The organism is Pseudomonas sp. 4CAES_32.4 (assembly GCF_058136335.1).
Genome location: NZ_CM176882.1, coordinates 4660893 through 4702500 on the forward strand (window position 1 = coordinate 4660893; position 41608 = coordinate 4702500).

General features: G+C 58.4%; 31 protein-coding genes and 2 rRNA genes (1 of these 33 running past the window's edge). 12 read left to right on the plus strand and 21 right to left on the minus strand.

Annotated elements, in window-relative coordinates; genetic code table 11:
* Window positions 1–78: 78 nt before the first annotated feature.
* Together AC3Y64_RS20920 and ttcA are read right to left on the minus strand one after the other, a co-directional pair.
* Window positions 79–753, minus strand: coding sequence for a DNA-3-methyladenine glycosylase I (locus AC3Y64_RS20920; RefSeq protein WP_489985117.1), 675 nt, complete (start codon window positions 751–753; stop codon window positions 79–81).
* A gap of 151 nt (window positions 754–904) precedes the next feature.
* On the minus strand, window positions 905–1729 hold the full coding sequence (gene ttcA, locus AC3Y64_RS20925; protein WP_016987438.1) for a tRNA 2-thiocytidine(32) synthetase TtcA: 825 nt from the start codon (window positions 1727–1729) through the stop codon (window positions 905–907).
* Window positions 1730–2017: 288 nt separating this feature from the next.
* Here ttcA and AC3Y64_RS20930 point away from each other — a divergent pair, with 288 nt between their 5' ends.
* A complete protein-coding gene (locus AC3Y64_RS20930; protein WP_007917515.1) occupies window positions 2018–2620 on the plus strand; it encodes a Yip1 family protein in 603 nt (200 codons plus the stop codon).
* 126 nt (window positions 2621–2746) lie between these two features.
* Window positions 2747–3241 (plus strand): SprT family zinc-dependent metalloprotease, encoded by a 495-nt coding sequence (locus AC3Y64_RS20935; protein ID WP_489985118.1) that lies wholly within the window; start codon window positions 2747–2749, stop codon window positions 3239–3241.
* A 115-nt stretch (window positions 3242–3356) separates the two neighbouring features.
* Here AC3Y64_RS20935 and AC3Y64_RS20940 read toward each other — a convergent pair whose 3' ends face one another.
* Window positions 3357–4538: a CaiB/BaiF CoA transferase family protein gene (locus AC3Y64_RS20940; RefSeq protein ID WP_489985119.1), complete on the minus strand. Its 1182-nt coding sequence runs from the start codon at window positions 4536–4538 to the stop codon at window positions 3357–3359.
* A gap of 146 nt (window positions 4539–4684) precedes the next feature.
* Entirely contained in the window at window positions 4685–6019 is a 1335-nt protein-coding gene (locus AC3Y64_RS20945; RefSeq protein WP_158954451.1) for a dicarboxylate/amino acid:cation symporter, read from the minus strand.
* A 350-nt stretch (window positions 6020–6369) separates the two neighbouring features.
* Between AC3Y64_RS20945 and AC3Y64_RS20950 the strand changes: the two genes are divergently transcribed.
* Window positions 6370–7368: an AraC family transcriptional regulator gene (locus tag AC3Y64_RS20950; RefSeq protein ID WP_489985120.1), complete on the plus strand. Its 999-nt coding sequence runs from the start codon at window positions 6370–6372 to the stop codon at window positions 7366–7368.
* A 146-nt stretch (window positions 7369–7514) separates the two neighbouring features.
* On the opposite strand, the gene AC3Y64_RS20955 is transcribed toward AC3Y64_RS20950, so the two are convergent.
* From AC3Y64_RS20955 to AC3Y64_RS20965, 3 genes are all read right to left on the minus strand, one after another.
* Entirely contained in the window at window positions 7515–8861 is a 1347-nt protein-coding gene (locus AC3Y64_RS20955) for an ATP-binding protein (protein WP_158954455.1), read from the minus strand.
* Complete coding sequence (locus AC3Y64_RS20960) at window positions 8858–9535, minus strand: response regulator transcription factor (RefSeq protein WP_008079190.1); 678 nt, start codon at window positions 9533–9535, stop codon at window positions 8858–8860. Before AC3Y64_RS20960 ends, AC3Y64_RS20955 begins: the two co-directional genes overlap by 4 nt.
* A 151-nt stretch (window positions 9536–9686) precedes the next feature.
* Entirely contained in the window at window positions 9687–10292 is a 606-nt protein-coding gene (locus AC3Y64_RS20965; RefSeq protein WP_489985121.1) for a hypothetical protein, read from the minus strand.
* A gap of 143 nt (window positions 10293–10435) precedes the next feature.
* On the opposite strand from AC3Y64_RS20965, the gene AC3Y64_RS20970 reads away from it, so the two are divergent.
* Both AC3Y64_RS20970 and AC3Y64_RS20975 read left to right on the plus strand, forming a co-directional pair.
* On the plus strand, window positions 10436–11227 hold the full coding sequence (locus AC3Y64_RS20970) for a dienelactone hydrolase family protein (RefSeq protein ID WP_489985122.1): 792 nt from the start codon (window positions 10436–10438) through the stop codon (window positions 11225–11227).
* Window positions 11228–11413: 186 nt separating this feature from the next.
* Window positions 11414–12139, plus strand: coding sequence for a 4'-phosphopantetheinyl transferase family protein (locus AC3Y64_RS20975; protein ID WP_489985123.1), 726 nt, complete (start codon window positions 11414–11416; stop codon window positions 12137–12139).
* A gap of 141 nt (window positions 12140–12280) precedes the next feature.
* On the opposite strand, the gene AC3Y64_RS20980 is transcribed toward AC3Y64_RS20975, so the two are convergent.
* Window positions 12281–13891, minus strand: coding sequence for an ATP-binding protein (locus AC3Y64_RS20980; RefSeq protein ID WP_489985124.1), 1611 nt, complete (start codon window positions 13889–13891; stop codon window positions 12281–12283).
* Window positions 13888–14610 carry a response regulator gene (locus AC3Y64_RS20985; protein ID WP_489985125.1) on the minus strand — a complete coding sequence of 241 codons (723 nt, stop codon included), beginning with the start codon at window positions 14608–14610 and terminating at the stop codon, window positions 13888–13890. The genes AC3Y64_RS20980 and AC3Y64_RS20985 overlap by 4 nt, the downstream gene beginning before the upstream one ends.
* Window positions 14611–15372: 762 nt before the next feature.
* Between AC3Y64_RS20985 and AC3Y64_RS20990 the strand changes: the two genes are divergently transcribed.
* On the plus strand, window positions 15373–18267 hold the full coding sequence (locus AC3Y64_RS20990; RefSeq protein WP_489985126.1) for a ribonucleoside-diphosphate reductase subunit alpha: 2895 nt from the start codon (window positions 15373–15375) through the stop codon (window positions 18265–18267).
* Between the two features lie 1147 nt (window positions 18268–19414).
* Here the strand turns inward: AC3Y64_RS20990 and flgE are convergent.
* From flgE to AC3Y64_RS21020, 6 genes are all read right to left on the minus strand, one after another.
* Window positions 19415–20743 (minus strand): flagellar hook protein FlgE, encoded by a 1329-nt coding sequence (gene flgE / locus AC3Y64_RS20995; protein ID WP_489985127.1) that lies wholly within the window; start codon window positions 20741–20743, stop codon window positions 19415–19417.
* A 30-nt stretch (window positions 20744–20773) separates the two neighbouring features.
* On the minus strand, window positions 20774–21502 hold the full coding sequence (flgD, locus tag AC3Y64_RS21000) for a flagellar hook assembly protein FlgD (RefSeq protein ID WP_158954469.1): 729 nt from the start codon (window positions 21500–21502) through the stop codon (window positions 20774–20776).
* Window positions 21503–21517: 15 nt separating this feature from the next.
* Window positions 21518–21961: a flagellar basal body rod protein FlgC gene (gene flgC, locus AC3Y64_RS21005; RefSeq protein ID WP_007963049.1), complete on the minus strand. Its 444-nt coding sequence runs from the start codon at window positions 21959–21961 to the stop codon at window positions 21518–21520.
* 3 nt (window positions 21962–21964) lie between these two features.
* Window positions 21965–22372, minus strand: a complete 408-nt coding sequence (gene flgB / locus AC3Y64_RS21010; protein WP_007917581.1) for a flagellar basal body rod protein FlgB — start codon at window positions 22370–22372, stop codon at window positions 21965–21967.
* A gap of 366 nt (window positions 22373–22738) precedes the next feature.
* Window positions 22739–23566 (minus strand): protein-glutamate O-methyltransferase CheR, encoded by an 828-nt coding sequence (cheR, locus tag AC3Y64_RS21015; RefSeq protein ID WP_007917583.1) that lies wholly within the window; start codon window positions 23564–23566, stop codon window positions 22739–22741.
* Between the two features lie 46 nt (window positions 23567–23612).
* The gene (locus AC3Y64_RS21020; protein ID WP_158954473.1) at window positions 23613–24545 is read right to left on the minus strand and encodes a chemotaxis protein CheV; all 933 of its coding nucleotides are present in this window, start codon (window positions 24543–24545) and stop codon (window positions 23613–23615) included.
* Window positions 24546–24627: 82 nt separating this feature from the next.
* Between AC3Y64_RS21020 and flgA the strand changes: the two genes are divergently transcribed.
* The 4 genes from flgA to AC3Y64_RS21040 all read left to right on the plus strand — a co-directional run bounded on the left by flgA (window position 24628) and on the right by AC3Y64_RS21040 (window position 27230).
* A complete protein-coding gene (flgA, locus tag AC3Y64_RS21025) occupies window positions 24628–25389 on the plus strand; it encodes a flagellar basal body P-ring formation chaperone FlgA (RefSeq protein ID WP_489985128.1) in 762 nt (253 codons plus the stop codon).
* 163 nt (window positions 25390–25552) lie between these two features.
* The gene (gene flgM, locus AC3Y64_RS21030; RefSeq protein ID WP_007960324.1) at window positions 25553–25879 is read left to right on the plus strand and encodes a flagellar biosynthesis anti-sigma factor FlgM; all 327 of its coding nucleotides are present in this window, start codon (window positions 25553–25555) and stop codon (window positions 25877–25879) included.
* A gap of 48 nt (window positions 25880–25927) precedes the next feature.
* The gene (locus AC3Y64_RS21035) at window positions 25928–26395 is read left to right on the plus strand and encodes a flagella synthesis protein FlgN (RefSeq protein ID WP_158954475.1); all 468 of its coding nucleotides are present in this window, start codon (window positions 25928–25930) and stop codon (window positions 26393–26395) included.
* 88 nt (window positions 26396–26483) lie between these two features.
* Window positions 26484–27230, plus strand: a complete 747-nt coding sequence (locus AC3Y64_RS21040; RefSeq protein ID WP_158954477.1) for a flagellar brake protein — start codon at window positions 26484–26486, stop codon at window positions 27228–27230.
* A 73-nt stretch (window positions 27231–27303) separates the two neighbouring features.
* On the opposite strand, the gene AC3Y64_RS21045 is transcribed toward AC3Y64_RS21040, so the two are convergent.
* The 4 genes from AC3Y64_RS21045 to AC3Y64_RS21060 form a co-directional block, all read right to left on the minus strand.
* Window positions 27304–28698, minus strand: coding sequence for an MFS transporter (locus tag AC3Y64_RS21045; protein WP_489985129.1), 1395 nt, complete (start codon window positions 28696–28698; stop codon window positions 27304–27306).
* A 69-nt stretch (window positions 28699–28767) separates the two neighbouring features.
* Window positions 28768–30009 (minus strand): glutamine synthetase family protein, encoded by a 1242-nt coding sequence (locus AC3Y64_RS21050; RefSeq protein ID WP_489988013.1) that lies wholly within the window; start codon window positions 30007–30009, stop codon window positions 28768–28770.
* A gap of 312 nt (window positions 30010–30321) precedes the next feature.
* Window positions 30322–31014, minus strand: a complete 693-nt coding sequence (locus AC3Y64_RS21055) for a sensor histidine kinase (RefSeq protein ID WP_489985130.1) — start codon at window positions 31012–31014, stop codon at window positions 30322–30324.
* On the minus strand, window positions 31011–32615 hold the full coding sequence (locus AC3Y64_RS21060) for a response regulator (RefSeq protein ID WP_489985131.1): 1605 nt from the start codon (window positions 32613–32615) through the stop codon (window positions 31011–31013). Before AC3Y64_RS21060 ends, AC3Y64_RS21055 begins: the two co-directional genes overlap by 4 nt.
* A gap of 189 nt (window positions 32616–32804) precedes the next feature.
* Between AC3Y64_RS21060 and AC3Y64_RS21065 the strand changes: the two genes are divergently transcribed.
* Both AC3Y64_RS21065 and AC3Y64_RS21070 read left to right on the plus strand, forming a co-directional pair.
* Entirely contained in the window at window positions 32805–33854 is a 1050-nt protein-coding gene (locus AC3Y64_RS21065; RefSeq protein WP_489985132.1) for a lysozyme inhibitor LprI family protein, read from the plus strand.
* Window positions 33855–34040: 186 nt separating this feature from the next.
* Window positions 34041–38177, plus strand: a complete 4137-nt coding sequence (locus AC3Y64_RS21070; protein ID WP_489985133.1) for a CheR family methyltransferase — start codon at window positions 34041–34043, stop codon at window positions 38175–38177.
* Window positions 38178–38457: 280 nt separating this feature from the next.
* Here the strand turns inward: AC3Y64_RS21070 and rrf are convergent.
* Together rrf and AC3Y64_RS21080 are read right to left on the minus strand one after the other, a co-directional pair.
* A 5S ribosomal RNA gene (rrf, locus tag AC3Y64_RS21075) occupies window positions 38458–38573 on the minus strand.
* Window positions 38574–38729: 156 nt separating this feature from the next.
* Window positions 38730–41608 (minus strand): 23S ribosomal RNA (locus AC3Y64_RS21080) (it continues 15 nt past the right edge of the window).

Sequence of the window (41608 nt, forward strand, 5' to 3'; positions counted from 1 at the left end):
TGGCTCCCACATTGGTTCTGTGTCGTTCACAAAATCCTTGTGGGAGCTAGCCCTGCTAGCGATTGGGGCAACTCAGTCTCAATGATTGACGGTGTACGCGAGCATCATCGAAATCTGGCTCATCGGCCTTCCGCCACTCTGTTCATGCCACTGGTTGAACACGTCCTGCACAATCTTCAGATCACGCTGGCTGGTCGGCACCTTGTCGACGATCTTCTGCGCATTCAGCGCCGCGACCACGTCGTAGCTCGGCACAAACGTGTCCTTGCCGACCATGCGCAAAAAGCGTGGCGCCGAGAGCCCGCCGAGTTGGTGGCCGTGCTTCTTCAAGTACGTCCACAGACCGACAATATCGGTCACCAGCCAGTCGGCGATCAGTGCGCCGAAACTGCCCTGCTCCTGTTCCACATCGAGAATGAACTGCGCATTGCGCGGCACGCTTTTCAGCTTGCCCAGGTGCCGGATGATCCGCGCATCCTGCATCAGGCGCTCAAGGTGCTCGGCGCTCATCAGCACAACTTTTTCCGGGTCGAACTTGAAGAACACTTCTTCGAAGGCCGGCCACTTGGCGTCGACCAGACTGTGCTTGAGGCCGGCGCGGAACACGCGCAGGGCCATGGTCGAGAGGTAACGGTCGTCGCTGATCTTGCGCAATTGCGCGGGAGTCTTGGGAACGGGCAGATGGGCTTCCAGTTCAGCCGCCGAACCGAAGCGGTTCAGACAGTATTCGTGCAGCCACTTGTAATCGCGCATGCCCTCTCCTGAGGTTTGAAATGAAAAATCACCTGTGACCACAAAATCTTGTGGGAGCCAGCCCTGCTGGCGATTGCGGTGTGTCAGTCGACAAGAACGTCGGCTGACAGTTCGCTTTCGCTAGCAGGGCTGGCTCCCACAGGGAATGGGTTTACAGGTTGACGACGTTAACGAAGCGCGAAGCCGCGGTCTCGTCAATCTTGAGGCTGGTGAAGTCGAACAGGTTGCGGTCGGCCAGTTGCGACGGAATGACATTCTGCAGGCTGCGGAAAATCGATTCGGTACGGCCCGGGGTCTTGCGTTCCCAATCAACGAGCATTTCCTTGACCACCTGACGCTGCAGGTTTTCCTGCGAACCGCAGAGGTTGCACGGGATGATCGGAAAGGCCTTGAAGTCCGAATAGGCCTGGATGTCTTTCTCGTTGCAGTACGCCAACGGGCGGATCACCACGTTGCGGCCGTCATCGGCGCGCAGTTTCGGCGGCATGGCTTTCAGCGAACCATTGAAAAACATGTTGAGGAAGAACGTCTCGACGATGTCGTCGCGGTGATGACCGAGGGCCATTTTGGTTGCGCCGATTTCGTCAGCAAAGGTGTACAGCGTGCCGCGACGCAGGCGCGAGCACAGCGAACAGGTGGTCTTGCCTTCCGGAATCAGTTCCTTGACCACCGAGTAGGTATCTTTTTCGACGATGTGGTACTCGACGCCCAGCTCTTTCAGATAGGCCGGCAGCACATGCTCGGGGAAGCCCGGCTGCTTCTGGTCCATGTTCACGGCAACGATCTCGAACTTGATCGGGGCGACCTTCTGCAGGTGCAGCAGCACGTCGAGCATGGTGTAGCTGTCCTTGCCGCCGGACAGGCAGACCATGACCTTGTCGCCGTCTTCAATCATGTTGAAATCGGCGACCGCTTCGCCGGCCAGGCGGCGCAGGCGCTTTTGCAGTTTGTTCTGGTTGACCGTGAGAGTGCCCATGACGCGAGATCCGTGAGGTGTGACGAAAGGCCGGCATTTTACGCAAAAACCCCGGGGTTGTGGGCACAGGTTGTCGTCGCCAGCCGATGGCACGTTGACAGACCCCGAGGCGATTACCCGCCGTGTTTACAGCGCGATTTGCTCTAAGCCCCTAATACCTGTGCGGTTAAGTCCTTTCTATACTGCGACATAAGGTCGCACACATCTGAAGACCTGTATTTGCTCGGCCACCTTGGCCCGTAGGCGCTCCGTTGGGGGGCGATGGCAATAACAAGAGGAGTGACTGGCATGATCCATCACGTAGTGGGACTTTTCACCCACCCCGATCAGGAATGGAAGGAAATCCGTGGCGACCAAGAGGAAAGCATCAGCCACATGTACCTCACCCACACGCTGATTCTGGCGGCGATCCCCGCCGTCTCGGCGTTTATCGGCACCACGCAGGTTGGCTGGGTGATCGGCAACCGCGCGCCAGTGATGCTGACTGTTGAAAGCGCGATCTGGATGACCGTCATGTCGTACCTGGCGATGCTCGGCGGGGTCGCGGTGATGGGTGCGTTCGTGCACTGGATGGCCCGCACTTATGACGCCAACCCGAGTCTGGCCCGTTGCGTTGCTTTCGCCACCTACACCGCGACGCCTTTGTTTGTCGGCGGACTCGCGGCGCTGTATCCGCATATGTGGCTGGGGATGATCGTGGGGACAGCGGCCATCTGCTACACGGTTTATCTGTTGTACGTGGGGCTGCCGACGTTCATGAATATCCCGTCGGATGAAGGTTTTCTGTTCTCGAGTTCGGTGCTGGCGGTGGGTCTGGTGGTGCTGGTCGCCATCATGGCGTTCACCGTGATCGTCTGGGGGCTGGGTGTGGGACCCGTCTATACCAACTGACTTGTTTGGCTCAATACAGGCCGCCGCAAGGCGGCCTTGTCGTTTGCCGGATGACCATTCGGCAAACGACGATTCGCAAGTCTGCGGCGTTGCGGCATACTCGACGCCTCTGGAGATCCATCAAGCATGCCCGAGCAACTCAATACCCGCGTCGAAGATTGTTACCAACTCGCTGAATCCTTTTTCAAACGTTCTTTCCCACGCCCGGTCGTGAGCCTCAAGCTGCGCGGGCAAAAAGCCGGTGTCGCGCATTTGCACGAGAACCTGCTGCGCTTCAACCCGCAACTGTACCGGGAGAACGCCGAACACTTCCTCAAACAGACCGTGGCCCATGAAGTCGCGCACCTGATCGCCCATCAGTTGTTTGGCGACCGAATCCAGCCCCATGGCGAGGAATGGCAATTGATCATGCGCGGCGTTTACGAACTGCCGCCGGATCGCTGTCACACCTATGCAATCAAACGTCGCAGCGTGACCCGCTATATCTACAAATGCCCGTGCGTGGACAGTGATTTTCCGTTCTCGGCGCAGCGCCATTCTCTGGTAAGGCAGGGGCGGCGGTATTTGTGTCGGCGCTGCCGCAGTACCTTGGTGTTCAGTGGTGAGATGCGCATCGAATAGGCAGTTCTGTGTTGACCTGACTGGCCCCATCGCTGGCAAGCCAGCTCCCAAAGGTTCAGTGAGCAGCTCGAAAACTGTGGGAGCTGGCTTGCCAGCGATGAGGCCAGAACAGGCACTAGAGAATGACTTTGGCAGCACGCAACTCAGCAATCCGCTCAGTACTAAGCCCCAACTCCGCCAACACCTCATCCGTATGCTGCCCCAACCCCGCGCCCACATGCCGCGGTGCCGGCAGCGCTTGAGAAAACTTCAACGGACACGCCATCTGCGCTTGGGTCGAACCATCCGCACGCGGCACCTGCGTCACCAGTTCACGCGCCTGCAACTGCGGATGACGCACCGCTTCTGCCAAATTCAACACCGGCTCGACACACGCATCGATCCCGGCAAACAACTCGCACAGTTCAGCAAAGTCATGCTTTTCAAACTCGACCGTCAGCGCGTATTTCAACTGTCGCTGCTGTTCAGGCTTGGGCGATAAACCCAGCGCCGCCAACTCCGGCCGCCCCAGCGCAGCACACAACTGCTGCATAAACGCCGGCTCCAAACTGCCCACTGACATCCAGCGCCCATCCCGCGAGCGGTAGTAGTCGTAAAAACTGCCGCCATTGAGCATCTGATCTTCCCACCCCGGCTCTGCGCCACAGGCCAGATACCCAGCGCCAGCCATGGCATTCAAGCTGAACGCGCAGTCGGTCATGCTCACGTCCAGATGCGTGCCCTGCCCGGTCTGCTGTCGGGCAATCACCGCTGCCAGCAGGCCGATCACGCCGTGCAGCGAGCCACCGGCAACATCCGCCACCTGCATGCCCAGCGGCAACGGCCCGCTCTCCGCACGGCCGGTGTAACTGGCCAGCCCCGCCAGCGCCAGATAATTGATGTCATGCCCGGCGCGCTCCTTGTACGGCCCGGTCTGGCCATAACCGGTGATCGACACGTAGATCAACCTCGGGTTGATGGCTTTCAACGCCTCGTAACCCAACCCCAAGCGCTCCATCACACCGGGGCGAAATTGCTCCAGGACGATGTCGTAATCGCCCAGCAACTGCTTGACCACCTCCAGCGCCTCGGGCTGTTTCAAGTCCAGCGCCATGCTGCGTTTGTTGCGATTGAGGTAGGCGTGGCTGGCTGATACGCCGCCATCATGGGGCGGCAATACCCGCAGCAGATCCAGGCGCGTCGGTGATTCGATGCGCAGCACTTCGGCGCCCATGTCCGCCAGCAACAGCGAGGCGAACGGCCCCGGCAACAAGGTCGAGAAATCGAGGATCTTCAGTGAGGCCAGCGGTGCAGACATGGGCGAACTCCTTGGGCGATGCACTCAGCCTAGGCAGGCATTGCCGATGCGGCAATCACCGGATATGTCAGCGGGTGTGACCGTTACGCTCAAATCGCAGGCATGAAAAAACCCGCCTAAGCGGGTTTCTTCAATGCAAGCAGCGCTTACTTCACGTTGCTCGGGGTTGCGCCTTCAGCGACACCCAGGTCGTCTTCAGGACGGGTATCAATGATGCCGCGACCGCCAGAAGCCAGTTCGGCGTCCAGTACGTCGGTGTCCAGCTCTTTCACCCACTTGGCAACCACGATGGTCGCAACAGCGTTACCAACGAGGTTGGTCAGTGCGCGGGCTTCGGACATGAAGCGGTCGATACCGAGGATCAGCGCCAGACCGGCCACCGGCAGGTGACCTACCGCCGACAGGGTCGCTGCCAGCACGATGAAGCCCGAACCGGTCACACCGGCTGCGCCTTTGGAAGACAGCAGCAACACCACCAGCAGAGTGATCTGGTGAGTAATGTCCATGTGCGTGTCAGTTGCCTGAGCAATGAACACCGCAGCCATGGTCAGGTAGATCGCAGTACCGTCGAGGTTGAACGAGTAACCGGTCGGGATCACCAGACCCACTACCGATTTCTTCGCGCCCAGACGCTCCATTTTGATCAGCATGCGTGGCAGTACCGATTCCGACGACGAGGTGCCGAGTACGATCAGCAGCTCTTCACGGATGTAACGGATCATCTTCAGCACGCTGAAGCCGTGCATGCGGGCGATACCGCCGAGCACGATGAGGATGAACGCCAGGCAAGTGATGTAGAAGCAGATCATCAGTTGACCCAACTGCACCAGCGAGCCGACACCGTAGGCACCGATGGTGAAGGCCATGGCACCGAAGGCACCGATTGGCGCGAGCTTCATGATCATGTTGATGATGTTGAACATCACGTGAGCGAATCGATCGATGAAGTCGAGGATCGGCTTGCCGTAGGCACCCAGGCGATGCAGGGCGAAACCGAAGATCACCGAGAACATCAGCACTTGCAGGATGTCACCGGTGGCGAACGCGCCGACGATGGTGGTCGGGATCACGTTGAGCAGGAAGCCGACAACACTTTGGTCAGCGCCAGCGGCAACATAGGAAGCAACTTTCGAAGCATCAAGGGTGGCGACGTCGATGTGCATGCCGTTGCCCGGCTGGACAACGTTGACCACGACCAGGCCGACCAGCAGCGCGATGGTCGAAACGATTTCGAAGTAAAGAAGTGCGTAACCGCCGGTCTTGCCGACCGACTTCATGTTCTGCATGCCGGCGATGCCGCTGACCACGGTGCAGAAGATGATTGGGGCGATGATCATTTTGATCAGCTTGATGAACCCGTCACCCAGTGGCTTTACCGCCACGCCGAACTGCGGGTAGTAATGACCGAGCGCGATACCGATGATGATCGCGATGATCACCTGGAAATACAGGGATTTGTACAGTGGCTGACGAGTCGTCATTGCAGATTTCCTCAAGAGCCTCGCGTGGCAACATCCATCTGTTGACCGCGAAACCTGAATTGCGAACCCTCCTGCACTGGAGGGATTTGTTGTTGGAGCGGCGCTTTCCGGTCGGGAGAAACGCACGCTTCTGTCGCTCTTATCGCAAACGCCGTGCCACTTTGGTGCATTTGGCTGCAAGCCTTTTGATATCAAGGCCTGCAGGTTTTTTACTGTCACCGACTGGTTACTTGAGTGTGGCGGATTTCCGCCAACTCGCCACTTCTCGTCCTACAATTTGGCGGAAATCCGCCTTGTTGCCCGTATCCCCCCCGGCTACCATCCGGCGCTTGAGGAAGGATCTGCCGCTTATGCGCGAACGCACCATTGCCAGTCATTTCGCCCGCGCGGCCCTCGGTGGCGCGCGCCGTCTGGGTTTCGACTATTCGGGCCTGTTGCTGCAATTGGGCATCAGCCCGGAATTGCTTGACGAGCCGCGCGCGCGCATCGCCCCCGAACAATTCACCCAACTGATCCAGAGCCTGTGGCTGGCGCTCGACGACGAATACCTGGGTTTCGGCCAAGCACCGAGCAAACCCGGCAGCTTCGCGATGATGTGCCATGCGTCGATCCACTGCCGCAATCTGGAGAAGGCTCTGCAACGCGGTTTATTGTTTTATAGCCTATTCCCCGGCGCCCCGCGTCTGACCCTGACACGCGAAGACGAATGGGTGCGTTTGAGCCTCGATGATTCGCGGTTATGGGACCCGGATCACTTTTTGACGGAAAGCCTGCTGGTGATCTGGCATCGCCTCGGCAGTTGGTTGATCGGCCAAAGGATTCGCCTAGAACAAGCCACATTCAGCTACCCACGCCCGGAACACGGCGCTGAGTATGACTTGCTGTTCCCCTGCCCCCTGACCTTCGGCGCCGAGCAAAGCAGCCTGCTGTTCCACAGCCGCTACCTGCCGATGCCGCTGTTGCAGGACGAACGCACGCTCAAGCACTTCCTCGAACGCTCCCCCGCCGACCTGCTCTCACGGCCGGACGATGGCGACAGCCTCAGCAGTCGCCTGCGCCGTTTGCTCAGCCGCGACAGTGCGAACTGGCCGGATCTGGAGGCGGTGGCGGCGCACCTGCACATCAGTCCGCAGACCCTTCGCCGGCATTTGCGTGAGGAAGGCACCAGTTTTCAGGAATTGAAGGATCAGCTGCGGCGGGATATCGCCATCTATCATCTGGGCCGGGCGGATCTGTCGCTGCAGCAGATTGCCGAGCAGTTGGGGTTTTCCGAGCCGTCGGCGTTTCACCGGGCGTTCAAGAAGTGGACGGGGCTGACACCGGGGGCTTATCGGGCGCAGGAGCAGTGAGGCATTTTTGAAGCTTGCGGTGCTCTCTTTGACGCCATCGCTGGCAAGCCAGCTCCCACAGGTTTTGAGGGTGTACATGAACTTTATGTACGACTCGGACACTGTGGGAGCTGGCTTGCCAGCGATAGGGCCAGAAAGGCCGACACCTAAACCGCAGGAAAATGAATCCTGAACGCCGCCCCGCCCATCGGCGAATCCCCCAGCGCCAGTTTGGCGTTGTAGCTTTCGATGATGTCCTTGACTACTGCCAGCCCAATACCTTGCCCCGGATGCTGGGCATCCAGGCGTTCACCGCGCTCGAGAATCCGCGCACGCTGATCCTGCGGTACGCCCGGGCCGTCGTCTTCAACACACAGCTCCACCCCGGCCAAGGTTTCGCGCACGCTGATGCGCACTTCACCCAGGCACAGGCGATAGGCGTTTTCCAGCAGGTTGCCCATCATCTCCAGCAGCGCACCCTGTTCGATCGGCACATAACAATGCTCAGGCAGATCAAACGCCACGCGCACGTGTTTATCGCGATAAACCTTGTCCAGCGTGTCGCAGAGACTTTTCAACACCGGTTGCAGGCGCACCTGATGGCGCACCAGACCACTTTTGCGCAGGCTGGCCCGTTGCAGTTGATAGCTGATCTGCTGGCTCATGCGCTCGATCTGGCTTTGCAACACCCAAGCCTGGTCGCGATCTTCCGGGCGCTGGGCCATGTCTTCGCTGACCCCTTGCAACACCGCCAACGGGGTTTTCAGGCTGTGCGCCAGATCGTCGAGGGAGTCGCGGTAACGGCTGCGCTGCTGACGCTCGCTGTGCAGCAAACGGTTGAGCGAGCCGGTCAGGCGCAGCAGTTCACGCGGGTGTTGTTCGGTCAGGCTCTCGCGGGTGCCGCCTTCGATTTCATCGAGTTCCTGACTGAGTTGCCGCAGGGCTTTGAGGCCCCACGTCAGGCCGATCCACAACAACGCCAGCAGCACCAGCAAGGCTGCGCCGAAACCGAGGTAGAGATTCTCGCGCAGGCCTTCGAGGGTGGTTTCGTACTCGCGCACCGGTTGCAGGGCGACGATGCTGAAGGCTGCACTTTTGCCGCCGAGCAGTTTGACTTCAACGTCGTAAACGAAGAATTCCTGACCGTTGGCCTCGCGGATTCGCGCGAACTCGTTGCCGAGACCGTCGTAGCGCGGCTTGTAATTGATCTGCTCTTCTTGCGTGGCTTTCGAGCGCCAGACCAGATGCCCTTCGCGGTCGTAGATGTAACCGAGCAAACGGAAATCGGTGAGGTTGAAGCGCTCATCGGGCAACTGGTTGGGCATCACCAGTCGGCCGTTTTCAATGCGCGCCGCCGAGATCAGCGTGGTCACGTCAGAGGCGAGGCGCTGCTCGATAGAATCCTGCAATGCAAGGCTGAACGCGCCCTGCATCGCCGGCAGCAAGGCGAGCATGAACAACACCGCCAACGTGGTGGCGGCGAGCATCAAGCGAACGCGAAGAGAACGAATCAAGTGCAGCGCTCATTGAACAGGTAGCCGAGGCCCCGCACGGTGTCGATCGGCTTGAACCCGGCCGGGCCTTCGAGCTTGCGACGCAAACGGCCGACCAGCACTTCGATGACATTCGGATCGCGCTCGTCGTCGTCCGGGTAGAGTTGCTCCATCAAACGATCCTTGGGCACCACCTGCTGATGGTGGCGCATGAGGTATTCGAGGATGCGGTATTCGTAAGCGGTCAGCGCCAGCGGCTGTTCGTCGAGGGTCGCCTGTTTGCGATTGAGGTCGAGCAGCAACGGGCCGGCAACGATGGTCGACTGGGTGAAACCGCTGGAGCGGCGCAGCAAGGCATTCAGGCGCGCGTCGAGTTCTTCGAACTGGAACGGCTTGACCACGTAGTCGTCGGCGCCGGCAGCGAGGCCTTCGACTTTGTCTTGCCAGTTGCCGCGCGCGGTGAGGATCAGGATCGGGAAAGTCTTGCCGCCCGAGCGCAACTGGCGAATCAGGTCGAGACCGCCCATGCCCGGCAGACCGAGGTCGATGACCGCCAGATCAAAGTTGAACTGCCCGGTCTGGTACAGCGCCTCCTCGGCATTGGCCACGGACTCGACCACGTGACCGCTCTCCGTGAGACGGGTTTGCAGGTGATGACGCAACAGCGCCTCATCTTCGACGACCAACAGTTTCATAGCTCTCTCCCGGGCAATTCAAAATCTCCAGACAACCCACTGTGGGAGCTAGCCTGCTGGCAATTGCGAATTGACAGTCGACCATGCTGTCGACTGTCAGGACGCCATCGCTAGCAGGGCTAGCTCCCACAGGGTACTCAGGCTAACCGCATCAGAAATTGTAGTTAGCCGACAGGTACGTCTGCGCGCTGCTGTTCAGATCCAGCGAACCTTGCTTGCTGCCACCGCTCTCTTTCATTTCGGTGCTGGCGTTGCTCATCAGGTAACGGTAACCGAGTTCGACCGAAGTGTTCTGGGTGACTTGTTGCAACACACCCAACTGACCGCCGACGGCATAACCGATGTCACTGTCGCGGCTGTAGCCTGGCGAATCCTGGGTCAGTTTGGTCAGACCGGCTGTCGCACCACCGAACAACTTGGTACTGCCGCCCACCGGATAGAACAGATCGTAGCTGCCCAGCAGATTTTCCTGACGCAGTTTAATGCCATTGTGCGAGCCCGACACGTTGTCGTAGGTGGCGTAGTAGCGACCCTGGCTGTTTTGCTGACCGAGGCGGACGCCGTAAGTGTTGTTGCCGTCGATCGCGCCAGTGGCATTCGGGTGGCCGAGGTTGTCATTCAGTGCGCGGGACTTGTCGATCTTGTCGCTGGTCTGGCCGAAAGACAGGCCGGCGAAGTTGGTTGTGTCGTCGGCGTTGGCCGCGATGCTGGAGCCTAACAAGGTAAATGCCAGCAGCAGTTTGTTAAAACGAGTCATGGTGTTTCCTCTTTCACAGTGCTGTTTGGGTATGGCGCAAGGTTACTGACCGGCCCCTGTACCGCCCCTGAACCGTCTCTGAACCTGACCTGAACCAAATCGACTAGGCTGTTTTGACCACTTTCGATAAGGAGACCCCGACCATGCGCCTGTTCCTCGCCCTCACTTTGCTGGCGGTCAGCAGCCTCACCCAGGCTGCGATCAAGACTGAAGAGATTCCCTACCAGAGCGCCGACGGCACGAAGCTGATCGGTTACTACGCCTACGACGACGCGATAAAAGGCGCGCGCCCCGGCGTGGTCGTGGTGCACGAATGGTGGGGCCTGAACGATTACGCCAAGCGCCGCGCCCGCGATCTCGCCGCGCTCGGCTACAGCGCGCTGGCAATCGATATGTACGGCGAAGGCAAGAACACCGAGCACCCGAAAGATGCGATGGCGTTCATGCAGGCCGCGACGGCGGACGCGGCGGCCTCAAGCAAACGTTTTGAGGCGGGGTTGAATTTGCTCAAGAAGCAGCCGCAGACCGACGTCAATAAAATCGCCGCCATCGGTTACTGCTTCGGCGGTGGCGTAGTGCTGAACGCGGCGCGGCAAAGCGAGCCGCTGGCGGGCGTGGTGAGTTTCCACGGTGCGCTGGCGACCAAGACCCCGGCAACGCCTGGCAGTGTGAAGGCGAAGATTCTGGTCGAGCACGGTGCGCTGGACAGCATGGTCACCCCGGACAACGTCACCGCGTTCAAGTCGGAAATGGACAAGGCCGGGGCAGACTATAAGTTTGTCAGTCTGGATGGCGCCAAGCATGGCTTCACCAACCCCGATGCCGATCGCCTGAGCCATGGCGACCACGGTGGCCCGGACATTGGGTACAACAAAGCGGCGGATGAAAAATCCTGGGCGGACATGAAAGCGTTTTTCCAGAAAGTTTTCAGCTAACCCATCCGCACCTGATCGTTCCCACGCTGATCGTTCCCACGCTCTGCGTGGGAATGCAGCCCGGGACGCTCCGCGTCCCAAGAGCCGAACGCAGAGCGTCCGATGAGGCATTCCCACGCAGAGCGTAGGAACGATCAGGCTGGTGTGGGCTATTCAGCTTCGGCGCCAGACGGCAAAATGCCCGCCATGAATCTCACCCCCGCCCTCCCCGCCTGCTGCACCGCGCTCGACAGCCACTGGCCGTTGCCAACGGTATTGCCCGACACCGTGCTGCTCAGCACCCACTTCGACCCGGCGCGATTGCTGGGCGACGACTTCCTGCGCAGCGCCATCGAGGCGCCGCCAAGCATTCAGCGCTCAGTAGCCAAACGTCAGGCCGAGTTTCTCGCCGGGCGGATCTGCGCCCGGGCGGCGTTGCAGCAACTGGAAGGCTCCAGCGTGGTTCCGGCGATCGGTGAAGACCGCGCGCCGATCTGGCCGGCGCACATCTGCGGCTCGATCACTCACAGCACCGGTCACGCCGCCGCGATTGTCGCCAACAAGCAACACTGGCGGGGCTTGGGCATGGATCTGGAAAACCTGCTCAGTACCGAGCGCGCCGAGCGACTGGCCGGGGAAATCCTCACACCGTCAGAAATGCAGCGCATGGCGGCGGCTTCGCCAGAGCAGTTGGCGTTGTGGGTGACGCTGACGTTTTCGGTGAAGGAGAGCTTGTTCAAAGCGCTGTACCCGATTGTGCAGCAGCGCTTTTACTTTGAGCATGCAGAGGTGCTGGAGTGGACGGAGGCGGGTCAGGTGCGCTTGCGATTGTTGACGGATTTGTCAGACGAGTGGCGTAACGGCACCGAACTTGATGCGCAGTTCGGTGTGCGGGATGGGCAGTTGTTGAGTCTGGTCAGCATTCAAGCCTGAGGATTTTCATTGGCTGTCAGGGCCTCATCGCTGGCAAGCCAGCTCCCACAGTTTCCGTGGTGAGCACAAATTCAAGGTACACCCCTGAAACCTGTAGGAGTGAGCCTGCTCGCGATGAGGCCTGCCGAGCCACCACAAAACTCAGCGGCGCTCCTGATTCCTCGGCCAACTCAGACTGAAACACGCCCCACCCAGACTTTTGCTCTTGCCAATGATCGCCCGGCCGTCATGCCAGTGAATGATCCGCCGCACGATCGACAAGCCCAGACCATGCCCGCCCGACGCGCGCGTACGGCTGTCGTCCAGCCGCAGAAACGGCGTAAAGATTCGCTCCCACGCCACTTCCGGCACGCCGGGCCCGTCGTCCTCGACGTCGACCCGACAGCGCAATTGCCCGACCTGATAACTCACCGTCACCTTCGAACGGGCATGGCGCATGGCGTTGCTCACCAGATTCTGTAGGGCGCGGTGCAAGTAACGCGGCTCGGCTTCGACCCAGGCATCGTCGTTGTCCGCCGCCGACAGACACAAACCACGCTGCACCGTGACCTCGGCACGCAACGGCGCCAGCTCTTCGATGACCTGATCGACCAACGCATCCAGGTCAATGCGCTGGAACGTCAGCGCCGGTGAGCCTTGCTCCAGTCGCGCATAGGTGAGCATTTCATCGACCAGCTTATCGAGATCCTCGATGTCGTGATCCATGCCTTCACGGTACTTTTCCAGCGCTTGCGGGGTGGTCGCCGAGCCGATCATTTCCAGGCCGAAACGCAGGCGCGCCACCGGCGTACGCAGCTCATGGGACACCGCGCGCACCAGTTCACGCTGAATCGCCAGCAATTGCTGCAAGTGCTCGGCCATGCCGTTGAACGCCGAGGCGAGGCGCCCGACCGAGTCGGCACCGCGCGCCGGCACGCGGGTTTCCAGGCTGCCCTTGGCGATGCGCGTGGCTGCCGCTTCGAGGCCGCGCAAACGCCGTTCGAGCTGGCGCACCAGCAGGTACACGATCAGACCAATCAGGCTCAGCCCGAGCGCGGCGATCAACACCAGCCACTCCGGCGGATACGGATTCATCTGGTACAGCGGGCCGATCTCCAGCACCCACGGCGTGCCGACCATGCCGGCAAACACGCGGATCGAATCACCGCCCTTGCCCAGCGCCATCACCGTATCGCCTTCGGCCACGCGGCGACTCTGGTCTTCGTCCATGTCGGCATCGTGGACCGTGACCAGCCGCAGGTCAAAACCGAAGCCCTTCTCTTCCTTTATCTGCGCCAGACGTTTCGGCTGCTCGCCGACGGGCACGCGCACCAGTTCATCGGCCAACAGATAAATGGTCGCGCGCGCCAGTTGCTCGCTGATCTGCTGCACTTCTCCCACCAGCACTAGCTGTTCCTTGTCGCTGACCATCCGGTAAACCTTCGCCGCGTGCGGCCCGGTCTGTTCGACCAACGCCTGACCGCGCTGCACACGGGTGCGCTGGGACAGATCAAGATCGGTTTCGGCAAATTTCTTCAGCGCCAGCGGAATCCCGAGCAAGCGTTCCCACACCAGCAGCGCGCGATGGCGTTCGGTTTCGTTCATCGGCTGCAGGTTGCTGGCCATCAGCGAAAACGTGCCGTGGGCCAAGCGCTCGCGATACTGCTCGCTGCGCACCTGATTGAGCAGGTTCAGCGCCAGCACGCCGAGCACCGCCACCAGAATGATCGCAGCGCACATGCCGCCGTAGATGCGCAGGAAGATCGAGTTCACAGCGGCAGGTCGACGCAGGCTTCGGGGACAAACAGATAGCCTTTGCTGCGCACGGTTTTGATCAGGCGTGGATGATCCGGGTCGTCGCCGATTTTCGGGCGGATTCGCGAGATGCGCACATCGATCGAGCGGTCCTGGCCGTCGTAGCCGATGCCGCGCAGGGCGGTAAAGATTTCTTCGCGGGACAAAATGCGCCCGGCGTTAGAGACCAATAACCAGAGCAGGTCGAATTCGGCGCTGGTCAGCTCGATGCCGTTGTCACTCAGCCAGGCTTCGCGCAACGCGTTGTCGACGACCAACGGGCCGAATTGCAGGCGACGGGATTTTTCCGTGACCGGTTCAGCGCTGTCACTGCGCCGTAGCAACGCCTGAATCCGTGCGAGCAACAGGCGCGGGCGCACCGGTTTGCACACGTAATCGTCAGCGCCAAGATCGAGGCCCTGAATCTGATCGGCGTCATCGGTGCGCGCCGTCAACATCAGGATCGGCCCGTCGTACTGATTGCGCACCTTGCGGCAGATGCTCAAGCCATCTTCACCGGGCAGCATCAGATCGAGGATCACCAGATCCGGTTGCTCGTTGATGATCCGCGCCGCCGCCAGCGCACCGTTGCCTTCGATTTCCACGCGCAGTCCATTGGCTTGCAGGTAATCGCGCGTGAGTTCGGCCAGTCGCTGGTCATCCTCGACGATCAATACCTGCCAGGCTTGTTGCTCCACCGGTGACCTCTGCTTTCTATTGTTATTAATGACGTCTTCGCGAGCAGGATCGCCCCCCCACTGTTCAGATCTTCCCGTCTTTTTGTCATGTTCAAGGAGGATAAGAATGTGTAGCTCGGGCCGATTGTATAAACGGCGTACAGCCAGAACACAAGTCGGTAAATGCGTTCGGACAAGGCGGTTTTTTGTGGTAGGGTTCGCGCCCTTAAAAATCCGCTGAAGCGTTTTTTCCCGGTGAAAAAGCGATGACAAACGGTCTGACTCAGCAGGTTCGCGGCCTACACGCATGTTCCTCGTTTCACACACAATTTACGCACAGGTTTATCCACAGGTAGTACGTTGCAACACCCCTCGAAACGCATTATCTTGTAGCACGGCGCAAAAAAAACCCTACATATAGGGTTTTCGACTCAAACGCCCAACCACATTTCAGACCTGAAACTCAAGCAATTTATTGCCGGTTTCGGGTTGAACCAAGCAAGTTTTCTAAAGCCCAAACCGCACTTGCGGATGGCACCGTTTTTTAAGTCGGAAACGACCGGAACGGTACGGGTGTTGCAGTCATTACTGTCACCCTGGAAGGAATCCGGCTCGAGCCTTGGCTCGCGGCCAAAAACTTCGGCAAGGATGCGGCGCTACAAGCCTTTTTCCTACTGTTCCGAAGTTGTTACGCCGACGCTTGTCGGTTGCAGTGCTTCGGTACAGAACGGTGAGCACCATGACGGTGCCAAACAAACATAGAGAATGTGGAGACCACCCCCCATGCAAACCGACACAACTCGCGAGAACCCGCAGGGCACCTTGCCGCAGGCCGCCGATTCGAATTCGGATCTGGCTGCTACCGCGCCTGGTCAACTGCGCGTGATCAAGCGTAATGGCACTGTCGTTCCTTACACCGATGACAAGATCACCGTCGCTATCACCAAAGCGTTCCTCGCAGTTGAAGGCGGCACCGCTGCCGCCTCGTCGCGAATCCACGACACTGTTGCCCGCCTGACCGAACAGGTCACCGCGACCTTCAAGCGTCGCATGCCTTCGGGCGGCACCATCCACATCGAAGAAATCCAGGACCAGGTTGAACTGGCCCTGATGCGTGCCGGCGAGCAGAAAGTCGCGCGCGACTACGTGATCTACCGTGACGGTCGTTCGAAAGAACGCGCTGCCCACGCCCCGGCCGAAGAAGCAGTCAACGCGCACCCGTCGATCCGCATCACCCGCGCTGACGGCAGCCTGGCGCCGCTGGACATGGGCCGTCTGAACACCATCGTCACCGAGGCCTGCGAAGGTCTGGAAGAAGTCGACGGCGACCTGATTCAGCGCGAAACCCTGAAAAACCTGTACGACGGCGTGGCCCTGACCGACGTCAACACCGCGCTGGTGATGACCGCCCGTACCCTGGTTGAGCGTGAGCCGAACTACTCGTTCGTCACCGCCCGCCTGCTGATGGACACCCTGCGTGCCGAAGGCCTGGGCTTCCTCGGTGTGGCCGAAAGCGCTACTCACCACGAAATGGTCGACCTGTACGCCAAGGCGCTGCCGGCTTACATCGCCAAAGGTATCGAGTTCGAACTGCTGAACCCTGTGCTGGCCTCCTTCGACCTGGAAAAACTGGGCAAGGCGATCAACCACGAGCGCGACCAGCAATTCACCTACTTGGGCCTGCAGACCCTGTACGACCGTTACTTCATCCACAAGGATGGAATTCGTTTCGAACTGCCGCAGATCTTCTTCATGCGCGTGGCCATGGGCCTGGCGATCGAAGAGAAGCAGAAAGAAGACCGTGCGATCGAGTTCTACAACCTGCTGTCGTCCTTCGACTACATGTCGTCGACTCCGACCCTGTTCAACGCCGGTACTCTGCGTCCACAACTGTCGAGCTGCTACCTGACCACCGTGCCGGATGACCTGTCGGGCATCTACCACGCGATCCACGACAACGCCATGTTGTCGAAATTCGCTGGCGGCCTGGGCAACGACTGGACTCCGGTTCGTGCGCTGGGTTCGTACATCAAGGGCACCAACGGCAAGTCGCAAGGCGTGGTTCCGTTCCTCAAAGTGGTGAACGACACCGCTGTAGCCGTTAACCAGGGTGGCAAGCGCAAAGGCGCTGTGTGTGCCTACCTGGAAACCTGGCACATGGACATCGAAGAGTTCATCGAGCTGCGCAAGAACACCGGTGATGATCGTCGTCGTACCCACGACATGAACACCGCCAACTGGATCCCTGACCTGTTCATGAAGCGCGTCTTCGATGACGGCAAATGGACCCTGTTCTCGCCATCCGAAGTGCCGGACCTGCACGACCTGACCGGTAAAGCCTTCGAAGAGCGCTACGAGTACTACGAAGCCCTGACCGAATACCCAGGCAAGGTCAAACTGTTCAAGACCATCCAGGCTAAAGACCTGTGGCGCAAAATGCTGTCCATGCTGTTTGAAACCGGCCACCCATGGCTGACCTTCAAAGACCCGTGCAACCTGCGCAGCCCGCAGCAGCACGTAGGCGTGGTTCACAGCTCGAACCTGTGCACCGAGATCACCTTGAACACCAACAAGGACGAGATCGCCGTTTGCAACCTGGGCTCGATCAACCTGCCGAACCACATTGTCAACGGCAAGCTGGACACCGCCAAGCTGGAACGCACCGTGAACACCGCCGTGCGCATGCTCGATAACGTTATCGACATCAACTACTACTCGGTGCCACAAGCGAAGAACTCCAACTTCAAGCACCGTCCGGTCGGTCTGGGCATCATGGGCTTCCAGGACGCGCTGTACCTGCAGCACATCCCTTACGGTTCCGACGCTGCCGTCGAGTTCGCCGACAAGTCGATGGAAGCGGTCAGCTACTACGCGATCCAGGCGTCCTGCGACCTGGCAGACGAGCGCGGCGCGTACGAGACGTTCCAGGGTTCGCTGTGGTCCAAAGGCATCCTGCCGCTGGATTCGCAACAGATCCTGATCGAGCAACGTGGCCAGAAGTACATCGACGTTGACCTGAAGGAATCCCTGGACTGGGCACCGGTTCGCGCCCGTGTACAGAAAGGCATTCGTAACTCCAACATCATGGCCATCGCACCGACCGCGACCATCGCCAACATCACCGGCGTATCGCAGTCGATCGAACCGACCTACCAGAACCTGTATGTGAAATCGAACCTGTCGGGCGAATTCACCGTGATCAACCCGTACCTGGTTCGCGACCTGAAAGCTCGCGGTCTGTGGGACTCGGTCATGATCAACGACCTGAAGTACTACGACGGTTCGGTTCAGCAGATCGAGCGCATCCCGCAAGAACTCAAAGAGCTCTACGCGACTGCCTTCGAAGTGGACACCAAGTGGATCGTTGACGCGGCCAGCCGTCGTCAGAAGTGGATCGACCAGGCCCAATCGCTGAACCTGTACATCGCTGGCGCATCGGGCAAGAAACTCGACGTGACCTACCGCATGGCCTGGTACCGTGGCCTGAAAACCACCTACTACCTCCGTGCCCTGGCCGCGACCAGCACCGAGAAGTCGACCATCAACACCGGCAAGCTGAACGCTGTATCCAGCGGCGGCAACCACGGTGAAGATTCGGTACTGGCAGCACCTGCCGGTCCAGCGCCAGTGCCAAAGGCCTGCGCGATCGACGAGCCGGATTGCGAAGCTTGCCAATAAGCTGAGCTGAGTCAGGTGTCGAAAGACACCTGAACGAAAAAGCCCCTGACAGACCACTGGTTTGTCGGGGGCTTTTTTTTGCTTCCGTGTTGAGCCAGATAGATGCCGGTTGGCTGGGAGGCCGCCATCGCCAGCAGGGCTGGCTCCCACAGTTGGATTGGGTGCATTCAGCTAGAGATTGATTGGCTGGGAGGCCGTCATCGCCAGCAGGGCTGGCTCCTACAATTGGATTGAGTGCATTCAGTTAGGGATTGATTGGCTGGGAGGCCGTCATCGCCAGCAGGGCTGGCTCCCACAGTTGGATTGGGTGCAGTCAGTTAGGGATTGGTGGCTGGGAGGCCTTCATCGCCAGCAGGGCTGGCTCCTACAATTGGATTGAGTGCATTCAGTTAGGGATTGATTGGCTGGGAGGCTGTCATCGCCAGCAGGGCTGGCTCCCACAGTTGGATTGGGTGCAGTCAGTTAGGGATTGGTTGGCTGGGGGGGCTGTCGTCGCCAGCAGGGCTGGCTCCTACAGTTGGATTGGGAGCATTCAGCTAGAGATTAATTGGCTGGGAGCCGCCATCGCCAGCAGGGCTGGCTCCTACAATTGAATTGGGTGCATTCAGTTAGGGATTGATTGGCTGGGAGGCCACCATCGCCAGCAGGGCTGGCTCCCACAGTTGGATTGGGTGCATTCAGCTAGAGATTGTTTGGCTCGTAAGCCGCTTTCGCGAGCAAGCTGGCTCCCAAAATTCCGTGTTGCAAACACCCCATGCGGCAAAGCCGCCCCACTCAACACAATGAGCGTTAGCTCGAGTACCGCTTTTGATCTCAGAGCCCGTCGGCAGGCTGAGTGGAGGGATTGATCCGGGGGTGGGAGCGCAGCGACCGTTTGGCGCAGCCAAACACAGCGAGAGGAGGTGCAGCGAAGCAAACCGTAGGCGCTGCGCCCGGATCAATCCCGGAGCGAAGGAACCCCGAGCATTAGCGAGTGGGCCGAACGTCAGGGCAAAGCCTTTTGGTTCCTTTTTGGCGTTTGAAAAAGGGACTCGCCGTAAGGGCGAAACCGCCAGTAGCAACAACCGAAGAAACGGATGTACCACCCACCCAAAAACAAAAAAGCCCCTCAAAAAGAGGGGCTCCCTGACAAAACCAAAACCCAGAATCAAGTCATCTGAATAATGGTCTGCATGATCGTGCTCTGCGTGGAAATAGTCTTGGCGTTCGCCTGATAGTTGCTCTGACCCTTGATCAGATCAACCAACTCATTGGTCAGGTTAACGTTCGACTCTTCCAGCGAGTTCGAAGCAATCGAACCCAGCGTACCGGTTTCCGGCGCATCGTAACCCGGGATACCCGAAGCGAAGGTCTCTTTCCAGCTAGTACCGCCAACAGCCTGCAGACCCTGCTCGTTGGTGAAGCTCGCCAGCGCAACCTGACCAATCGCCTTGCTCTGGTTGTTGCTGAAGTTGGCAAACAGCGTACCGGTGCCATCGATGGTCAGGTTAGTGATCTGGCCAGTGGCGTAACCATCCTGAGTCGGGATCGAACGCGCGGTATCAGCGTTGAACTGAGTGGTCTTGCCCATCGAAATGGTCACGCCCGCCGGGTTCGCCGCCGCGCCGTTAGCTTTCCAGACGCCATCGGTCACTGTACCCGGAACCCAGTTTTTCAGGGTCAGGTCGCTGCTGATGATCGCCGGGCCGCCCAGCGGATCCGGGGTGCTGACCTGAGTCAGTTTGCCGGTCGCATCAAACGACAGGGTCGATGCCACGGGTGCGGTGACTTTCGGATCGCTGCCGGTTGCGTCGGCGTTACGGCCGTCAACCAGGGTGTAAACCTTCCAGGTGTTGGCACCGGTTTTCACCATGTACTGATCCATGGTGTGTTGGTTGCCCTGGCTGTCATAGATCGGGGTGCTGAACGACTTGGTGTAGGTCGCGGTGTTGGTTGGATCAAATTTGCCGGCGGCCACGGTGTCGTCGATCGGCGTGGCCGTCGAGTTCAGGTTGATGGTCGAGGTCACGAGCGAGGTGGACTTCGGCGCCAGGTTCGAGGTGTCGATCTTCAGGTCGGTCAGGACGCCGTTGATGATCTTGCCGTTGGCATCCACACCGTAACCTTGCAGACGCGAGGTGTAGTCGGTGTTGGTGATGTAACCGGCATTGTCGACCTTGAAAGTACCGGCCCGGGTGTAGGTCACCGAGCCGTTGTTGCTCATGGTGAAGAAGCCCGAACCGTTGATGCCCATGTCCAACACGTTGCCGGTGTTGTTGATGTCACCTTGGGTGAACTGCTGGGAAACGTTGGCCAGGCGCACGCCGTTGCCGATCACTTTGCTGCCGCTACCCAGGCGAGTGGCCGAGTAGACGTCTTCGAATTCTGCACGGGACGATTTGAAACCGGTGGTCGCGACGTTGGCGATGTTGTTGCCGGTCACGTCCAGTTGTTTGTTGGCTGCATAGAGACCGCTAAGGCCGATATTGAAAGACATATTCCACTCCTTTGTGCCGGTTAGTCGGCTCTATATACCAATGGTTTGTACTTTGGACAGGGCCACAGAGCCCTTGCCAGCCAGGTTGAGCATCAGCTCGCCACCGGTCTGACTGATCGTCACGCTATTGACGGTGGCCGGCAGATAAGTGACCAGGTCGGTCGCGGCGCCGTTGATTGGCGCGTTGGCCTTGAAGGTGTAAGTGCCGACGGGAACCACGGTGCCCGACGAATCCTTGCCATCCCAAGTGAAGCTGGCATCACCGGCCGCGCGGCTGCCCAGATCGATGGTGCGAACAGCCTTGCCATCCTTGTCGGTGATGGTCACGGTGCCTTCGGCGATGGACGACGGGACACTAACCGTGCCGGTCAGGCCTTTGGTCGGATCGTCGAGTTGCGCGGTGTTGGTCTGCACAATCACGTTACGGCCCACCAGCGACGACGCCTGCAAGGCCTGCGACGAGTTGTAATTGCCGGCCAGCGAACTCACGGTGCTGTTCAGCGTGGTGATGCCTTCCAGACTGCTGAACTGCGCCAACTGCGCAACGAATGCGCTGTTGTCCTGCGGATCGAGCGGGTTCTGGTTTTTCAGCTGGGTCACCAGCAGTTGCAGGAACGCGTCCTTGCCCAGCGCTTGACCGCCGGTGGCACTGTTGGTTGCCGAAGCGATGCCGCCAGTGGTGCTGCTGCTGGCCGTCTTTGACGAGTTGGCCAGGATGTCATTCATGCTCAGGGAGCTGGTGGTATCGGAAACACTCATGGCAGTCGCCCCTTATTACTGACCGAGGGTCAGGACCTTCTGCATCATGGTTTTGGCGGTGTTCATCATTTCGGCGTTGGTCTGGAAGGACCGGCTCGCGGAAATCATGTCAGCCATTTCTTCCACCACGTTGACGTTCGGGTAGTAGACGTAGCCTTTGGCGTCGGCTGCCGGATGGTTCGGCTCGTAACGCGCCTCGAGGTTGCTCTGATCTTCGACGACGCCGAGCACCTGCACGCCCTGCCCCGCTGCGTCCTGGCTCTGGAACAGCGAGTTGCTGCCGGTGTTCTGGCCGCCCTGGAACATGGTGGCAAACACCGGGTGACGGGCGCGGTAGGTCTGGTCGATGCTCGACGAGACCGTTTCGGCGTTGGCTATGTTCGAAGCCACGGTGTTCAGACGCGTGGTTTGAGCGCTCATGCCGCTGCCGGCAATGTTGAAAACGCTGGACAGGGACATGGATTACTCTCCGCGCAGGGCTGACACCAGCCCTTTGAATTTGCTGTTGAGCAGCGTGAAGCTGGCCTGGAAGCCCACAGCGTTTTCCGCGTAGTTGGACTGTTCCAGTTGGGCGTCAACGGTGTTCTGGTCGATCGAAGGTTGCATCGGCGTGCGATACATCAGCGACTCGTCGCCGTTGCCCAGACCTTCAGCTTCGATGTGACGGCTGTTGGTCATGTTCAGGGCGATGGTGCCGTTGGCGTTTTTCTGGGTCTGTGCTTCCAGTACTTTGGAGAAATCCAGATCCCGCGCCTTGTAGTTCGGGGTATCGGCGTTGGCGATGTTGTTGGCCAGCACTTCTGCACGCTGGGCGCGGAAGCCCAGAGCCTTTTCGTGAATGCCGAGCGCTTTATCGAAGCTGATGCTCATGTCGGGAACCTTCAGGTGACCGGTTTTTCGTAACTGAGCTTTAGCAAGCGCCGTGCCAACGCTCAAAACCCTGATAAACCGGGGCTTTGCGGAATATCGGCAAAGCGGCAATGCCAGAAAAGCGGCAACCGGTTTCCGCCGAATGCCGCTTTTCTGCCGCTTGCCGTCCCTCTCATACACCACGGCCCCCTGTAGGAGTGAGCCTGCTCGCGATGGCGGTAGCACATTCAACATCATCGGTGCCTGACACACCGCTATCGCGAGCAGGCTCACTCCTACAGGGATTTGTGGTGCATGAGGGAAATCATTCGGGCACAAAAAAACGGCAGACCTTTTGGGCCTGCCGTTTTTGTATTGCGGGTGCAATCATTTCGCCTGGTAAATGATCCCCGGGCTGCACTGCACCATCTGGTAATGGTCCGGCAAACCGTTCAACGCTTCGGAAGCGCCAAGGAACAGATAACCACCCGGCTTCAGCGTGCTGTGAATGCGCAACAGGATGTCCTTCTTCACTTCGGCAGAGAAGTAGATCAACACGTTGCGGCAGAACACGATGTCGAACTTGCCCAGCGCGGCATAGCTGTCGAGCAGGTTGAACGAGCGGAACTCCACCCGGTTCTTGATCGGCGCCTTGATCACCCAGCGACCCGGCCCTTTCGGATCGAAGTAACGCTGCAAACGTTCCGGCGACAAACCGCGACCGATCGCCAGGCTGTCGTACTCGCCGGTTTTGCAGTTGGTCAACATCAGGCCGGACAGATCAGTGGCAACGATCTGCACACCCATCTTCAACTGGCCGAGGTTGCTGCGCTCGAACTCGTCGATCGACATCGACAGCGAGTACGGTTCCTGACCCGACGAGCACGCCGCCGACCAGATCCGCAGACGCTGGTTGGGGCTGGCCTTGATCGCTTCGGGCAGCACCTTGTTCTTCAAGACTTCAAACGGATAGGTGTCACGAAACCACAGGGTTTCGTTGGTCGTCATGGCATCGACCACTTGCTCGCGCAAACCGCTGCGCGGCTGGGTCTGGATGCGCTGGACCAGCTCACCCAGGGATTTGATGCCTTGCTGCTCCATCAGTTTGTTGAGACGGCTCGAGACCAGGTACTGCTTGTTTTCACCGAGCAAAATGCCACAGGCTTTTTCCAGGAAGACCCGGAACTGTTCGAAATCCAAATTACCCGTAGACAATGATGCCGCCTCTTAAATCGTGTTGACCGCCAGGGACAAAACGCCCCTAGCTGATATCTGCTGCTTTGATCCGGTCGACTACCCGGGATGCCAGGTCATCAGGACGGAATTTGGCCAGGAAGTCATCGGCACCGACTTTCTTGACCATCGCCTGATTGAATACCCCGGACAACGAAGTATGCAGGATGATATGAAGCTTTTGCATGCGCGGGTCAGCGCGGATTTCCGCCGTCAGGGTGTACCCGTCCATCTCCGGCATCTCGATGTCGGAGATCATCATCAGGAACTCTTCTTCCGGCTTCTTGCCTTCATCGACCAGCTTGCGCAGGTAATCCAGCGCCTGCTTGCCGTCGTTCAGCGCGACCACTTCGACACCGACCGTCTGCAGACAACGCGTGACCTGCTTGCGCGCCACCGACGAGTCATCGACCGTCAGCACCCGCAGCGACAACGCTTTGGTCTGGGTCTCGACATCGACCACGCCCACCGAAATCGCTTCCGGTGTCGGCGCAACTTCCGCCAGCACTTTCTCGACGTCGATGATTTCGACTAACTGATTGTCCACCCGAGTCACAGCCGTCAGGTAATGATCGCGACCCGTGCCCTTGGGCGGTGGATGAATCTCTTCCCAGTTCATGTTGACGATGCGCTCCACCGAGCGAACCAGGAAACCCTGGGTCTTGGTGTTGTACTCCGTGATGATCACGAACGGGTTTTTCTTGTCCTTCAACGCACCCGAGCCGGTCGCCATTGCCAGATCAAGAATCGGAATGGTTGCCCCCCGGATATTTGCCACCCCGCACACGACAGGACTGGACTTGGGCATCAACGTCAGTGACGGGCACTGCAACACTTCCCGTACCTTGAACACGTTGATTCCGTAGAGCTGCTGACCGTCGAGACGGAACAACAACAGCTCCAGGCGATTCTGCCCCACCAGTTGCGTGCGCTGGTTTACCGAATCCATTACACCAGCCATGCCCAGACTCCTACACCAACGCCAAGTGTTGTTGCGACGCACATTCATTGCTAAACGGCACGGCGCTTGCTTTTTAACTCGTATGAACGCTCAAACGACATTTTTCCGACACCTGACCTCCCGCACTCGCCAAAGCCTGTGCGCGCTGTCCGCCGTCTGCTTGTTTTCCGCTGGCAGCCCTGCCGTTGCTGATACGGTTACCTTGCCTGACATGCTTATCGGCGTCACTCAGGGCTTTCTTGAGTTCACCGTAGAAGACTATCTGGCCACCAGTCAAACGGAAGGCCGCTATGAAATCGAGGTCAAGCAACTCGACCCGCGTATGCGCATGCCTATGTGCGACAAGGAATTGACAGCGTCGCTGGAGAGTCCGGCACGTCCTTTGGGCCGGGTAACCGTCAAGGTTCGCTGTGAAGGCGCATCGCCATGGACCGTGTTCGTGCCCGCTCAAGTCCGCCTGTTTCGCGAGATTGTGACGACCACGCGACCACTCAAGCGCGCCGGGATTATCGAGCCGCAGGACGTGACCTTGCGTGAACGCGATGTCAGCACGATCAATCAGGGCTTTCTGACCTCGGTAGACGAAGCGATCGGGCAAAAATTAACCCGACCAACGGTCGCCGATCAGGTGATTACCCTGGTGCATCTGGAGCAGGCTGAAGTCGTGCGCAAAGGCGATCAAGTGGTCATCACCGCCCGCAGCGGCACGCTCGCCGTGCGCATGCCCGGCGAAGCCCTGGCCAATGGCGGTTTGAAAGAACAGATCCGGGTGAAAAACCTCAACTCCCAACGAGTCATCAAGGCGCAGGTCATCGCGCCGGGCCAAGTTGAGGTGGCCATGTAAAAGCCTCAGGAGAAAACTGGCGCGGACCCCGTCGCTTCCCTAAACTGTGCCGCAGCAGGACACGCGTCGGCGCATGCAAGGCATATTGGTATAAATGTGCCTAAAGTTTTCCAGGGGATGGCCGAAAACATGGCAAGCGTCCAAATTCCCAGAGGTTTTTATCATGGTCATCGATTTCAGCCGTTTGAACAGCTCCTCGTCACTTACGGGCAGTACACGTACCAGCAACGCCAAGGAGACCGCTGAAACCGGTACTTCCGCGCCGCTGAATACCCCGGCCGAACAGGCCAGTACCGCAAAAAGCGGGGAATCGGTACACCTCAGCAATGAGGCTCAACAGTTGCAGAAGGTCACTGACAAGCTGCGCGATCAGCCTGCTGTCGACAAAGCCCGTGTGGCCGAGTTGAAAGCCGCGATTGCCGATGGCAGCTATAAAGTCGACAGCAACCGTGTAGCCAGCAAACTGCTCAACTTCGAAGCCCAGCGCTAGGCTTTTGCCGGCGCCAGGCTTTTGGACGCTTAAAACCCAAGGCCAGCCATGCACGACACTAATTTATTGCAACTGATCAACGACGACTTTGCTCCAGCTCAACAATTGCTGGAGTTGCTGCAAACCGAATCCCTCGCTTTGCACGGTCGCGACATGCCCCTGCTGGAAGAAATTCTGGCGCACAAACAGGCATTGATCATTCTGCTTGAACAGCATGGCCGCAAGCGCAGCGAAATCCTCGCCAGCCTCAACTTGCCGACCGATCGCAGCGGTCTTGCGCAACTGGCCAGCCATTCGAGCATTGGCGACCAGTTGCTGACGCAAGGCGACGCATTGACCGATCTGATCGCCCAATGCCAGGCCGCCAATCTCAAGAACGGCCAGTCGATCCAGATCCAGCAGGCCGCCACGGCCAATCAACTGAAGATCCTTACCGGTGGTGAAGCGCCAGCGCTTTACAACGCCAGCGGTACGTTTGCCAAACCCGCCGTACCGCGTCCGCTCAGCCAGGCATGAGTCGTTGATGCGTCAGCTCTATCAACCCGCGGAACATGCTGGCAAAATGCTGGCTAGTCGTCATATTTTGTCTGGAGATTGATAAACCGTGTCCAACGCCCTCAGCGCGGATGATGCTCCGCAGCCACCAAAGGTGCTCACCACGCCACTGGAAATCTCCAGCAACCTGCGTCAGTTGCAAGACAGCCACGATCCTTTGATCATCACGTTCCATGAGCGCAGCCAGCGCTTTCAGAGCTATTTGATCAAAGTTGACCGTGACACCGCTTCGATTGCCCTGGACGAAATGATCCCGCGCGATGGCGAACGTTTCCTGTTGGCCGGCGAGCCGTTCAAGGTTGAAGGTTTTCACGAAGGCGTGCGCATCGCCTGGGAATGCAACGGCACGCTGAACATTGAAGAATCCGAAGGTGACCGTTTCTACACCGGCGAGCTGCCGACCGAAGTGGTTTACCACCAACGCCGCAATGCCTTCCGCGCCGCGTTGAAACTCGCTGATCTGGTCAGCGTTGAACTGGGTGGCGAAAAGCTCAAGGCGCCGATCAACGGCAAGCTGCTGGATATCTCCGCGACCGGGTGCAAGTTGCGTTTCGAAGGTGACATCACTGATCGCTTGCAACTGGGCCAGGTCTACGACCGCTTGATCGCCACGCCGCTGTTCGGCAATCAGCCGACCGCCGTCGAACTGCGCTATCTGCACTTCGAAGAAAAACTCAACATCACCTTCGCCGGCCTGCGTTTCCACAACATCAGTGGTCAGGCGGCGCGCAACGTTGAGCGTTTCGTTTATCAGTTGCAGCGTGAAGCACGCCGTTTCGATAAAGACGATATGTGATTTGTAGCGGCAAATAAAAAGGGCAGTCCTTGGCGGGACTGCCCTTTTTTATGCGCGGTGTTTTTGGTTCAGCTCAAGGTCGGCCGCCACTGAGATCCGGGGTCGGCTTGTCATTATCGTTGTCGGTATCCGGCTCGGCCTCTACAGCAGGCTCGGCCGGCGTATCGGTTTCAGGCGCGGGTTCGGGAGCCGGTGCTTGCACAGGGTCCTGCACCATCTGCTCCTGCACCACCTGCTCGTCGACCCGTGGGTCAAGCGCCGCCACCAGCGGCGAGCTGGACATGCTGTCCGGCATGGCGACGTGGTGCAGCGGCGCGTCGTCGACCTGGTGCAGATTGGTCACCGCTTTCGGACGAATTCGCCACACCAGCACCAGCGCAAAGAAGCTGAAGAACGCATACAGACTCTGGCTGCCGAGAAACTTCATCAACACACCCGCCAGCAACGGCCCGATACTGGCGCCGACACCATAAGTCACCAGCAGCATCGCCGTCAGCGACACCCGCCGATCACCCTCGACGTGGTCGTTGGAGAACGCCACTGCCAGCGGATACAGGCAGAACTGCACCAGCGAACACAGGAAGCCAACACCGAACAACACCTCCAGCGGCACCTGCGGCAGCACCGCCAGAGGCAACGCGGCCACCGCCAGGAACCCGGCGAAACAACGAATCAACAGCGCCCGATCATAACGGTCAGACAACCAGCCCAACGGCCACTGCACCAACAGCCCGGCAAAAATGCAGCTACCCATGAACAGACCGACCTGCTCGGTCGACAGCCCCTGCTGCGAGGCATAAAGCGGTGCCAGACCGTAGAACGAGCCGATGATCAGGCCGGCGCCGAGTACCGTGCTCAACGACTGCGGCACACGTTTGATAAAGAAACGCGGCTCCATCGGCGCCGGATGCAACGGCGCCGGGTGAATGCGCCGGGTCAGCGTCACCGGCACCAGACACAGCGCAAAGCACAGGGCGACCAGCATCAGCAGTTCCAGACCCAGCCCCGGGTGCATCACCAGAATCAACTGACCCAGCACCAGGCCCAGATACGAAGCGATCATGTAACCACTGAACACCAAGCCGCGCTGATTGGCGTCGGCCTGCTCGTTGAGCCAGCTCTCGATCACCATGTATTGGCACATCATGCCCAGACCGACGATGGTCCGCAGCACCAGCCACGCCGGCAGCCAGTCCACCAAACCATGGCCGAGCACCGCCGCGCCGACGATCCCCGCACATGCCGAGTACGCACGGATATGCCCGACCCTGGCGATCAAGCGGTGGCCGATCTTGCCGCCCAGCACCAGACCAAAATAGTTGGCCGCCATCAACGCACCGACCCACAGGCCGTCGACGTTGTCAGCGGCCAGGCGCAGGGCCAGATAGGTCGATAGGAGGCCCGAGCCGATCAACATCATCAGCGAGGCGAAATACAGCGCTCGAAAGGATTTCCAGATTTGGCGCATCGGCGTTCCGAGCGGCTCCTTGCAGTAAAGACCGGGCTATCAAAACGATAGCCCGATGGCGACAGTTCGTCAGGCCTGGGCTGCTAGAACACGCCGTTCCCAGGGAGTGATTTCATCAAAGAAGCTGGTCAACTCCATGGTCTTCGAAGCGATGTAGCCTTCGATGAACTCCTGTCCGAACAGTTCCCTCGCCAAGTGGCTACGTTTCAGACGCTCAAGCGCAGCATGCAAGGTACATGGCAACGAGAGGTTGTCCGGCACCTCGAACTCGCCCTGAATCGCTTCCGTCGGCTGCAGTTCATGCTCGATGCCATGCAAACCCGCGGCCAGACTGGCAGCGATCGCCAGATACGGATTGGCATCGGCGCCGGGCAAACGGTTTTCGACCCGACGCGCAACCGGCGAACTGGCGGGAATACGCAAGCCAGCGGCGCGATTGTCATGGGACCAGCACGCGTTGTTCGGCGAAGCGTACGGATGGCACAGGCGCTGGTACGAATTCACGTTGGGCGCAAACAGTGCGGTGAACTCCGCCATGCCCGCCTGCTGTCCACCGATGAAGTGGCGGAACATCGCCGTCGGTTGGCCGTCCTCGGCGCTGAACACGTTCTTGCCCGTGTTGATGTCGACGATGCTCTGGTGAATGTGCATCGAACTGCCCGGCGTGTGCGCCAGCGGCTTGGCCATGCAGACCACGGTCAGGCCATGCTTGAGCGCGACTTCCTTGAGCAGGTGTTTGAACAGGAACGTCTGATCGGCCAGCAGCAGTGGATCGCCGTGCAGCAGATTGATCTCGAACTGGCTGACGCCCATCTCGTGCATGAAGGTGTCGCGCGGCAGGCCGAGGGCGGCCATGCATTTATAGACTTCGCTGAAGAACGGTCGCAGGCCATTGTTGGAACTGACGCTGAATGCCGATTGGCCATCCTCGCGACGACCATCAAGGCCCACCGGCGGACGGAACGGTTGGGTCGGATCAGTGTTCGGGGCGAAGACAAAGAACTCCAGCTCGGTCGCCACCACCGGCGCCAGGCCGCGCGCGGCGTAACGGGCGATGACCTTCTTGAGCTGGCCACGGGTCGACAGGTTGGAGCTTTCGCCGGTCAGTTCATCGGCATCACAAATGGCCAATGCGCGTGGCTCGTCACTCCACGGCAGCGGATGAATCATCGTGGGCTCGGCCACCAGCGCGAGGTCGCCATCATCGCTGCCGTAAAAACGCGCCGCCGGATAACCGCCCATGATGCATTGCAGCAGCACTCCCCGCGCCATCTGCAAACGCCGCCCTTCGAGGAAACCCTCGGCGGTCATCACTTTGCCTCGCGGCACGCCGTTCAAATCCGGCGTGACACATTCAATCTCATCAATGCCCGTCAGTCGCTGCGCGAGTGAACGCTGGCCATCGGTTGTCATGACGCAATCCTTGTTATTGTGCGAGCCGCGAACGGCGACCCGTACAAAATAGGCTTCGGCTGTTCGGAATATCAAGCAGCGTCAAAACAAAAAAACAAACAACGCGAATACCCCCTGTAGGAGCTGCCGAAGGCAGCGATCTTTTGATGTTGTTTTTCCAGAATCAAAAGATCGCAGCCTGCGGCAGCTCCTACAGGAATCGGTGCAATATCAAGGGAGGTAGAGGCTGAACACCCCGCCACCGAGCGGTCCGCCGTTACGGATCTCGGTGCGACCTTCAACGCCATTGCGCTGATGCAGCGCGGCAATGCGGTTGGCGAAATACAGCCCCAGCCCGGTGCTGCCGCTGCTGTGATTGATCCCTTGCACATAGTCGGCCTGACGTTCGAGCATCTCGACCGGATAACCGTCGCCGTCGTCATTGATGCTCAGCACCAATTGCCCGGCCTCGTCGCTGACCGTGATCAGCAGCGATTCGCGGGCATAACGGATTGCATTGTTGATGCAGTTGCCGAGTACTGAGGCGACCAGCTCACGGTCGAAGAACCCCAGCGGACTCAGCGGATCAACCTCATAAGTGGCAATGATGCCGCGGCTGGCGAACACCTCTTGATGCGCCGCCAGTTGCGCCTCGATAAAGTCATCCAGTTCGTGATACGCCGGTTGCAGCGGCAGCTGATTGACGCCGAGTTTGTACAGCCCGAGCAACTGCACCAGCATGCCGTTGAGGTGGGCGAACTCGAAGTCGATCACGCCCTGCTCCGTGCCTTCACGCAACGCTTGTGGCAAGCGCGCCAGCCATTGGCTGTGAGCCTGCATGAGCATGGCCAGCGAGTTCTTCATGTCGTGAACGGTGGAGGCAATCACCGTAGAAAAATCCACCGCCTGCTCGTCGTGGTTCATTCGCCAAACGCCTTGCTTTTCAGCTTCTGATAACGCGCATGACGCGCGTCGGTGTCGGGCATCAGGCCGACCATTTTCAGGCAGGCCCGACATTCTTCCAGCTCCGCCGACGGCACCGAGGTGTCGGTGCCATGCAGCAGCGACTGGGCCAGGTTCAGCGCAATACTGATGTTCTTCGGTTGCAGCTTCAGCGCCTTGCGGAACACCTCGCGGGCCTCCACTAGGTTGCCGGTCTTGTACACGCGCACGCCCTGACGGTTGAGGTCGGCAGCGGCGTTACTGGAGCTGAGGATAGTCGGGTCATCGGTGAGCTTGGCGATGTCTTTCATTACCGCCGGATCATCACCGTAGATCTCCGCACAGCTCTTGAGCATCGAGGTGCCCGCCTCGGCCTGACCGAGCATCTGCAATTGCTTGGCAACCAGCAGCGCCGCTTCCGGGCTCATGAATTGCTCCATGCCGTCGAGGCGCATCAGCGCTTGTTCGGTGAGCTTGTCAGCGGTTTCGGCATCGTTGAGCAGCAGACTGGTGGCCTTCATCAGGCGTGCGCGAATCTGCAGGCCGGGGTCGGTCGGGTTCTCTTTGGCCACTGCGCTGAGTGTGGTGTTGATCTCCAGCCGCGTACGCGTGTCGAGACCGCGCTCGCTGCCTTTGCTGATCAACGCATGGGCGAGCCCGAGGTTGCTTTCCGGATCCTTGAAGCGCGACTGCGCGCCCTGCGCCACGGCCTGGCGATAGGCGCGTGAGGCGGTGTCGAAATCTTCGTTGGCCATCGCCAGTTTGCCCAGCAACGCTTGACGACGCACCGCCAGCGGCGAGAGACGAATCGCCTCTTCGAGCACCCGCTGCGCGCCTTTGCTGTCGCCCTCGGAAACCAGCACGTCGGCCATGCCGTCATACAGCGCCGGCATCATCGGGAACACCTTCAAGGCTTTCTCATAGACGCCTTTGGCCTGGGCGACCTGGCCGCGTTTGAACAGCAACTTGCCCAATCCGGCAAATGCCCACGGCAACGGCCGATCAGCAATGATGCCGTCGTAAAGGCGCTCCAGCGCTTCGTTCTGGTTCATGTCGCGCAGCGCATCGGCGCGGTAGCGCAGGCACAGCGGTGAATAACGGATGTCCTGTTTGCACAGGGCGATGCAAGCGTTAAGCACCTCGACCGGTTTGCCACGGTCAAGGGCTTGCAGAATCGGTTTGAGCAATGTCTTGCGCTGCTCCAGACGCTCCAGCCGCTGGGCCAGACCCGAACGGTTGAACGGCTTGGTCAGGTACGCATCCGGCTCGTGCTCCAGGGCACTGAGCACCATCGCCTGACTGGTCTCGGCCGTGACCATGACGAACACGGCTTCATGGCTGATGAGCTTTTCCAGCATCAGGTCTTCGAGGACCTGCTGGCCGTTCTTCTTGCCGTCGCCCAGGTGGAAATCCTGCAAGATGAAATCGTAGGATTTCTGCGCACACATTTTCAGCGCCTGCTCACCGGTGTCGGCTGTATCGACGTCCTTGACCCCAAGCTCACGCAGCATCGAACGAACGGAACTGCGGAAATCCGAGAAATCATCGACGATCAGAAAACTTTTTTGGTGATACGACAGCATCGAAGATTTCCAGGCAATTGAAGTGAGGGCAATTTCAGGCGCAAAGATGATAGCTGGCGGCCAAATGCTATCAAGGGATTTCGCGCGACGTTGAAGTTACCGAGTGGGTTATCGGCCAGAAGTGCGGTTCCCTGAAGCCAGCCCTTCAACATTCCTCGCCCGATTACCCTGCGCGAGCGCCTGCAAGCGTTGCACGCGCAGTGGCAGGCAGCGGTTGCCTATCAACCGGATGACCTCGATAAACAGGTGCTGGACGATCTGCAAAAGCGCATTCAAGCCGCCAGTAAAGATGATCCAGAATTTGCGCTGGATCGGGTACTCGCCGCGCTCGCCGTGAAAACTCCTGCTGGCGGTTTTCACGGTGAGGCCAGCGAAGAGGATTCTTTGATAACGCACTTTCCGACATCGCAGCCCGAAGGCGTTGGTGCCGATGAATGGCGAGCGCTGACCGCCTCCCGAATCAATGACGCCGCCGAAACCGGCCTGACGTCTTACACCTTGCGGGATCTGGATGGCGACGGGCAGCGCGATCTGATCGTAAATACCTATGCTGGGGGCACCGGTCTGTTCACTTATGTGGAAACCTGGCGGCGTGACGGCGAACGGTTCGTCAAACGTTCTGTTGAGCCCGATAGTTCGCTGTTCTACACCAATGATCGCGGCGCCAATCAGTCGGTGGACTGGATAAACCTGCGCGGCAAAACTTACGCGGCTTATCGAAACAGCGAGTACGGCGTTGACCGTGTCTACTTGCTCAGCCCGCTGAAAATCAACGTCCAGGTGCCGACGGTGACGATCCGTTATCGCTATGACCTCGACGTGCCTGTTCTACAGCACAAAGATGACGGCAACAGCACGTTTGAACTCGAACCCGATCGGCACCGGGCGCTCAACTTGGCCGTGGCCAAAGTCAATGAAACTGCCGCTATTCCTTCAAAAGAACCGCTCTGCCCTGTCCCGGCTACCGGCGCCGGTGACAACGATTACTACAGCTTTGGCCCGGCGCATTACAGCATTGAAAAAGTCGCCGACTTGCCGGTCTTCATTGGCAATGATTGTTACATCGGCGCCTTGATCGACTGGTTCGGCAGTTACAGCGAAAAGAATGGCTTGTTCGCGCAACTGGCATTGCGCAAACCGGATAGCGAGGACGGTAGCCTTACCTATCAAGTCTACGGTCGCCGGCATATAACCGATGTCAGCACTTCATTGGCTGAAACCGAGCCTAACGACGGTTAGCCGCGTAACTAATCCGAAGCCGAAAATGATTGGAGCCGGCGCAAGTTTCCCGATGTCCAACGCATAGGCATGCAACTCTGCCTCGAAAACTGTTGAAGGCAGAATCATGAATCGGGATTATTCTGTGCAATTATCTGTGCAGTTGATCCCCGCGATGCATTTGCATCGCCACCAAAGGCCGAAGTCATGACCTCGAAAACACCCGCCTCGCCCGCCTTGCCCGAGCGCAAAGAGCTGAGCCCCAGCCATCTGGACTTTCCGGTGGTCGGCATCGGTGCCTCGGCGGGAGGCTTGCAGGCGATCAAGCTGTTTTTCGACAATATGCCGCAAGACACCGGAATGGCCTTCGTGATCATCCTGCACCTGTCGCCGGACCATCAAAGCATCGCCGACAAGATCATTCAGGAATCCACGCGAATGCCGGTGCTGCAAGTCACGCAGACCGCGCCGATCGAAAAGAATCACGTCTACGTCATCTCGCCTGCACAACAACTGGCGATGAACGATGGATATCTGCGCGTCAGCCCTGCCGGCTCGCCGCTGGCCCGGCACACGGCGATTGATCTGTTTTTCCGCGACCTCGCTGACGTTCACCGCGAGCGCGCTTTTTGCGTGGTGCTGTCGGGCAGCGGTTCGGATGGTGCGGTGGGGCTTTCGCGTATCAAGGAACAGGGCGGCGTTACACTGGTTCAGGTGCCGGAAGACGCCGAATTCGACGGCATGCCCCGCGCAGCCATCGAAACGCGCATGGTCGACCTGGTGCTGCCGGTGGTGGACATGCCGCAGAAGCTGCTGGAATTATGGCGAAACTCTCAGAACATCACGCTGCCCAGTGCCAATGATCCCGATCTGAAAACCCGGGTTCCGACCAGCGAACAGGAAGCGGCCATCGCCGAGCAGCGCTTGCATGACATCCTGATTCATCTGCGCACCAGCACCGGTCACGACTTCAAGCATTACAAGCGAGCCACGGTTCTGCGGCGGATCGAGCGGCGAATGCAGGTCACCTCGCAACCTGACCTGACCGCGTACTACCAGTACCTGCAAGACACTCCCGATGAAGCCAAAGCGTTGTTGGGCGACATGTTGATCGGTGTGACCAACTTTTTCCGTGATCGCGAGGCCTTCGAGGCGCTGGAGCGCGACGTCCTGCCGCAATTGGTGCAGTCCGTTGCCACTTCAGCAGAGAAAGAGGAACTGCGCATATGGTCCGCCGGCTGCTCCACCGGTGAAGAAGCCTACAGCCTGGCCATCCTCCTTGATGACCAGATGCAGGTGCAAAGCAGCAACGCCAGTCTGCAGGTGTTCGCCACGGATATCGACGAACGGGCAATCAGTATCGGCCGTGCCGGTAGTTACCCGCTGGCGATCGTCACTGACGTACCGCCGCCCCGTCTGCGTCATTATTTCGTCAAAGATGATGAGCATTACCGGATCCGCAAGGAAATCCGCGAAAAAGTTCTCTTCGCCAAGCACAGCCTGCTGTCTGATCCTCCGTTCTCACAAATCGACCTGATCGTCTGCCGCAACTTGCTGATCTATCTCGATCGCGAGGTGCAGCGTGAAATCCTGCAAATGTTCCACTTCGCCCTGCGGCCGGGCGGTTTCCTGTTCCTCGGCACTTCGGAAAGCGCCGATGCCTGCCATGAACTGTTCGCCCCGGTGGACAAGCGCAATCGGATCTTCCGCGCCAAAACCGGCACGCCGAGCAGCCGCCGCACGCCGACCATGCCTCGGGGCGGCTATGTGCGCAGCAACATCTCGCGCCCCGAAACCAAGACCAGCGAACAACCCAAGCTGTCTTTCGCCGATATCCACCGGCGTGCCATCGAGCATTCCGCACCGCCGAGCATTATTGTCGACAACAATGCCGACATTCTGCACATGAGCGACAGCGCCGGACGCTTCCTGCGCCATGTCGGTGGCGAACTGTCTCGCAACCTTTTGACGCTGATCCTGCCGGAGTTACGCCTGGAGATTCGGACCACACTGTTCCAGGTGCAACAAAGCAATTTGACCGTGCGCTCACGGGAGGTGCCGCTCAAGCGCGAAGAGCGTCAATTCCGCGTCCATCTGGTTGCCCAGCCATACAAAGACGATGCGTCCGACAGTGAATGCGTGCTGGTGATTTTCGAAGAGGCCGAAGTTGACCCCGGCGAGCACGCGATGACGACCCTGCTGCAGACTGAAAGCCAGGTGCTGTCGAACCTTGAGCGTGAACTGCAACGCACCAAGCTGCACCTGCAAGACACCATCGAGCAGTCGGAGGTGTCCAGCGAAGAGCTCAAGGCCTCCAACGAAGAAATGCAGGCAATCAACGAAGAACTGCGTTCGGCCACCGAAGAACTGGAGACCAGCAAGGAAGAGTTGCAGTCGATCAACGAAGAGCTGCTGACCGTCAATTTCGAACTGAAAACCAAGGTCGAAGAAACCGACAAGATCAACGATTACCTGACCAACCTGATTGCCTCGACCGACATCGCCACGGTGTTTGTCGACCGCAGCATGCGCATCAAGTGGTTTACCCCGCGCGCCACCGAGATTTTCAGTATGTTGCCGGTGGACACCGGACGCTCATTGCTCGATATCACCCATCGTCTCAATTACGCCAACCTCGCCGTGGATGCGGCGCAAGTTTTTGAATCGCTGAACATGATCGAACGTGAGGTCAGCAGCACCGACAATCGCTGGTACATCGCAAGGCTGTTGCCCTATCGCTCCAGCGAAGATCATATCGACGGCACCGTATTGACCTTTATCGACATCACCAAACGCCGCGCCGCCGAAGAAGAGCTGCGCCTGGGTGAAGAGCGTATGCGCCTGGTCGCCGAGAGTACGCGCGACTACGCGATCATCATTCTTGATGAGCAAGGCGCGATCACCAGTTGGAATAAAGGCGCCGAGCTGATTTTCGGCTACAGCAAAGCCGAAGCCGAGGGTGCGTTCTACGACTTTATCTTTACAGCTGAAGATCGCGCCGCCGGGATGGCCGAAAACGAATTGTCCACTGCTCGCCTGCAAGGGCGCGCCGAAGATGAGCGCTGGCACCGGCGCAAGGACGGCAGCCGTTTCTTTTGTAGCGCCGAAGTGACCCTGCTCAGTGGCGATTATCTGCAAGGTTACGTGAAGATTGCCCGTGACCTTACCGGACATAAACGCGCGCAGGATGAGCAAAGCCAGGAGCTGGCGCAAACGCGGAACACGATTTCTCTGCGTGACGAGTTCTTTGCAGTCATGTCCCATGAGCTCAAACATCCGCTCAACCTGATCCAGCTCAACGCCGAACTGCTGAGGCGCCTGCCGGTCATCCGAACTGCCGGCCCGGCGACCAAAGCGGTCAGCACTATTTGCGATGCGGTCAACAGCCAGGCGCGGATCATCGATGATTTGCTCGACGTTGCACGCGTGCGCACCGGCAAGCTCAAACTGCAAATGGCCCGAGTTGATCTCACTGCGGTACTGCGCGATATCCATACCGTGGTGCTGAATGAACAACATGCCACCCGGGTTGACCTGAACTTGCCGCCCGAGGCGCTGATCATTCACGCTGACCCGACGCGGGTGGAACAGATCATCTGGAATCTGGTAAACAACGCATTGAAATTCACTCCGCCGACCGGACGCATCGAGCTGATCGCCAGTCGAAGCGGGCCTATGGCGCGCCTGGACATCAAGGACAACGGCGCCGGCATCGCTGCCGAGAACCTCGAACATGTCTTCGATCTGTTTGGCCAGGCGGAAAAGCAACATACCAACCACCAACGCGAAGGCCTGGGTATCGGCCTGTCCTTGGTGCGACAACTGACTGAAGCACAAAACGGTACGGTACTGGTTACATCACCCGGATTGGGCGCAGGCTGTACTTTCACCGTGTGCCTGCCTTTGGCCTCTGACGAAAATCAAAGCGTTTCCACACCAGAGGCAGAACCTCTTTCTGGCAAGCTTGAGGGCCTGAATATCCTGCTGGTCGATGACTCTGAGGATGTGCTTGAGACCTTGAAGATGCTGCTGGAAATGGAAGATGCCAATGTCACGGCGTTCGATCACCCGGTGGCAGCCCTGAAAGCCGCCGAGAGCAAGCGCTTCGATCTGATCATTTCTGATTTGGGCATGCCCGTCATGACCGGCTATGAACTGATGAGCGCATTGCGCAAGTTGCCATTGGTGAAAAACATTCCGGCCATTGCCCTTACCGGCTATGGCACGCAAAGCGATATGCAGAAATCCCGCGAGGCCGGTTTTGATCAGCACCTGGGCAAACCGGTGGCGTATGACGATTTGATCGAAACCATCGAAGCCCTGCGCCGCTCTCGTTCGTTGTAACGGCGTTCAGCGCAGATATGCGCGCTGGATGCAGGCGCGAAGATTGATCGCTCGCTATAGACACGTACTTCTCTGGTCTTCCTCCATCGTCAGGCGTACTTTGAAGTTTCCCATAGCAATTCGTCGGCTGATGCCAATGAAAAAAGCCCCGTCGCTACTGTCATTGCGACGGGGCTTTTTAATTTGGAATTGATGATGCATCCAAGCGTATTCCTGGAAGACTTTCCTGCGAGCAAAACAAAACCCCAACTGCTTTCGCAATTGGGGTTTCGGAATTTAATCTTGACGATGACCTACTCTCACATGGGGAAACCCCACACTACCATCGGCGATGCATCGTTTCACTGCTGAGTTCGGGATGGGATCAGGTGGTTCCAACGCTCTATGGTCGTCAAGAAATTCGGGTACTGAGTCGTGACCTGATGGTCTCGCTTCAGCAAATTGGGTATGTGACAGCTTTCGGTGTTTTGTGAACATCGAACTTTCGGTTCGTTTCGTCTTCACACACCGCAATCTGGTCTCTCTCGAGTTCGCAAATTGCTTGGGTGTTATATGGTCAAGCCTCACGGGCAATTAGTATTGGTTAGCTCAACGCCTCACAGCGCTTACACACCCAACCTATCAACGTCGTAGTCTTCGACGGCCCTTCAGGGAACTCAAGGTTCCAGTGAGATCTCATCTTGAGGCAAGTTTCCCGCTTAGATGCTTTCAGCGGTTATCTTTCCCGAACATAGCTACCCGGCAATGCCACTGGCGTGACAACCGGAACACCAGAGGTTCGTCCACTCCGGTCCTCTCGTACTAGGAGCAGCCCCTCTCAAATCTCAAACGTCCACGGCAGATAGGGACCGAACTGTCTCACGACGTTCTAAACCCAGCTCGCGTACCACTTTAAATGGCGAACAGCCATACCCTTGGGACCGGCTTCAGCCCCAGGATGTGATGAGCCGACATCGAGGTGCCAAACACCGCCGTCGATATGAACTCTTGGGCGGTATCAGCCTGTTATCCCCGGAGTACCTTTTATCCGTTGAGCGATGGCCCTTCCATACAGAACCACCGGATCACTAAGACCTACTTTCGTACCTGCTCGACGTGTCTGTCTCGCAGTCAAGCGCGCTTTTGCCTTTATACTCTACGACCGATTTCCGACCGGTCTGAGCGCACCTTCGTACTCCTCCGTTACTCTTTAGGAGGAGACCGCCCCAGTCAAACTACCCACCATACACTGTCCTCGATCCGGATAACGGACCTGAGTTAGAACCTCAAAGTTGCCAGGGTGGTATTTCAAGGATGGCTCCACGCGAACTGGCGTCCACGCTTCAAAGCCTCCCACCTATCCTACACAAGCAAATTCAAAGTCCAGTGCAAAGCTATAGTAAAGGTTCACGGGGTCTTTCCGTCTAGCCGCGGATACACTGCATCTTCACAGCGATTTCAATTTCACTGAGTCTCGGGTGGAGACAGCGCCGCCATCGTTACGCCATTCGTGCAGGTCGGAACTTACCCGACAAGGAATTTCGCTACCTTAGGACCGTTATAGTTACGGCCGCCGTTTACCGGGGCTTCGATCAAGAGCTTCGCGTTAGCTAACCCCATCAATTAACCTTCCGGCACCGGGCAGGCGTCACACCCTATACGTCCACTTTCGTGTTTGCAGAGTGCTGTGTTTTTAATAAACAGTCGCAGCGGCCTGGTATCTTCGACCGGCATGAGCTTACGGAGCAAGTCCTTCACCCTCACCGGCGCACCTTCTCCCGAAGTTACGGTGCCATTTTGCCTAGTTCCTTCACCCGAGTTCTCTCAAGCGCCTTGGTATTCTCTACCCAACCACCTGTGTCGGTTTGGGGTACGGTTCCTGGTTACCTGAAGCTTAGAAGCTTTTCTTGGAAGCATGGCATCAACCACTTCGTCACCCAAAGGGTAACTCGTCATCAGCTCTCGGCCTTAAGATCCCGGATTTACCTAAGATCTCAGCCTACCACCTTAAACTTGGACAACCAACGCCAAGCTGGCCTAGCCTTCTCCGTCCCTCCATCGCAATAACCAGAAGTACAGGAATATTAACCTGTTTTCCATCGACTACGCTTTTCAGCCTCGCCTTAGGGACCGACTAACCCTGCGTCGATTAACGTTGCGCAGGAAACCTTGGTCTTTCGGCGTGGGTGTTTTTCACACCCATTGTCGTTACTCATGTCAGCATTCGCACTTCTGATACCTCCAGCAAGCTTCTCAACTCACCTTCACAGGCTTACAGAACGCTCCTCTACCGCATCACCCGAAGGTGATACCCGTAGCTTCGGTGTATGGTTTGAGCCCCGTTACATCTTCCGCGCAGGCCGACTCGACTAGTGAGCTATTACGCTTTCTTTAAAGGGTGGCTGCTTCTAAGCCAACCTCCTAGCTGTCTAAGCCTTCCCACATCGTTTCCCACTTAACCATAACTTTGGGACCTTAGCTGACGGTCTGGGTTGTTTCCCTTTTCACGACGGACGTTAGCACCCGCCGTGTGTCTCCCATGCTCGGCACTTGTAGGTATTCGGAGTTTGCATCGGTTTGGTAAGTCGGGATGACCCCCTAGCCGAAACAGTGCTCTACCCCCTACAGTGATACATGAGGCGCTACCTAAATAGCTTTCGAGGAGAACCAGCTATCTCCGAGCTTGATTAGCCTTTCACTCCGATCCACAGGTCATCCGCTAACTTTTCAACGGTAGTCGGTTCGGTCCTCCAGTTAGTGTTACCCAACCTTCAACCTGCCCATGGATAGATCGCCCGGTTTCGGGTCTATTCCCAGCGACTAGACGCCCTATTAAGACTCGCTTTCGCTACGCCTCCCCTATTCGGTTAAGCTCGCCACTGAAAATAAGTCGCTGACCCATTATACAAAAGGTACGCAGTCACAGAACAAAGTCTGCTCCCACTGCTTGTACGCATACGGTTTCAGGATCTATTTCACTCCCCTCTCCGGGGTTCTTTTCGCCTTTCCCTCACGGTACTAGTTCACTATCGGTCAGTCAGTAGTATTTAGCCTTGGAGGATGGTCCCCCCATATTCAGACAAAGTTTCTCGTGCTCCGTCCTACTCGATTTCATGACTAAGAGATTTTCGCGTACAGGGCTATCACCCACTATGGCCGCACTTTCCAGAGCGTTCCGCTAATCTCAAAGCCACTTAAGGGCTAGTCCCCGTTCGCTCGCCACTACTAAGGGAATCTCGGTTGATTTCTTTTCCTCAGGGTACTTAGATGTTTCAGTTCCCCTGGTTCGCCTCTTGCACCTATGTATTCAGTACAAGATAACCATCTTATGATGGCTGGGTTCCCCCATTCAGACATCTCCGGATCAAAGTCTGTTTGCCGACTCCCCGAAGCTTTTCGCAGGCTACCACGTCTTTCATCGCCTCTGACTGCCAAGGCATCCACCGTATGCG

Bases quoted from the DNA above. Each gene is read 5' to 3' on its own strand.
- AC3Y64_RS20920 (WP_489985117.1), bottom strand. From the start codon at position 753: ATGCGCGATTACAAGTGGCTGCACGAATACTGTCTGAACCGCTTCGGT.
- ttcA (WP_016987438.1), bottom strand. From the start codon at position 1,729: ATGGGCACTCTCACGGTCAACCAGAACAAACTGCAAAAGCGCCTGCGC.
- AC3Y64_RS20930 (WP_007917515.1), top strand. From the start codon at position 2,018: ATGATCCATCACGTAGTGGGACTTTTCACCCACCCCGATCAGGAATGG.
- AC3Y64_RS20935 (WP_489985118.1), top strand. From the start codon at position 2,747: ATGCCCGAGCAACTCAATACCCGCGTCGAAGATTGTTACCAACTCGCT.
- AC3Y64_RS20940 (WP_489985119.1), bottom strand. From the start codon at position 4,538: ATGTCTGCACCGCTGGCCTCACTGAAGATCCTCGATTTCTCGACCTTG.
- AC3Y64_RS20945 (WP_158954451.1), bottom strand. From the start codon at position 6,019: ATGACGACTCGTCAGCCACTGTACAAATCCCTGTATTTCCAGGTGATC.
- AC3Y64_RS20950 (WP_489985120.1), top strand. From the start codon at position 6,370: ATGCGCGAACGCACCATTGCCAGTCATTTCGCCCGCGCGGCCCTCGGT.
- AC3Y64_RS20960 (WP_008079190.1), bottom strand. From the start codon at position 9,535: ATGAAACTGTTGGTCGTCGAAGATGAGGCGCTGTTGCGTCATCACCTG.
- AC3Y64_RS20965 (WP_489985121.1), bottom strand. From the start codon at position 10,292: ATGACTCGTTTTAACAAACTGCTGCTGGCATTTACCTTGTTAGGCTCC.
- AC3Y64_RS20970 (WP_489985122.1), top strand. From the start codon at position 10,436: ATGCGCCTGTTCCTCGCCCTCACTTTGCTGGCGGTCAGCAGCCTCACC.
- AC3Y64_RS20975 (WP_489985123.1), top strand. From the start codon at position 11,414: ATGAATCTCACCCCCGCCCTCCCCGCCTGCTGCACCGCGCTCGACAGC.
- AC3Y64_RS20990 (WP_489985126.1), top strand. From the start codon at position 15,373: ATGCAAACCGACACAACTCGCGAGAACCCGCAGGGCACCTTGCCGCAG.
- flgE (WP_489985127.1), bottom strand. From the start codon at position 20,743: ATGTCTTTCAATATCGGCCTTAGCGGTCTCTATGCAGCCAACAAACAA.
- flgD (WP_158954469.1), bottom strand. From the start codon at position 21,502: ATGAGTGTTTCCGATACCACCAGCTCCCTGAGCATGAATGACATCCTG.
- flgC (WP_007963049.1), bottom strand. From the start codon at position 21,961: ATGTCCCTGTCCAGCGTTTTCAACATTGCCGGCAGCGGCATGAGCGCT.
- flgB (WP_007917581.1), bottom strand. From the start codon at position 22,372: ATGAGCATCAGCTTCGATAAAGCGCTCGGCATTCACGAAAAGGCTCTG.
- AC3Y64_RS21020 (WP_158954473.1), bottom strand. From the start codon at position 24,545: ATGGCTGGTGTAATGGATTCGGTAAACCAGCGCACGCAACTGGTGGGG.
- flgA (WP_489985128.1), top strand. From the start codon at position 24,628: ATGAACGCTCAAACGACATTTTTCCGACACCTGACCTCCCGCACTCGC.
- flgM (WP_007960324.1), top strand. From the start codon at position 25,553: ATGGTCATCGATTTCAGCCGTTTGAACAGCTCCTCGTCACTTACGGGC.
- AC3Y64_RS21035 (WP_158954475.1), top strand. From the start codon at position 25,928: ATGCACGACACTAATTTATTGCAACTGATCAACGACGACTTTGCTCCA.
- AC3Y64_RS21045 (WP_489985129.1), bottom strand. From the start codon at position 28,698: ATGCGCCAAATCTGGAAATCCTTTCGAGCGCTGTATTTCGCCTCGCTG.
- AC3Y64_RS21050 (WP_489988013.1), bottom strand. From the start codon at position 30,009: ATGACCGCCGAGGGTTTCCTCGAAGGGCGGCGTTTGCAGATGGCGCGG.
- AC3Y64_RS21055 (WP_489985130.1), bottom strand. From the start codon at position 31,014: ATGAACCACGACGAGCAGGCGGTGGATTTTTCTACGGTGATTGCCTCC.
- AC3Y64_RS21060 (WP_489985131.1), bottom strand. From the start codon at position 32,615: ATGCTGTCGTATCACCAAAAAAGTTTTCTGATCGTCGATGATTTCTCG.
- AC3Y64_RS21070 (WP_489985133.1), top strand. From the start codon at position 34,041: ATGACCTCGAAAACACCCGCCTCGCCCGCCTTGCCCGAGCGCAAAGAG.